The sequence below is a fragment of the Streptomyces sp. NPDC017936 genome (assembly GCF_044328485.1).
Lineage (GTDB): Bacteria > Actinomycetota > Actinomycetes > Streptomycetales > Streptomycetaceae > Streptomyces.
In genome coordinates this window covers 310,565-368,235 of sequence record NZ_JBIRHK010000003.1, presented here as the reverse complement: position 1 = coordinate 368,235, position 57,671 = coordinate 310,565, and the positions used below count along the sequence as shown (strand labels likewise).

Sequence of the window (57,671 nt, the reverse complement as noted above, 5' to 3'; positions counted from 1 at the left end):
TCGACGGTGGCGGCCTTCGGGCCCCACGTGCCGTCGGCGCGCCTGACGAGCGTCGGGTCGACGGGGACCCACGTGCCGCCCTGGACCGTGCGGACGGGCTCGGTGTACTCGCGGGCCGTGAACGTGCCGTCGGGCTCGGCGAAGATCTCGCGGCGCTCGGTGCGCAGCCCGACGACTTCGGCCCGCTTGCCGCTGTCCTTCGCGGAGGCCATGGCCTGCTGCTCGGTGACCAGCGGCTGGTCGGCGGAGACCGGTGCGGGCCCCTGCGGTGTGCCGGCTCCGTTCGGGAGGGCCGCGGCGCCGGCCACCACGGCGCCGGTGACGGCCGCCGCGACGACGGCGCGCAGCGCGAGGCCGCGCCGTATGGGTAGGGGTCTGTCTGCGGACACGCGTCCACTCTCCCGTCGGGTGATGTCTGTCTGGGGGGCGTCGGGGACGCCGGGGCACGGGGTGCGGAGCGCCCGCCGTCCGGGCGTCGCGCCGGCCGGCCGAGGGGCCGTCGTCGGACCGTCGGCGCGCGGGGACGTCGCCCTCGCGGGGCTCGGATCCGCGCGCCGGCCGGTCCGTACGGGAAGCCGTGCGCGGCTCGCCCGCGCGGCTCGTCGAGGTGGGGTGGTGGCGCGGTGGCCGGCCGGGCGACGGCCTGCCACCGCGCGCGTCCTCAGCGGACGGTCGCCCCGAAGGCCACGCCGGTGGCCGGGAGGCCGCCCTCGCCGGGCTTGATCGTCACCGTCGGCGCACCGCCGGAGGCCACGTTCCACGGGAAGCCGTGGACCGCGCGGGCTTCGACGGGGCCGTAGGGCATGCCGACGTACAGCAGCGAGGGGGTCGCGGCCAGGGAGAGGCCGGCGAGCTGGCGCGGGGCGGGCGTGCCCGGAACGCCGTAGCCGGGGTCGATCCACTGGTCGGAGGCGCCGGGCGCGCCGACCAGCGGGACGATCTGGACGCCGCCCTTCTCCGCGTGCTCCTCGGACGACTCCTCGCCCGGCACGCCGATGGCGAGGCGGGTGGTGGTGGCCGTCGAGGTGGCGTTCGGGGAGGTGTTGACGGCGGCGAGCCGCTTGCCGAAGAAGTCGCCGGCCTCGGCGTCCTGGTCGACGTCGGCGGTGTTCTGGTCGATCCAGGCGGTCTCGGAGTAGGCGCCGCTCGCCGTGATCCGGAAGACCTGTACGGCGCCGGCGTCGACGGTCGTCGACAGGTCCTCGCCGGGGACGCCGACCGCGAGCAGCGACTCGGTGGTGGAGGTGGCGCCGGACGGGCGGTACGGGACCATCGCGAGGGCGTCGCCGAACTGGTCGCCGACCTCCTCGGCGCCGCCGATCGTGTCCTGGTCCTGGCCGAGGCCGCCGATCGGCTTGGGGTAGCCGGAGGTGAGCGCGTGGGTGAACAGGCCGACGCCGCCCGCGAAGGCGGTGCTGCCGAGGGCCTCGCCCGGGGTGCCGACCGCGAAGTGGGTCGGGGTCGCGGCGATCGAGGCGCCGAAACGGTCGTCCTGTTCGGCCGCGCCGGACACCGCGCCCGCGGCCTCGGTGTCCTGGTGCGTCATGGTGACGGTCTGCGCCGTGCCGCCGACGTAGTAGAAGGCGCCGGCGTCCTCGACGGTGCCGATGGACTCGCCGGGGCTGCCGATCAGCAGATAGGGCTGACCGGCCGAGGTCTTTCCGGCCGCGACGGCGTAACCGACCCAGTCGTCGGCCTCGGCGCCGCCGCCGAGCGGCTTGTCGGTGCCCTGGAAGAATTCCTTGACCGGCTTGGTGCCGGCGTTGATCCCGCTCGGGGATCCGTAGATCAGGTGCACCGCGCCGGAGTCGACGGCGGTGCCGATGTCCTCGTACGGCTCGCCGACCGCCAGGTCGCTGCACCCGTCGAGGTCGGCGTCGTAGACGGCGAGCGAGAAGCCGTACCGGTCGCCCGCCTCGGGCACGCCCGGGACGGCGTCGAGCGCCTGAGTGAGCGTCACCGTGCCTTTGCCGCCGCCGTACACGACGTGCAGGGCGCCCGCCCGGGCGATTCCGTCGACGGTCGCCTCCGGGTCGGCGATCACGGTGTCCCGTGCTCCGTCACCGTTGAAGTCGGACTCGATTCCCGAAGGACAGGCGACCGCGGCCGCGGCGGGCGTGCCGCCGGTTCCCGCCCCCCAGGACAGCAGTAACCCCGTAAGAACCGTGGTGGCGGCGCGCCGCCACACTTTCCCCGCCCTTGACACACGTACCCCGTGGATGAAGAGATTCTTGAGATGGCCAACGGATGATCCCTTTGCTTGAAGTGCGCATGCAACACCTGCACCTTCGCTCGATGCATGACAAGGATCACAGTTTCCCCACAGGTTGAACACAGCAAAGGCATCTGACGAACACGCGGGAGCAACGTGTCGATGCGGCCCTTCGGTGCCGAAACGCCGCCCTTGGTGCACCCCGCACCACGCCTCGTATGCTCACCGGGCGGAGCCGAACACCGGAAGGCGGAGAAGTGAACTACAGGGTCCAGCCCAGTGCGCAGGTCGACGAGAGTGCCGAGATCGGCGCGGGCAGCAGCGTGTGGGATCTCGCCCAGATCCGCGAGGGCGCCCGCCTCGGCGAGGGCTGCGTGGTCGGCCGCGGCGCCTACGTCGGCTCGGGTGTGCGCATGGGCGACAACTGCAAGCTGCAGAACTACGCGCTCGTCTACGAGCCGGCCGAACTCGGCGACGGCGTGTTCATCGGACCCGCCGTCGTCCTCACCAACGACCACAACCCGCGCTCCGTGGACCCCGAGGGCAAGCAGAAGCGCGGCGGCGACTGGGAGGCCGTCGGCGTGAAGATCGCCGACGGGGCCTCCATCGGGGCCCGTTCGGTGTGCGTCGCGCCGATCACCATCGGCCGCTGGGCGATGGTCGCCGCGGGTGCGGTGGTGACGAAGGACGTGCCGGACTTCGCGCTGGTGCTCGGCGTGCCCGCCCGGCAGGTCGGCTGGGTCGGCCGTGCGGGGGTGCGCCTGGTCGAGCGGGACGGCGAGCCGGGCGTGTGGGAGTGCCCGCAGAGCGGCGCCCTGTACGACGAGAAGGACGGCGTGCTGAGCGAGCGCGCCGTCTGAGGCCGCCGCGCGTGCGTCGAGGGCCGGCCCGGGCATCCGCCCGGGCCGGCCCTCGTGCGTTCCCTCGGCGCCCCCGCGCCCGAGGCCGGGACGCGCGTCCCGCACGAGCTCGGCGCGGGATCACGTGTCACAAGTTCGGCACAGATGAAGCGGTGGGCGGCACCCCGGCCGTGGCGTCCGCCGATCCGTCGGACACGTCCTCCGGCCGGCGCCGAGCGGTCGGCGGCCGGCCCGATGCGCCCGATCACGGCGGACGGCCCCGCCGGACACCGGGTCCGGGCAGGTGACGTGCTCGCCGGCCGGCGCCGGAACACCGGGTCACGAAATCGTTATGCGGCCCCTCGCGGGCCGCACAACGGCTTCTGACCACGGCACGAACACGGCCTTCCGTCCGGACGGCATCCGGCCGCGAGCCTGGTCAGTACGGTCATTGCCTACCATTGCCTCCGGTGTGCGTCCGTGACACCCATGGCCGTAGCCCGGCACGCCGGTCCGCCTCAGCAGCCCGACCCGAGAAGAAGAGTGCTCAGTGAAAGTCATCAGCATCGTCGGAGCCCGACCCCAACTGGTGAAGCTCGCCCCCATCGCGGCGGCCTTCGCGGAGACTGAGCACGAGCACGTGATCGTGCACACCGGGCAGCACTACGACGCCGACCTCTCCGACGTCTTCTTCTCCGGCCTCGGCATCCCCGACCCCGACGTGCACCTCGGCGTCGGCTCCGGCAGCCACGGCGTGCAGACCGGCGCCGTGCTCTCCGCGCTGGACCCGGTCCTGGAGCGGGAGCAGCCCGACTGGGTGCTCGTCTACGGCGACACCAACTCCACCATCGCCGGTGCGCTGTCGGCCGTGAAGATGCACCTGCCGGTCGCCCACCTGGAGGCGGGCCTGCGCTCCTTCAACCGGCGGATGCCGGAGGAGCACAACCGCGTCCTCACCGACCACTGCGCCGACCTGCTGCTGGCCCCCACCGAGGAGGCCGTGCGCCACCTCGCGAGCGAGGGCCTCGCCGACCGCACCCGGCTGGCCGGCGACGTGATGGTCGACATCTGCCTGCGCATCCGCGACCAGGTGCGGGCCGGCGAGTTCCCCGCGCCCGAGCTGCCCGAGGGCATCGACCCGGCGCAGCCGTTCCTGCTGGCGACCCTGCACCGCCCGGACAACACCGACGACCCCGAGCGGCTCGCCGCGATCATCGGCTCGCTCGCGAAGCTGCCGGTGCCGGTGGCGCTGGCCGCCCACCCGCGTCTGGTCGCCCGCGCCCAGGAGCACGGCATCGACCTGGCCCAGGGCAACGTCCACGTGGGCCGCCCGCTGCCGTACGCGAGCCTGGTCGCCGCCGTGCTGGCCTCCGTCGGCGTCGTCACCGACTCCGGCGGGCTGCAGAAGGAGGCGTTCCTGCTGGAGCGCATCTGCACCACCATCCGCCCCGAGACCGAGTGGGTGGAAACCGTCAACACGGGGTGGAACGTCCTCGTACCCGACCCGCACACGCTGTCGCCGCAGGAGTGGGCCGAGACGGTGACCCGTCCCGTGCCGACCGCCGACCCCGGCACGCCCTACGGCGACGGCCGCGCCGCGCACCACGTCGTCCGGCTCATGGAGGAGTGGAAGGGGGGCAGCCGGCCCGCCTGACGCGGTACCGGAGGTCGTGGCCGTCCGCCTCGCGGACGGCCACGAGCGACCCACGGTCCGCGCACGTCAGCGTGCTAGCGTCAACTGCTATGTCATCGTCTCCCCCGTCCGGTCCGCCTGCGGAAGGCAAGCGGCCCCACGTCATCTACCTCGCCATCGGCTTCCCGCCGGCAGCCAAGAGCTCCACGTACCGGATGCGCGAGACCGCCAACCAGTTCGTCAGGGCCGGCTGGGACGTCACGGTCGTCAACATCGCCCGCGAGTCCTGGGAACTCGACTCCGGCATCGACCTCTCCCTGCTGGAGCAGGTCGACCCCCGCGTGCAGATCGTCGAGCTGCCGCTGGCGCGCGAAGACCTGGAGACGGACATCCGCCTCTACGACGAGGCGCGTGCCCTCGACCCCAACGGCTGGGTCGCCAGGCTCCGCCGCCGCCAGACCAAGACCTTCCCGGAGCCCAACTTCGGTGAGTGGCGCGGCGACCTGGAGCAGGCCGTGCTGCGCATCCACCGGGAACACCCGGCGGACCTGCTGCTCGCCAGCTGCGTGCCCTACGTGAACCTCGCCGCGGCCTGGAAGCTGTGGGAGGACGCCAAGGTGCCGTACGCGGTGGACTTCCGCGACGGCTGGTCCATCGACGTCATCGACGGCGTCGAGGCCTTCGCCCGCGACTCCGAGGAGGGCCGCTGGGAGCAGAAGATCCTCGACAACGCGGTCTCCCTGTGGGTCGTCAACGACCCGATCGCCGAGCACTACCGCAAGCGCTACCCGGACTTCGCCGACCGCGTCCACGTCGTGCGCAACGGCTACGACGCCGACAGCTCGCCGGGCCGGGTGCACAAGCCGGACCGCGAGTCGGGTCTGGTCTTCGGCTACCTCGGCACGGTCAACTTCACCATCCCGCACCTCGAGGTGGTGCTGAACGCCTGGCGCGCGGCCCGTGAGAAGGAGCCGCTGCTGGCGAACGCCCGCTTCGAGATCCGCGGCCACCTCGGCAACGGTGCCAGCCGCGGCGCCAACCGGCACGCCGAGGTCCTCAAGGAGGCCGAGGCCGACGGCGTCTTCTACGGCGGCCCCGCCGCCAAGGCGGAGGTCTCCTCGATCTACGCCGGCTGGGACGCCATGGTGCTGATCCTGATCGGCGGCCGCTACGTCACCTCCGGCAAGGTCTACGAGTACATGGCGACGGGTCTGCCGATCGTGTCGGCGCACGCCGTCGAGCACGACGCCTCCAACGTGCTGAGGGGCCACCCCCTGTGGACGGGCGCGCCCGGCCTCGACGAGGAGGGTCTGACCGAGTCGTTCATCAAGGCCGCGCGCATGGCGGTGGAGACCACCGACGCGGAGCACGCCGAAGCGATGGCCCACGCCGACCAGTTCACTCGTGAGGCGCTGATGTCCGTCGCCGTCAAGAACCTTGTCGAGGAGCTCGCCAAGTGACCGAAGTCCTGCTCGTCGCCACCGACAGGCCGCAGTTCGGCGTCCTGGCCTCCGCCGTGCGCAAGTTCGAGGCCCTGGGCGCGCGCGTCCACCTGGCGGGCAGCTTCCCCATGGACGCCGAGGGCGTTCCCGAGGAGCTCGCCAAGGTCGGCCTGGCCGGCGTCCACCAGCTGCCGCGCAACCTCAAGCACCGCAGCCAGGCGCTGCGCCGCCGGGCCGGCAAGTCGCCGCGCGGGCTGCGCCTGTGGATGCAGATCGGCCGCGACTCGTGGCTGCGCGCGCGGGCCCGCAGGGCCGACGTGCTCGTCGCCCTGGACCCCTCCGCCGTGTACACGGTGTGGCGGCTGGCCGAGTACAACCGCACCGCCCCCGCCAAGTTCGGGCTCACGCCCGCGCTGAAGGCCGTGGAGGAGCTGCAGGAGCAGGGCGGCCCCGCCGCCCCCCGCTCCTCCGTCCTGCCGCCGCTGCACGCCGTCGCCCGCGACGTGCGCCGCAGCGTCGACAACCTGCCCGCCCAGCTGGTGCGGGCGGCCACCCCGCGGCCCGTGATGCGTTCGGGCGTCGGCGCCCGGCTGTGGCGCTCCGCGGTGACCGCGCCCGGCATGCCCGTCAGGGTGCGCGCCGCGACCTCGCGGTACGTCGCCGAGGGCATGCAGTGGGCGGGCCGCACCAGCGGTGCCGCGCTGACCCTGGCGGACGCCGCGGCGAGGATCCCGGACCTGAAGCTGCGCTCGGACCTCTACTACGAGGGCGCCATGCAGGAGATCCGCAAGGGCCTCAGCCCCCGGAACCTCGGCAAGGCGGTGGCGGCCCACCTCGCGCTGGCCGACGCGGAGTACGCCAAGGGGCGCACCGACGACGCGGCCGAGGCGGTCAACCGGGCGCTGTTCCTGCACTTCCACCGGGTGCTGCACATCGACCAGCTGTCGTCGCCGCTGGCGAAGGACGCCGAGGGCTTCGTCGCCCCGCTGTACCGCTCCCAGGCGTACCAGGCCCTCAGCCGCCCGCGCGGCCGCAAGGTGCCGGCGGCGCCCGCGCCCACCGACCGCCCGCTGCGGCTGCTGGTGGCGACGAGCGCCAACGACAACTTCCTGCACCTCATCAAGGAGCACTTCGCCGACCACCCCGGCGTCGAGCTGCGCTACCTGGACCTGGCCGCGAACAAGCACCTCAAGCGGATCTCCTGGGCGGCCCCGAGGATGCTGAAGGACCGTCTGTCCGACGGCGCGAGCGACTACCAGGAGGAGGTGGAGCGTCTGATGCGCCCCCACCTCGACTGGGCGGACACGGTCTTCCTGGAGTGGGCGGCGGGCCCGGCCGGCATGCTCACCACGATCGACCCGGGCGACACCCGGATCGTCGTGCGCCTGCACAGCTACGAGGCGTTCACGCGCTGGCCGCACATGACGGACTTCTCCCGGGTCGACGACCTCGTCTTCGTCGCCCCGCACGTGAAGGACCTCACCGCCTCGCTGGTGCCGATGCTCCGCGGCGAGCAGGCCCCGCGCTTCCACGTGCTGGACAACGCCATGGACCTGACGGGCTTCAACCGGCCCAAGCCGGCCGAGGCCCGCTTCAACCTGGGTCTCGTCGGCATCAGCCAGGTCGCCAAGGACCCCAAGTGGGCCGTGGACGTCCTGGAGCGGGTCCGCAAGCACGACGAGCGCTACCGGCTGATCCTGGTCGGCGGCGACATGGACCCCCGGACCAGCCAGGCCACCCGCGAGTACCGGCGCGAGTTCGACCGGCTGATCGCCCCGCTGGAGGAGTCCGGCGCGGTCGTGAAGCTCGGCCCGACGGACGACGTCCCGTCCAAGCTGGTCGAGATCGGGACGATCCTCAGCTCCTCGGTGCGCGAGGGCTGCCACGTCGGCCTGATGGAGGGCGCGGCCAGCGGTGCCGTCCCCGTCGTGCGCGACTGGCCGTTCTACGCGGGCAAGCCCAACAGCGCCCGCACGCTGTACCCCGAGGGCTGGGTCGTCGCCTCCCCCGCGGAGGCGGCCGAGCGGATCCTGAAGGTCACGGCCACGGAAGAGGCCTGGCACGCCGCCGGTGAGCTCGCCACCGAGCACGCGCTGACGGTGTGGGACTGGCCCGTGGTGCAGAAGCACTTCGAGAAGCTGTTCCTCGAGGAGAACTGAGCCGTGGTGCGGCCGGCCCACCGGGGCCGGCCGCACGATGGAACACGAGGAAGGGCCCCCGGAGCGTTCCGGGGGCCCTTCCTCGTGCGCTCGCTCACGGGTGGCGCAGCCGCCAGCCCGCCCAGGCCGACTCCACCATCTCCCGGACGCCCCGCCGCGCGCTCCAGCCGAGCTCCGCACGGATCAGGTCGCCGGAGGCCACGACCCGGGCCGGGTCGCCGGCCCGGCGTCCGCGCACCCGCGGCTCGGCGTCGGTGCGACCGGTGACGTCCTGGATGATGCGGACCATCTCCGCGACCGAGACGCCCTCGCCCCGCCCGATGTTGAGGACGAGCCGGGCCCCGGGGTCGTCGGCCAGCCGGCGCGCGGCGGCGACGTGCGCGGCGGCGATGTCCTCGACGTGGATGTAGTCGCGGATGCAGGTGCCGTCCGGGGTCGGGTAGTCGTCGCCGAAGATCACCGGCGCCTCGTCGACCTCGAGCCGTTCGAAGACCATCGGGACGAGGTTGAAGACGCCGTCGTCGCCCAGCTCGGGCGTGGCCGCGCCCGCCACGTTGAAGTAGCGCAGCGAGGCCGTCGCCATGCCGTGCCGGGCGCCGACCGCCGCCACCAGCCACTCACCGGCCAGCTTGGTCTCGCCGTAGGGGTTGATGGGCGCGCACGGCGTCTTCTCGGTGACGAGGTCGACGTCGGGCATGCCGTACACGGCGGCGGACGAGGAGAACAGGAACCGGCCGACGCCCGCGGCGGCGGCGGCGTCGAGCAGGACGCGCAGTCCCTCGACGTTCTCGCGGTAGTAGTACAGCGGCCGCTCGACGGACTCGGCCACCTGCTTCTTGCCCGCGATGTGCACGATGCCGGTGACGGCGTGCTCGCGCAGCACCCGGTCGACGGCGTCCCGGTCGAGGACCGTGCCGGTCTCCAGCACCACACCGTCCGGGAGCCGCTCGGCACGGCCCGTGCTCAGGTCGTCGAGCACGACGACCGGCTCACCGGCGTCGGTCATCGCCTTCACCACATGCGAGCCGATGAAGCCGGCCCCGCCCGTGATCAGCCAGGTCATGAAGAACCCTTCCTGCACCAGGGCCCCGCCCCGGGGATGCGGGGGCGGGGCCATGAGGTTGTTCGCGTACGAGCGTCCAGCCGGACTCAGCCGCCGATGACGACCCGGCGGACGCCCTTCCAGGCCTCCGGGTCGGTCGTCCGGCGACCGTCGACCAGGACGGTGACGTCCGGCAGGTCGGCCGGCGTCAGCGAGCGGTACTCGGCGTGGTCGGCCTGCAGGATCGCCGCGGTGACCTTCTCGCCGTCGTGCGGGGTCAGGCCGTGCGCCGCCAGTTCCTCGGCCGTGTACATCGGGTCCGAGACGAACGGGACGGCGCCGCGCGCCTTGAGCGCCTCGACGGTCGGGAAGACGCCGGAGAACGCGGTCTCCTTGACGCCACCGCGGTAGGCGGCGCCCAGCACGAGCACGTTCACGCCGGTCAGGTCGCCGTAGGCGGCGGCCAGCAGGTCGACGGCGTACTCCGGCATCGCGGCGTTCGCCTCGCGGGCGGAGCGCACGACCGTCGCGGCCGGGTCGTTCCACAGGTACATCCGCGGGTAGATCGGGATGCAGTGGCCGCCGACGGCGATGCCCGGCTGGTGGATGTGGCTGTAGGGCTGCGAGTTGCAGGCCTCGATGACCTTCTTGACGTCGATGCCGTTGCTGTCGGCGAACCGCGCGAACTGGTTGGCCAGACCGATGTTGACGTCCCGGTAGGTGGTCTCGGCGAGCTTGGCGAGCTCGGAGGCCTCCGCGGTGCCCAGGTCCCACACGCCGTTCGGCTGGGGCAGGTCGGCGCGCTCGTCGAAGTCGAGCACCTGCTCGTAGAACTCCACACCGCGCCGCGTCGAGGCCTCGTCGATGCCGCCGACCAGCTTCGGGTAGCGGCGCAGGTCGGCGAAGACCCGGCCGGTCAGGACGCGCTCCGGGGAGAAGACCAGGTGGAAGTCCTCGCCGGCGGTCAGGCCGGAGCCCTCGGCCAGCATCGGCGCCCAGCGGGTGCGGGTGGTGCCGACCGGCAGCGTGGTCTCGTACGACACGAGCGTGCCCGGCTTGAGACCCCGGGCGATCGCCTTGGTCGCGGAGTCCATCCAGCCGAAGTCCGGCACGCCCTCGGCGTCGACGAACAGCGGCACGACCACGACGACGGCCTCGGACTCGGCGACCGCGGCGGCGGTGTCCGTCGTCGCGCTCAGCAGCCCGGCGTCGACGGCCTGCTTGAGCTTGACGTCGAGGTCGTGCTCGCCGGGGAACGGCTCGACGCCGGCGTTGACCAGCTCGACGACCTTCTCGTTGACGTCCGCGCCGATGACCCGGTGGCCCTTGGAGGCGAACTGCACCGCCAGCGGAAGCCCGATCTTGCCGAGCGCTACTACACAGATGTTCATGGAGGGTCGCTACTTCCTTTTGGAACCGGCCGGCTTCTTGGCACCGTTCGGCTTGAGCTTCTTGGCGCCGGCCCGCTTCAGGCGGCCGGCACCGGACTTCAGCTTCCGGAGCAGGCGCTCGAACGCCTGCCGGACCAGTGTCCTCTTCGAGGGATACAGCTGGGCCGTGTCGATGACCACACGTCCCTTGTCGTTCACCACCGCCGACGCCCGGTACGGGTCCCCGGCCGGCCCCCACAGGCGGGCCAGCGGCATGGGCAGCCCCTCGCCACGCACCGGGATCTCGTACGTCCGGCCGCCGAGGTCCACGTAGACCCGGACGCCCCGCTTGGCGGTGACGTGGTCCAGCGGCACCCGCGCGTGCAGCACGCTCGCGGCGCCGTCCTGGGCGGGCTCCACCCGCATCTCGCCGACGACCGGCGGCAGCGGGTGCCCGGCCTTGAGCCGGCGCGCGCCCGGCTTGTCGGCCGACTTGGGCATGGCGCCCTTGGCGAGCCGCAGCACGGGCCGGGCCGTCCCGGTGTCGCCGACGACCGGCACCCGCACGGAGGCCGTGTAGGCGAGGCTCTCGTCCTGCTGCTCCCAGCCGGAGGCGAGCAGCACGGTGCCCGCGGCGAGCCGGCCCGGGACCGACTCGCCGAGCAGTCGGTAGGTGCGGTCGGGCAGGCCGATGCGCGGGTCTCGGAAGCCGGGGTAGCGGGCGTAGGCCAGCTCGCCCTCGGCGACGAACGGCGGCGCCCCGTGCTCCCGCTCGGAGCTGATCGCCTCGGCCAGCTCGTCGACGGCCCCGGCGTGCGCCAGCGCGATCCGCACCCGGCGCTTGACGTCCATCGCGTCGCGGATGCCGTCGGTGAAGTAGGCGTCGGCGAGCCGCGCGATGCCCGCGCAGATCTGCCGCTGCAACTCGCGGTCCAGCACCGGGAAGTCGTCCTGGACGAGCTTGGCCAGCTCCCAGGTGAAGTGGCGGCGCAGCACGGCGTCACGGTCCGGGCCCGCCTCGATGAGGCCGGCCGTGAAGTCCATGATCTCCGCCGCGCACCGCAGCCGCGCCAGGTGGTCGGCGCGGTAGGTGATGTTGCTGGCGTCACCGCGCTTGACCGCGAAGTAGCAGATGTAGTCGGCCACCACCGAGATCCGCCGCGCGCGCACGCACGCCTCGATGGTGAACGGCTGGTCGCTGCCCACGGGCATGTGCTCGGGGAAGCGCAGCTTGTGCTTCTCGACCAGGTCGCGCCGGAACAGCTTGGTGTTGGCCAGGGTGAACGGCAGCGCGGAGTCGTACAGGCTGACGTCCGCGGCGTTCTCCTTGTACAGCGCCTGGTGGACGTACCGGCCGTTGGTGCCGACCATCTTGCCGACGACGACGTCCGAGTCGTTCTTGTCGGCGCACTTCACCATGCGCTCGAGGGCTTCCTCGCCGAGGTAGTCGTCGGAGCCGACGAAGTACACGTACCGGCCCGTGGCCACCTCCAGCGCCCGGTTGCTGGGCGCGGCGGGACCGCCGGAGTTGGGCTGGTGGATGACCTTGACCGTGTCCGGGTACAGCGCCGCGAACCGGTCGAGTTCGCGGCCGCTGTCGTCGGTGGAGCCGTCGTCGACGGCGACGATCTCCAGCCGGTCCCGCCCGATGCTCTGTCCCAGGAGCGAGTTCAGGCACTCCGTCAGGTAGGGCATCGTGTTGTAGACGGCGACGATGACGCTGACGTCAGGCGCAGCACTCATTCTCCGGCTCCTGGTCTCCGACAGCCGGCGGCCGGCTGGGTCCTGCGGGGAAGGTCTCACAGAACATAGGAGTCCCGCCGAGCCCGCACCGTTCCCCCGATGGGTGAAGCTCAGCTGCCATGAGCGGCCAGGTCCTCCGGCTGAAGGGACACGCTGCGGTTGTCCGACGCCGACTGCAGCACCGCGGCGGCGACCTCGACGGTGCGCATGCCCTGACGCAGGGTGCAGATGTCGGCGGCCTTGCCGAGCACGGCGTCCCGGAAGAGCTCGTGCTCGACCAGGAGCGGCTCGCGCTTCGGTATGGCGTAGCGGATCATGTCGCCCTCGGAGACCCCGCGGAAGGCCTGGAGCGCCTCCCACTCGGTGGTCACCGCGGCGTTGGAGTGGAAGGTCAGGTCCGCGGTGAGGGTGTCGGCGATGAAGCAGCCGCGCTCACCGGTGACCGACGTGAACCGCTCCTTGAGCGGGCTCAGCCAGTTGACCAGGTGGTTGACCATGGTGCCGTCGTCCAGGCGGCCGACCGCCGAGACCATGTCCTCGTGCTCACGACCGCTCTTGGAGACGGTGTGCGCGGCGATGGACACGTACTGGCGGCCCGTGACCCAGCCGGTGAGGTCGATGTCGTGCGTGGCCAGGTCCTTGACCACGCCGACGTCCGCGATGCGGTGCGGGAACGGCCCCTGGCGGCGGGTGACGACCTGGTAGACGTCGCCCAGCTCGCCGGCCTCCAGGCGGGCGCGCAGGGAGCGCAGGGCCGGGTTGCACCGCTCGATGTGACCGACGCCGGCCACCAGGCCGCGCGACTCGAACGCCTCGACGAGCCGGCGGGCGCCCTCGACCGTGTCGGCGACCGGCTTCTCGATCAGCGCGCAGACGCCGGCCTCGGCGAGCGCCAGGCCGACCTCCTCGTGCAGGTGGGTCGGGCAGGCCACGACGGCGTAGTCGACGCCGAGGGCGATGAGCTCCCGCACCGTGTCCAGGACCGGCGCGCCCTGCGCGGCGCCGAACTTGTCGCCCATCGGGTCGACGACGCCGACCAGTTCGACGCCGTCCAGTCCGGACAGGACCCGGGCGTGGTGACGCCCCATCGAACCGAGGCCGACGAGTCCGGCCCGCAGCGGCTTGCTCACAGCTGCTCTCCCAGCGCGTTCACGGCGGTCACGATGCGCTCCAGGTCCTGCGCGGACAGGGCCGGGTGGACGGGCAGCGAGACGACCTCGGCGGCCGCGCGCTCCGTCTCCGGCAGGTCCCAGGTGCGGCCGGCCTTCTGGTCCGGCTCCCAGAACGGCTTCAGCCGGTGGATCGGGGTCGGGTAGTACACCGCGTTGCCGATCCCGGCCTCGGTCAGCTTGGCCATGGCCGCGTCACGGTCGCCCCGGATGCGCACGGTGTACTGATGGTAGATGTGCCGCGCGCCCTCGGCGACCTTGGGCGTGACGACGTTGGCCGCGGTGATGTGCTCGGTGAGGTACGCGGCGTTGGCGATGCGCTGCTCGGTCCAGTCGGCGAGCTTCTTGCGCTGCACCCGGCCGATCGCCGCGGAGACGTCCGTCATGCGGACGTTGGCGCCGACGATCTCGTTGGCGTAGCGCTGCTCCATGCCCTGGTTGCGCAGCAGGCGCAGGGTCCGGGCGACCTCCGCGTCGGCCGTGCTGATCATGCCGCCCTCGAGGCTGTGCATGTTCTTCGTCGGGTAGAAGCTGAAGGTGCCCGCGGCGCCGAAGGCGCCCACCGGGGTGCCGTGCAGCGCGGCGGCGTGAGCCTGACAGGCGTCCTCGACCACGGCGAGCCCGTGCTGGGCGGCGATCGCCATGATCCGGTCCATCGCGGCCGGGTGGCCGTACAGGTGGACCGGCATGATCGCCGCGGTGCGCGGGGTGATGGCCGCCTCGACGGCCGCCGGGTCCAGGCAGAACGTGTCGGCCTCGATGTCGGCGAAGACGGCGTCGGCGCCGACCAGCCGCACCACGTTGGCGGAGGCCGCGAAGGAGAACGACGGCACGATGACCTCGTCGCCCGGGCCGATGCCGAGCGCCATCAGGGCCAGGTGCAGCGCGGAGGTGCCCGAGTTGACCGCGACGCAGTGACGTCCGTCGACCAGCTCCGAGAACTCCTCCTCGAAGGCGGCCACCTCAGGACCCTGGACGACCCGGCCGCTGCGCAGCACGCGCACCGCGGCCTCGATCTCCTCCTCGTCGATCACAGGCTTGGCGGCCGGTATGAACTCATGGGCGTCGGTCATTCGACATCCCCTCCTCTACGGCGACCTCGAAGGCGCGTCGTGCATGGTCGGGAAGGGGCCGCGTCGAACCCGGCACGGCCGTATCCCTGGGTGTTCACCGCTGCCTGTGGGCGGGCGAACGGCTTGTACACAGGACCCCGCCCCCGAGGGTTCCTTGCGGGAAGACAGCCGTATCCGGGCTGTGGGACCGGACGTGCGGTTCGGCTGCGGTCACGGTGCGCATGGCTGTGGCCACCGAGACCGCAGTTCACGTTACCAGCACGGGCACGGCGATCTTCCCCAGGGTTACCACAGTGAAACCCTCCCGACGGGTGCCCTGTACCACGAGCGAGACACAGGGTAACCCGCCCGTGAACGGCGGGCGACGCAGGCCGCGGCGCGGGGCGCCCGGTGTCGCACCGGGTGCCCCGCGCCGCGCCGGCGCACCGATCGTGCGCGGTCGGCAGGACCGCTCAGTCCTCGGTCGTGGCCGAGACGGACGGCGCGCTCTGCTGCGCCGCCGCCGTCTTCTTCGACGCCGCCGTGGCCGCCTTCTTCGCCGTCGTCTTCTTGGCCGCGGTCTTCTTCGCGGCCGTCTTCTTGGCGACGGTCTTCTTGGCGACGGTCTTCTTGGTGGCGGCCTTCTTCGCGGTGGTCTTCTTCGCCGTCTTGCGGGCGGCCGCCTTCTTGGCCGGAGCGGCCTCCGCCGCCTCCTCGCCCGCCTCGGCGGCCGGGACCTCCACGGCGGCCTCGGCCGGGGTACCGGCAGGGGCCTGGACCGCGGCTTCCGCCGGAGCCTCCGCCGCGGCCGCGGGGACGACCACGACGGCCGTCTCCTCGGACGCGGTGGGCGCGGTGGCCTTGCGCACGGCACGGCGCCGCGGGCGGGCCGGAGCCGCGCTCTCGGCGACCGGCTCGGCGACGGCCTGCACCTCGGCCTCGGCCTCGGCAGCGGCCTCGGCGGGCTGCTCCACCGGAGCGGACTCGGCGACCGTCACCACGGCCGCCTCCGCCCCGGCGGGCGAACCGGCCGGCGCGGACACCTTGCGGGTGGCCCGGCGCCGCGTACGGCCCTTGGGCGCGGCCTCCTCGGCGGCCGGAGCCTCGACGACCGGGTCCTCGACCGCGACCGGCGCGGCCTGTGCGGCGACGGCCTCGGCCTGCTGCACCGGAAGCGCGGCCTCCTCCTCGGGGGTGACGTCCTGCGCCGTGGGAACCGCCGCGGACACCTGCGCCGGCTCCTCGGAGACGGCCTCCTTCCGCGCGGCACCGCCCCTGGGCGCGCCCGCCGGAGCCGACGCCCGCCGGCTCGCCCGGCGCCGGCCGCGTCCGCGCGAGGCGGCGGCCTCCGCCTCGGCGACGCTGCTGTACAGCTCCTCGTCCGGCGCGAAGTCGGGCGCCTGGAGCGCGACCGGCGCGGCCACCTCGGCGGCGACCTCGGCCTCGCTCTCGGCCTCCTCGGCGACGGACACCGCGGTCTCGGCGGGCAGCACCTCGTGCTCGTGCTCGACGACCTGCCCGTCCCCGCCGCGCCCGCGCTTCCTGCGCTTGCCGCCGCCACCGGCGGCGGACGGCTGGTCCAGGTGGAGGATGACCCCCCGCCCGTTGCAGTGCACGCAGGTCTCGGAGAAGGACTCCAGCAGCCCCTGGCCGACCCGCTTGCGGGTCATCTGCACGAGCCCCAGCGAGGTCACCTCGGCGACCTGGTGCTTGGTGCGGTCCCGGCCCAGGCACTCCAGGAGGCGCCGCAGGACCAGGTCCCGGTTGGACTCCAGCACCATGTCGATGAAGTCGATCACGATGATGCCGCCGAGGTCGCGCAGCCGCAGTTGGCGCACGATCTCCTCGGCCGCCTCCAGGTTGTTCCTGGTGACCGTCTCCTCGAGGTTGCCGCCCTGACCGGTGAACTTGCCGGTGTTGACGTCGATGACGACCATCGCCTCGGTCCGGTCGATCACCAGCGAACCGCCGCTGGGCAGCCAGACCTTGCGGTCCAGCGCCTTGGCGAGCTGCTCGTCGATCCGGTACGTGGCGAAGACGTCGACCTCGGACGTCCACCGGGACAGCCGCTCGGCCAGGTCCGGCGCGACGTGCGAGACGTAGCCGTGGATCGTCGACCAGGCGTCGTCGCCGCTGACGACGACCTTGGAGAAGTCCTCGTTGAAGATGTCCCGCACGACCCGGACGGTCATGTCCGGCTCGCCGTACAGCAGCGTCGGGGCGTTGCCGCTCTTGGCCTTCTTCTTGATGTCCTCCCACTGCGCCTGGAGCCGCTCGACGTCACGGCGCAGCTCGTCCTCGCTCGCGCCCTCGGCGGCGGTGCGCACGATGACGCCCGCGTCCTCGGGGACGATCTTCTTGAGGATGGTCTTCAGCCGGGCCCGCTCGGTGTCGGGCAGCTTGCGGCTGATGCCGGTCATCGAGCCCTCGGGCACGTACACGAGGTAGCGGCCCGGGAGGGAGACCTGGCTGGTCAGACGGGCGCCCTTGTGTCCGATCGGGTCCTTGGTGACCTGCACGAGGACCGACTGGCCCGACTTCAGGGCGGCCTCGATGCGGCGCGGCCCGTTGGCCATGCCCAGCGCCTCGAAGTTGACCTCGCCGGCGTACAGGACGGCGTTGCGTCCCTTGCCGATGTCGATGAAGGCGGCCTCCATCGACGGCAGCACGTTCTGGACCTTGCCCAGGTAGACGTTGCCGACGTACGAGGTCGACTGCTCCTTGTTGACGTAGTGCTCGACCAGCACGCCGTCCTCGAGCACGCCGATCTGGGTGCGCTCGCCGTGCTGGCGCACGACCATCACGCGCTCGACGGCCTCGCGGCGGGCCAGGAACTCGGCCTCGGTGATGATCGGGACGCGCCGGCGGCCCTGCTCACGGCCTTCCCGGCGGCGCTGCTTCTTGGCCTCCAGACGGGTCGAGCCCTTGATGGACTGCACCTCGTCGGACGGCTCGCTCGCCTTGCGCGGCTCGCGCACCTTGACGACCGTGCGCTCCGGGTCGCCCTCGCCCGGCTCGGCGTCGGCGGGGGCGTCCCCGGCCCTGCGGCGACGGCGACGGCGACGGCGGCTGCCTGCGGTGGAGCCGCCGCTCTCGTCGGCGTGCTCCTCCTCGGCGTCCTCTTCCTCCTGCTCGGCGGTGTCCTCGGCGTCCTGCTCGGCCTGTTCGACGGCGAGCTCGTCGGCCTCGGCGTCGCCGGCCTCGCCCTCGGCGGACTCACCGCGACGGCGACGGCGGCCGCCCCGGCGGCGACGGCGGCGCGAACCGCCCTCCTCGGTCTCCTCGTCACCCTCGGCGACGTCCTCGGCGGCCTCGTCGGCCTCCTCGGGCTCCTCGGGCTCCGGCTCCTCCTCGGCGGCGGGCGCGGCGGCGCCGCGCACGGCCTCGGCGCTCTCCTCGCCCTGTCCGGCGCCCCGGCGCCGACGGCGGCGGCGCGAGCCGGCCTGCTCCTCGGGGAACTCCTCGACGGCCTCGACGGCCTCGACGGGCTCGGCGGTCTCCGCCTCGGCGGCCGCGGCCTCGGCCGCCGCGCGCTCCGGCGTCTGGAACCTGGGCTCGGTGAACACGGGGGCCTGGAACACGGCGACCGAGGGACGCGCGGGACGCCGCGGCGTCTCGCCCTCCTCGCCGGCCGGACGCGCGGGCTCGGAGAAGCCGACGGCGGCCTGGCGGACGACCCGCCGGCGCCCACGGCGCGGCGCGGCCTCCTCGGTGGCGGCCGTCTCGGGGGCCTGGGCGGCGGCGGCCTCGGCGGCCTGGGGCGCGGGCGCCTCGGCCGCGGGGGTCTCCACCGCCGCGGTGACCTCGCCGGCCTCGGCGGGCGCGGACACGCGTCGGGTGGCGCGGCGACGGGTGCGGCGCGGAGCGGCCTCCTCGGCGGCGGGAGCCTCGGCGGCGGGGGCCTCGGCCGGCGCCTCCGGCTCGACGCTCGCCGGCTTCTCCGCGGCTTCGGCGGCCACGACGGTCTCGGCGGCGGCTTCGGCGGCCTGCGGCGCTCCGGTGGGCGCGGTGGCCCGGCGGGTGGCACGTCGGCGCGGTCGCGCGGGGGCGGCCTCCACGGCGGCCTCGGGGGCGGGCTCCGCGGCGGCCTCGGCGGGCGTCTCGGCGGCGGCCGCGGACACCACGGTCCCGGCGGCCTCCTCGGCCGACGTCGTGGCCCCGGCGGGCGCGGACACGCGTCGGGTGGCGCGGCGGCGGGTGCGGCGCGGAGCGGCGTCCTCGACGACGGCCGCGCTCTCCTCGGCGGAGGCGATCTCCGCGACCGGCTCCGGTGCTTCGGCGGCCGCCGCCGGCACGACCGTCTCGGCGGCCTCGGCGGACGCCGGAGCCCCGGCCGGCGCGGAGGCCCGGCGGGTGGCACGCCTGCGCGGCCGCGTAGGCGCCGCTTCGGCGGCCTTGTCCGTCTCCGGGGTCGCGACGGCCTCGGAGGTCTCGGCGGCCTCGGAGGTCTCGTCCGTCGTCGCCTCGTCGTCCTCCGCCGTCAGATCGGCGGCGGGCGGTATGGCCGGGGCGACGGTCTCGGCCGGGGTGTCGGCGGAGGCGGCCGGCGGACCGGCCGGGCGGGAAGCGGCACGGCGCCGACGACGCGGCGGCAGGGTGTCGCTCGGGGTGTTCGATTCGGAGTCCGTCACGGACTCTGCGGGTTCGGTCGGCTCGAGCATGCGGGTGTGTCTCCCGTCAGGCTCCCGGGCGCCGCACCTGGTCCGGCGTCGACATCGTCGATCACCGTTGACGTCCGCGGCTCGCGCTGTGCGCGGTGCCGCCGTCCGGGGCGCGGCCGCCGCACGGGAGCTCTCTGTGTCCTGTCTCGCCGGTTCCGTACGCCATGTTGCGTACGGCCTGGCGAAAGTCTTCTGGTCGGTGCGCTGCCCGACCCAGGTGGCTCCCGAGTACGAGGGCGGCGCTACGACGTCCGTCCCGGTGCGGAACCTTCCTTACGCCGGCGCCGTCGCGGCGGCAGTCGGATCGGCCGTCGAAAGGGCCTCGGCTGCCTCGCGGTCGGGCGCGAGCGGGTCGGTCACCGCGCCGGTCTCTTCATCGAACAGCCCCTGCGCCAGCCTGGTCACCGCTGCGGGGACCGGCGGCGCCAGGTCGGCCACGGCGCGGAGACCGGACAGGACGTCGTCGGGTCGTACGGCAGGCGTCACGTGCCGAACAACCAGCCGCAGTATCGCACAGGGCTGGTCGATAGGCCTATCAGCCTGTGGAGAGTGCGTTTCCAGCCGCACGACGGCGGAGCGGGCGTCGAAGGTGCGGACGCCGTTCTTGGTCATGCGCTGGACCTCGACGGTGTCGGCCTCGTTGAAGGCGTCCACCGCGCGGCCGGCGTCGGCCGGGTCCACGCCGTCCAGCCGCAGCTCCCACACGGAGGCCGTCAGCCGGTCGGCGAGCCCCGGGGTCCGGGCCTCGACCGCGTCGACGACGTCGAGCCCGGTGGGCAGCGACTCGTCGAGGAGGACTCTCAGCTTCTCCGGGTCACGCGCCGCGGTGAGCGCGATCTCCAGGTACTCCGCCTCACTGCCCGTGCCGGTGGGTGCGGCATTGGCGTACGACACCTTCGGGTGCGGCGTGAACCCCGCCGAGTACGCCATCGGCACCTCGGCACGGCGCAACGCGCGCTCGAAGGCACGCTGGAAGTCACGGTGGCTGGTGAACCGGAGGCGGCCGCGCTTGGTGTAGCGCAGTCGGATGCGCTGCACCGCGGGTGCGGGCGGCGGGCCTTCGGGCTGTCGCTTGCCCAGTGTCGTTCAGTCCTTCGTGAGTGCGGTCGTCCTGCCACCAAGAGTACGTGTCCCGCGGCCGGAAGGTTCCCCGCGGGCCTCGGCCTCCCGTTCCCGGGGCTCCCCGAAGAGCATCCGCCGGACGTCGGCGCGTGCCTGCCGCACGGACTCCCGGGCGCCGGTCAGGGCCTGGCGGGAGACCCGGCCCACGGCACGGGCGGCCGCGGCGGCGGGGCGCAGCACGGTGCCGCGGACGAGGTGTCCGACCGGGGTCAGCACGGTGCGGTACACCCAGCGCACCGGCTCCACGAAGATCCACCGGAAGAGCGTCCCCAGGAACCGTCCGACGACGAGCGAGACGTGCCCCGCGACGCGCCACGCGTGCCCGAGGGCGTCCCACACCTCCCGTCCGACGAGGCCGAGGAAGCGGCCGACGGGCGCGAGCACCCAGCGCCACGACACGAGCGCGGGGAGGACGAAGAGGACGCGGGCGGTCCAGTACAGGATCCGGCCGAGCCCGGTGACGAGCAGGGCGAGGACCAGTCCCACACCCCGCGCGCACCAGGCGATCGCCCGTCCCGCGGGCACGAGGATCCACTCGTACAGCCGACTCGCGGGGACGAGGACCAGGTACCGCCCCAGCCAGGTCAGCACCGCGAGGAGGCCGGCGCCGACGGGGGTCAGCACGCGCGCGTGGAGCCACCCCAGCACCGCGCCGGTCCCGCGGGCCAGCCGGGCCACGGCGTGGCCGACGGGGGTGAGGACGTACCGGTGGCACCACACCACAGGGACGACGACCAGCGCGTTCCCCAGCCGGGCGAGCGCCCTGCCGACGGGGACGACGGCGTGGCGCCACAGGCCGACGAGGGGCCGGACGACCAGGGCCTCGCCCAGCCACAGCAGGGCCCGGCCGACGGGACGCAGCACCGTGTCGTTCAGGAAGCGGCCGGTGACGACGAGAGCGTCCCACGCCATCCGCACGGGCACGACCAGCAGGAGCACGACGATCCGCACGGGCAGCCGGATCGCGACGACGAGACACCCCTCGGGGCTCTGCTGTCCGGGCCGGCGGGGGCGTGCCTCGGCGGGCGGCTTCTGCGTGTTCATACCGCTGTAGACGCCGAAGCCGCCGTCCTGGATGCACGCCCCCACCTGCGCGTCCGCTCACTTCTTGCGACCGCGGCCCGCCTTCCCGGCCCGGGACGCCTTCGGCCGGCGCACGGGGGCGGCCGGCGGGGAGAGGGCGGCGACGTGCGGGGCCGAGAACGCGCGGTTCGCCTCGGTCTGGCGGCGGATCGGATCGGGCAGGTCCGGCATGGCCAGCAGCATGTCGCACGCGCGCACGGAGCCGACGTGGTCGCCCACCCAGTGAGCGGCGATGGAGAACTCGAAGAGCAGACCCCACCGGTACACCCAGGGGCTGGTGAAGAGCACGTCGTCCGGCTCCCCTCCGCCGACGACCGCGCCGAGGAGGGCGTACGCCGTGCGGTAGCGGCCCCGCAGGCGCAGTCGTGACGCCAACTCGTAGCAGGCCTCCAGCCGTTGGGGGCGCGCCTCCCAGGCCCGGGAGAAGGCGTCCATGGCCCCCGGCCAGTCGTCGGTCTTCTCCGCCCTGAGGATCCCGGACTCCAGGAGCGAGCAGTAGACCTCCTCGGCCCAGCCGCCCAGCGCCGCCCGTCGCTCGTACAGCGCGATCGCCTCGTCCGGGTGGCCCAGGTCGCGTTCGGTGTTGGCCAGGTAGAAGACGGTGCGCGGATTGGCGGGGTCTCGCTCCAGTTCGGCCCGCAGCAGACGTGCGTCGCGTTCGAACTTGTCGCCGCGGCAGCCGCCGTCCGCGTGATCCTCGATGACGAGCGCGTCCAGGTTCTCCTGGGTGTCGGGCTCGTCGGTGCACGGGTATTCGTGGGTCACCCCCTCGTAGCGCCAGAGCCAGTCGCCCCGCATGAGGTGCTTGAACCGGTGCTGGGTGCCCGGGGAGTCGTAGCGCAGCATGTAGGAGCCCGCCGTCAGCGGCGGCAGCGGGGCGTCCTGGCGCATCACGTGGTCGGCGTCGAGGGTGAGCAGGTAGTCGGCCTTGCCGCGGGCATGCTGGATGTTGCTGGTCCGGTTGTGTCCGAAGTCGACCCAGGGTTCCTCGAGGAGTTCCCCCGGAATGCCGTCCAGTACCTTGCGGATCAGGTCCTGCGTGCCGTCCGTCGAACCGGTGTCCGAGATCACCCAGTGGTCGATGAGGGGGCGCACGGAGTCCAGGCAGCGTTCGATCACGGCCGACTCGTTCTTGACGATCATGCACAAGCACAGGGTCTGCTGCTTCACGGGCGTCAAGGTGGCACGAACCGCCCCTCCTCGGTTCCCTCCACACGACCAAAGCGTCACGGAAGGCAGGAAAACAACCCATCAGCACGCATGAATTAATCAGATCTGTCTACATATGCGCGCGTTCGGACCAGTCGTGGTGCCCGCCCTCTCCCGTCCGGCGAGGCTCGCCCTCAGGTTCGGGACATCACCCGAACCGGTCGAGACAAGGAGCATGGGATGAGTCGTGAGTCCGGGACGTCCTCGCCGCTTGGGCCGCTGGCACGGGACAGGCTCAGGAAGGCGGGGACGCTGGCCTCGCTCGCGCTGGTCATGGCCGTCGGGGTGGCCGGTCCGGCGGCCGCCGCGGCACGGAGCGTGGCCGGCCACGCGCACGCGACGGCCGCCGACGGCGACGACCAGTGCAGGGACGAGCCGAACCATCAGATAACCGGTGCGACGAGGACGGCCGACGACAACAAGGACCAGTGCAAGGGCCCGACCGGCCCGCAAGGGAACACCGGAGCCACGGGGGCCACCGGAGCCACAGGTGCGACGGGTGCCACAGGAGCAACCGGCGCCACGGGGGCCACCGGAGCCACGGGGGCCACCGGAGCCACGGGGGCGGGAGTCACCGGAGCAACCGGCGCCACCGGAGCAACCGGTGCCACCGGAGCAACCGGTGCCACCGGAGCAACCGGTGCCACCGGAGCGACGGGAGCCACGGGTGCCACCGGCCCGTGCATCGACCTCGACGCGGCGCAGGACTCGAACAACTTCGAGCTCCGGGCCGCCCTCTTCGACACGCGAGCCTTCGCGGGTATCCGAGACCTCCGGGGCTCCACCGCCCACCCCTTCCTGTGGACCGATCTCAGCACGCACCCCAACTACCCGGCGGGGGGCGTGGACTCGGAGGGTGACCCCGTCGGCTTCGCGTGCGCCATCGGCCTCAACGCCCACAGCCAGAACGACGCGGACCCCATCAAGTTCGACGTCATCACCACCACGGGCCAGGTCTGGGAGACCACCTGCACCCAGCAGAACACCCAGCCCAACGCCACCCTGAACTGCAACACCCCACAGGGCCTCCCCCAGCCCTGGGTGAGGGTCAACCTTCAGCCCACCGCCCTCGCGGTCAACAGCGGCACAGCCGTCCCGGCCACCTGACGGAACACCCCCACGCCGAAGGGGTGTGCGAAGAGCCGGTCGACCGGCCCTCCGCACACCCCTCGCAGCTCATGACCGCAGGTCAGTGGCTGTGCCCACTCCCCGCAGGCTGCTTCACCGTCAGCGGCAGCAGCTTCTTGCCGGTCGGCCCGATCTGGATGTGCGTGTCCATCGCGGGGCAGACACCGCAGTCGAAGCACGGCGTCCAGCGGCAGTCCTCGACCTCCGTCTCGTCGAGGGCGTCCTGCCAGTCCTCCCAGAGCCAGTCCTTGTCCAGGCCGGAGTCGAGGTGGTCCCAGGGCAGGACCTCCTCGTAGGTGCGCTCACGGGTGGTGTACCAGTCGACGTCCACGCCGAACGGGGCCAGCGCCTTGTCGGCGCAGCTCATCCAGCGGTCGTACGAGAAGTGCTCGCGCCAGCCGTCGAAGCGGCCGCCGTCGTCGTAGACGGCCCGGATGACCGCGCCGATCCGGCGGTCGCCGCGGGAGAGCAGGCCCTCGACGATGCCGGGCTTGCCGTCGTGGTACCGGAAGCCGATCGAGCGGCCGTACTTCTTGTCGCCGCGGATCTTGTCCCGGAGCTTCTCCAGGCGGGCGTCCGTCTCCTCCGCGGAGAGCTGCGGGGCCCACTGGAAGGGCGTGTGGGGCTTGGGCACGAAGCCGCCGATCGACACCGTGCACCGGATGTCGTTCGAGCCGGAGACCTCGCGGCCCTTCTGGATGACGTGCGTCGCCATGTCGGCGATCTGGAGGACGTCGTCGTCGGTCTCCGTCGGCAGACCGCACATGAAGTACAGCTTCACCTGCCGCCAGCCGTTGCCGTAGGCGGTGGCGACCGTGCGGATCAGGTCCTCTTCGGAGACCATCTTGTTGATGACCTTGCGGATGCGCTCCGAGCCGCCCTCGGGGGCGAAGGTCAGACCCGAGCGGCGGCCGTTGCGGGTCAGCTCGTTGGCCAGGTCGATGTTGAAGGCGTCCACCCGGGTGGAGGGCAGCGAGAGGCCGATCTTGTCGTCCTCGTAGCGGTCCGCCAGGCCCTTGGCGACCTCGCCGATCTCGCTGTGGTCGGCGGAGGACAGCGACAGCAGGCCGACCTCCTCGAAGCCGGTCGCCTTCAGGCCCTTCTCGACCATGTCGCCGATGCCCGTGATGGAGCGCTCGCGCACCGGACGGGTGATCATGCCGGCCTGGCAGAAGCGGCAGCCCCGGGTGCAGCCGCGGAAGATCTCGACCGACATGCGCTCGTGGACCGTCTCGGCCAGCGGGACCAGCGGCTGCTTGGGGTACGGCCACTCGTCCAGGTCCATGACCGTGTGCTTGGACACGCGCCACGGCACGCCCGACGTGTTCGGCACGACGCGCGCGATCCGGCCGTCCGGCAGGTACTCGACGTCGTAGAACGCCGGGACGTACACCCCGCCCGTCTTCGCCAGGCGGAGGAGGACCTCCTCGCGGCCGCCGGGGCGGCCCTGCGCCTTCCACTCACGGATGATCCGCGTCATGTCGAGCACGGCCTGCTCGCCGTCGCCGATGACCGCCGCGTCGATGAAGTCGGCGATCGGCTCCGGGTTGAAGGCGGCGTGGCCGCCGGCGAGGACGATCGGGTCGTCGATCGTGCGGTCCCGGGACTCCAGCGGGATGCCCGCCAGGTCCAGGGCGGCGAGCATGTTGGTGTAGCCGAGCTCGGTGGAGAAGGACAGCCCGAACACGTCGAACGCCTTCACCGGCCGGTGGCTGTCCACCGTGAACTGCGGGACGCCGTGCTCCCGCATCAGGGCCTCCAGGTCCGGCCACACGCTGTAGGTGCGCTCGGCGAGGACGCCCTCCTGCTCGTTCAGGACCTCGTAGAGGATCATGACGCCCTGGTTGGGCAGGCCGACCTCGTACGCGTCCGGGTACATCAGCGCCCAGCGGACGTCGCAGTCGTCCCAGGGCTTGACGGTGGAGTTCAGCTCGCCGCCCACATACTGGATCGGCTTCTGCACATGCGGGAGCAGGGCTTCGAGCTGCGGGAACACCGACTCGACAGACATCGGGGGAACTTTCGTGAGCTGACTGGGGGCACCCCCGGCCGGAGGCTGGGGGAGGGTGACCATCAAGCGTAACCCGGTCGGAGGCGCTCTCAGACCTCGATCGCCCGGCTGACCGTCGCCCACGCCTCCGGCAGCGCCGCCTCCACCAGCTCGGCCCGTCTTTCCTCACGGCCGTACAGCAGCCCGTAGGTGAACGCGCTCTCCCCCGCCGCATGGGCCTGGCCGGCCAGGTCGCGCAGTGCCTCGCGGGCCATCACGCTGTCCTGGTGGTCGCCGAGCAGGCCTTGCAGGGACTTCGCCAGCCGGACCAGGCCGGCGGCCGGCCCGCCGAGCGCCGGGACCGCGGCCTCCGCCGCGTAGCGGGTGCGCTTGGTCTTCTTGCGGGCCTCGTGGAGCGCCACGTCCCGTCCGGTCCCGGGCGGCTGCCCGAGCGCTTCCTCGATCAGCGCGGCCACCCGTCCGACGTCCTTGCGGACGGCCTTGGCGATCACCTTCGACGGCTCGCCGGCGGCGGCCGGCAGCAGGGGCGGGTCGTCCACCAGCCGGTCCAGCGCGTCCAGCAGCGCCAGGTACCGCTTGCCGTCCAGTACGGCGATCAGGCGGCGGCGCGAACCGCCGCTGCGCGCCCGTGCCCAGGTGCGCAGGCGGTTGCGGACGGGGCCGGCGGCCGGCGGGCGCGGCAGCTCGTCCAGGGCGGCCGTCAGCCGTTCGGTGAGCACCTCCTGGTCGCGGTCCACGCCGAGCTCCCCGGCGAGCCACTTCAGTTCCTCGCCGATCGGGTCGGTGACGGAGCGGTCGAGGACCCGGGCGAAGGAGCGCAGGGCGCTGCGGGCACGGCGGGTGGCGACGCGCATGCGGTGCACGGAGTCGGGGAGGTCCCGGCGGACGGCCGGGTCCAGCTCGACCAGGGCGTCGCGCTGGGCGCGCAGGTAGGCGAGGACGTGGTCCCCGGCGGTCACCGGTCCGCCGGAAGGGCTCCCGGCATCACCGGTGGTAGGTGCGCCGGCGAGCGCCTGCGCCGCCTTCCCGTTCCCCGGCTCCCGGTCCTTCGCGCCCTTCGCCCGGCCGCCGGTCTCGCCGTTCTTCCCCCCGGCCCGCCTCCCCCTCCCCTCTCGCTTCTCCTTCTTCCGCCCGGGGTCGGTCTCCACCAGCGCCCGCGCCAGCTTCGACGGCGACGCGGACGGCCGTAGGCCCGCCTGGCGCAACCGTTTCTCCACGGTGTCGAGGAAGGCGGGGTCGCCGCCGTCGGCGAGTTCGACCTCGATCTCGGTCCACCGGGCGGAACCGCCCCGCCCGGTCAGCCGGTCCGCCCGTACGGCGTCCGCGCTCACCTCGGCGAGCAGCCGGCCCTCTCCGTCGACGAGGTGGCGGACGTCCCGGGCGGAGCGCAGCCGGACCACCGGCAGCAGTGCGGCGTCCCGGGCGCGGGAGCGGACGAGTCCGGCGAGGGCGCGCGGGACGGTGTCGGACAGCGGAGCGCGGATCTCGTCGCGGACGCCCGGGGACACGGGGAACTTCAGGTGCCAGCCCGCGTCCGAGCCGCCGGTGCGGCGGCGCAGGGTGAGCGAGGCGGCGGCGAGCCGGGCGTCGGCGGTGTCGTAGTAGGTGGCGTCCAGTTCGACGACGCCCTGGTCGAGGACGGCCGCGACCCCGGCCACGCCGGTCAGGTCGGGCAGCTCACCGCCGCTGGATTCGTACTTGCGCTCGATCTCGCGTTTCGTCTCCGCCATGAACCGAATCTAGTGGCAGGGGTGCCGGCACGGCAGAGGCAGCCACCGCCGGGCCGGCGGAAGCCTACGCCGACATCGGCCGTTGCACCCGGATCGACTGCAGCAGCCCGACCGCCACCCACACCGCGAACATCGACGAGCCGCCGTACGACACGAACGGCAGGGGAAGACCCGTGACCGGCATGATGCCCAGGGTCATGCCGATGTTCTCGAAGGACTGGAAGGCGAACCAGGCGACGATGCCGGCCGCGACGACGGTGCCGTACAGCTCGGTGGTCTCCCGGGCGATGCGGCAGGCGCGCCACAGGACGACGCCGAGCAGGGCGATGATCAGACCGCCGCCGACGAAGCCCAGCTCCTCGCCCGCCACCGTGAACACGAAGTCCGTCTGCTGTTCGGGGACGAACTGGCCGGTGGTCTGCGAGCCGTGGAACAGCCCGGCCCCGGTCAGCCCGCCCGAGCCGATGGCGATCCGGGCCTGGTTGGTGTTGTAGCCGACGCCCGCCGGGTCGAGGCTGGGGTTGGCGAAGGCCGCGAAGCGGGCGATCTGGTACTCGTCCAGGATGTGCAGCTGCCACACGGCGATCGCGCCGACCGCGCCCGCGCCGAGCAGTCCGAAGACCCAGCGGTTGGAGGAGCCGGAGGCGAGCAGCACCCCCAGCACGATGATCACCATGACCATCACCGACCCGAGGTCGGGCATGAGCATCACGATCAGCATGGGCACGGCGGCCAGACCGAGCGCCTGGAGCACCGTGCGGTGGTCGGGATAGGGCTTGTCGCCCGCGTCCACCCGCGCCGCCAGCAGCATCGCCATGCCCAGGATGATCGTGATCTTCACGAACTCCGAGGGCTGCAGCGAGAAGCCGCCGCCCAGCACGATCCAGGAGTGCGCGCCGTTCACGGTGGAGCCGAGCGGGGTGAGCACCAGCAGGATGAGCAGGACCGACAGCCCGTACAGCACCGGCACGGCGTTGCGCAGGGTGCGGTGGCCGAGCCAGACCGTGCCGATCATCAGGGCGAACCCGATGCCGGTGTTCATCAGGTGCCGGACCAGGAAGTAGTACGGATCGCCCTGGTTGATCTCGGTGCGGTTGCGGGTCGCCGAGTAGACCAGGAGCGAGCCGATCAGCGACAGCGTCAGGGCCGCCAGGAGTATCGGCCAGTCCAGGCGCCGGGCCATCGAGTCGCGGGCGAAGAGCCGCGTCCAGCCGGCCCGCTCGGGTCCGTACCCGGAGACGGAGAAGCTGTTCGCGCCGGTCATGTGCACTTCCTCCGGCTTCCTCGCCCGCGCCGTCGCCGCCGCCGGGTGTCACGGTTCTCCGCCTCGGGCGAGGCCACGGTCGCCGCGGGCTGCGTCCCGTCGGCCGTGGGCCCGCCCTCCTCGGTGGCCTTCTGGGAGGCCTGCTGCTCCTTGGCCGGGTCCTTGGAGATCTTCGGGGACGCGATGGTCCCGTCCGTCCTCACCTTCGGCAGGGCCTTCTGCGGGGTGGGCAGCAGCGCGTTCTTCTTGTTGATCGTGCCGTCGTCGGAGACGCCGTACAACGCGTCGTATATGTTCCGCACGGCCGGGCCGGAGGCCCCGGAACCCGTACCGCCCTGGGAGATCGTCATCACGATCGCGTAGTCCTTGGTGTACGTGGCGAACCAGGACGTCGTCTGCTTGCCGTAGACCTCCGCGGTGCCGGTCTTGGCGTGCATCGGGATCTCGTCCTGCGGCCAGCCGCCGAAGCGCCAGGCGGCGGTACCGCGGGTGGCCACGCCCTCGAGCGCCTCGTCCATCTGGGCCAGGGTCTGCTTGGTGACCGGCAGCTTGCCGTGCGACCGCGGCTCGATCTCCGTGACCTGCTTGCCGTCGGCGCTGACGATCGCCTTGCCGACCGTCGGGTCGTACAGCGTGCCGCCGTTGGAGATGGCCGCGTAGATGGTGGCCATCTGGATCGGGGTCACGAGGGTGTCGCCCTGGCCGATGGAGTAGTTGATCTCGTCACCGGCGCGCATCTTGTTGCCCTCGAGGCAGTTCTCGTACGCGATCTTCTCGACGTAACTGCCGTCCTTCTTCCCCGACTTGCACCAGGCGTCCTTGTTGGCCTCCCAGTACGCCTGCTTCCACTGGCGGTCGGGGACCCGGCCGGAGACCTCGTTGGGCAGGTCGATGCCGGTCTCCTCGCCGAGGCCGAACTGGTGGGCCGCCTTGAAGAAGTAGTCGTTCGGCTTCTTCTTCGGGTCGATGCCGCCGTCCTTCTGCCACTGGGCGTGCGCCAAGCGGTAGTAGACGGTGTCGCAGGAGACCTCCAGGGCGCGGCCCAGGCTGATCGGGCCGTGGTTCTGGGACTCGAAGTTCTTGAAGACCTGGCCGCCGACCGAGTACGAGCTGGAGCAGTCGTAGCGGCCGTCGAAGTCGTAGCCGGCCTGGACGGCGGCGGCCGTGGAGACCACCTTGAAGATCGAGCCGGGTGCCGCCTGACCCTGTATGGCCCTGTTGAGCAGCGGGTAGTTGGACGACTTCCCGGTCAGCTTCTTGTAGTCCTTGGCGGAGATGCCGCCCACCCAGGCGTTCGGGTCGTAGGTCGGGTTGGACGCCATGGCGACGACGCGGCCGGTCTTGGCCTCCATCACGACGACGGCGCCGGCGTCGGCCTTGTAGTTCACCCCGGTGTTGCGGTCGAGCTGCTTGCGGGCTTCCTTCATCGCCTCGTTCAGCTCGTACTCGGCGACGCGCTGCACGCGGGCGTCGATGCTGGTGACGAGGTTGGAACCGGGCTCGGCCGGGGTGGCCTCGGCCTGGCCGATGACCCGGCCGAGGTTGTCGACCTCGTAGCGGGTGACGCCGGCCTTGCCGCGCAGTTCCTTGTCGTACTCGCGCTCCAGGCCGCTGCGGCCCACCTGGTCGGAGCGCAGGAAGGGTGAGTCGGTGTCCTGGGCCTTGGTGAGCTCCTCGTCGGTGACCGGGGAGAGGTAGCCGAGGACCTGGGCGGTGTTGGCCTTGCCCGGGCTCGCGTAGCGGCGGACGGCCTCGGGCTCGGCGGTGATGCCGGGGAAGTCCTCGGCGCGCTCACGGATCTGCAGCGCCTGCTTGGGCGTGGCCTCGTCGGTGATGGGGATGGGCTGGTACGGCGAGCCGTTCCAGCAGGGCTGGGGGGTCTTCGCGTCGCACAGCCGGACCTTCTGCGCGACCTCCTCGGGAGCCATGCCGAGGACGCCCGCGAGCTTGGTGAGGACGGCCTTGCCGTCGTCCTTCTGCTTCAGCAGGTCGGTGCGGGAGGCGGAGACGACGAGCCGCGTCTCGTTGTCGGCGAGCGGCACACCGCGCGCGTCCAGGATCGAGCCGCGCACGGCGGGCTCGACGACCTGCTGGACGTGGTTGCCGGAGGCCTCCTTGGCGTACTCCGCGCCCTCGCGGATCTGGAGGTACCACAGGCGGCCGCCGAGCGTGCCGAGGAGGGAGAGGACGAGGATCTGGATCACGACGAGCCGGATCTGGACCCGTGGGGTCCGTCCGGTCTCGGGGATGTTGGTCACTGCGGCTGTCTCCCCCTCTCGGTGCGCGAACGGGTGCGCGCGGACGTGGGTGCGCACGAGGGACGCGTGTGCGCGTACGCATGATGAACGACCGGCCTGTGCGGCCCCGTTCCGCCGGATCCTCCCCGTTCGGGTGATCCGTCCACTGGCGCGCTCCGCGCGCGGGCGCCCGCGGTCACAGCCGCTTGACCCCCTTGATCCGGCCGGCGCGGGCCACCCGCGAACGGGCCGCCCTCAGCTTCAGGCCGCTGCGCTGGCCGCCGATCCGCAGGCCGGTGCCCGAGGCGAGCCAGCCGGAGGAGATGTCGGCGGCCTTGGCCGAGTTGGTCTCGGCGAGCGGGTCGTTCTCGGTGCGCCGGGCCAGGAACATCACGGCGGGGACGACGAAGGGGGCGAGCAGCAGGTCGTACAGGGCCGCCGAGAACAGCAGGCCGGTGAGGCCGACGTGGCGGGCGGCGGTGTCGCCGACGAGGGCGCCGACGCCCGCGTACAGCAGCGTGGAGCCGATCGCGGAGGCGACGACCACGGCCATCGGGCCGGTGGCCGACTTGATCTGCCCGGTCTCCGGCTTGACGAGCCCGGCGAGGTAGCCGATGACGCACAGCACGAGGGCGTAGCGGCCGGCCGCGTGGTCGGCGGGCGGGGCGAGGTCGGCGAGCAGTCCGGCGCCGAAGCCGATGAGGGCGCCGCCGACGTGGCCGTAGACCATCGCGAGGCCCAGGACGGTGAGCAGCAGCAGGTCGGGGACGGCGCCCGGCAGGTGGAGGCGGGCGAGGACGCTCACCTGGATCACCAGGGCGACGACGACCAGCGGGACGGAGAGCAGGATCCGGTTGACGCGCATGGGTAGTCAGCTCCTACTGCTCTTGCTCTCGGCCGTCGGCGGGTTCGTTCGCGTTCGGGGTGACCGTGACCGTCACCGTCGGCGTGGGGACCGGCTTCGGCTTCGCGGGGAGCACGGTGTCGCGCGGGTCCTTCTTCGGGGCCTCGACGACGACACCGACGATGTCGAGCTTGGTGAAGCTGACGTACGGCGTGACGTAGAGGGTGCGGGTCAGGTCGCCGCCGGAGGGGTCGACGCGGGAGACCACGCCGACGGGGACGCCGGGGACGAACGGCTTGTCGCCCTGGGAGCCGAAGGTGACGAGCCGGTCGCCCTTCTTCACGTCCGCCTTGCCGTTGAGGAGTTCGACGCGCAGCGGGCGGTCGCCCTGTCCGGAGGCGAAGCCGAGTTCGTCGCCGGCCTCCATGCGGGTGCCGACGGTGAAGTCGGGGTCGTTGGCGAGGAGCACGGTGGCGGTGTTCGGCCCGACCGTCGTCACCCGCCCGACGAGCCCCTCGCCGTTGAGGACGGTCATGTCCCGCTCGATGCCGTCGTTCGCGCCGACGTCGATGGTGACGGTCCAGGAGAAGCCCTGGGCCGCTCCGATCGCGATGACCTCGGCGCCCTTGATGCCGTACTGGCCGGCGCCGGCCAGCCGCAGCATCGTGTCGAGCTGGGCCAGGCGGCTGCGGTCGCGGTCGTCGCTGCCGAGCTTCGCCTTGAGGGCCGCGTTCTCCTTCTCCAGCTGCGCGATCCGGTCGTGCCGCTCGCCGGAATCGCGGACCGCGGAGACGGCGTTGCCGACCGGGTCGACCGCCGAGGACACCCCGTCCTCGATCGGGCCGAAGACCGCTGCCGCGGCCTGCCGGGCACCGTCGACCGGGGAGTCCTCTCCGCCACGGATGTCCACCGTGATCAACGCGAACGCGACGGCGACCAGCAGCACCAGGAGCAGCCGGCTCTCTCGTGTGTCCCTCACGTGCGGCGGCCGTGCCCTTCCTCATAGGAATGCGGGAATTCGGACAGCCCCTGGGGAACCCGAGGGGCGCGGTACGGGTGCTCGGAGGCTGTCGATGATCTCCAGAGGATCTTATGCCTCCATATCAACGATCCGCCGCACGAGAGGCGGTGGTCTCGTACGGCGGAATCGAAGCGTTACGTCATCTGCGGGGCGCGGCGTCCAGCACCTGCTGGAGCGCCTCGAACTCCTCGACGCACTTGCCGGATCCGAGCGCCACGCTGTCCAGCGGGTCCTCGGCGATGTGGATCGGCATGCCGGTCTCGCGCCGCAGCCGCTCGTCCAGCCCGCGCAGCAGGGCGCCGCCGCCGGTCAGGACGATCCCGCGGTCCATGATGTCGCCGGACAGCTCCGGCGGGCACTTGTCGAGGGTGGTCTTCACGGCGTCGACGATGGCGTTGACCGGCTCCTCGATCGCCTTGCGCACCTCCGCGGCGGAGATGACGACCGTCTTGGGGAGTCCGGAGACGAGGTCCCGGCCGCGGATCTCGGTGTGCTCGTCGGTGTCGAGGTCGTACGCCGAGCCGATGGTGATCTTGATCTGCTCGGCCGTCCGCTCCCCCAGGAGGAGGCTGTACTCCTTCTTGATGTGCTGGATGATCGCGTTGTCCAGCTCGTCGCCCGCGACGCGGATGGACTGGGCGGTGACGATGCCGCCGAGGGAGATGACCGCGACCTCCGTGGTGCCGCCGCCGATGTCCACCACCATGTTGCCCGTGGCCTCGTGGACCGGCAGGCCGGATCCGATGGCCGCGGCCATGGGCTCCTCGATGATGTGCACCTGCCGGGCACCGGCCTGCGTCGACGCCTCGATGACGGCACGGCGCTCGACGCCGGTGATGCCGGAGGGCACGCAGACGACGACCCGCGGCCTGGCCAGGTACCGCCGCTTGTGGATCTTCAGGATGAAGTAGCGGAGCATCCGCTCGGTGATCTCGAAGTCGGCGATGACGCCGTCCTTCAGCGGCCGCACGGCGACGATGTTGCCAGGGGTCCGTCCGATCATCTTCTTGGCTTCGGCGCCGACCGCGAGGATGCCACCGGTGTTGGTGTTGATCGCGACGACCGACGGCTCGTTGAGTACGATCCCGCGACCCCTGACGTACACCAGCGTGTTGGCGGTCCCGAGGTCGACAGCCATGTCACGGCCGATGAACGACATTGAGTTCCCCATCAGGATTCGACTGGCCTTCCCGTGAGCTTTTGAGGGCTTTTCAGGTCGGCGAGGTGGGTGCTGTGACGTGAAGGCTTACATGGTAAACGCGCCTGCACGGACACTGCGCGAGGGTCTTCGCCATTGTCAGCAGATGCCGCTGCGCCTCGCTTGTGGAGACGGTCCATCGGGGGCATGCGTTCCCCCGATCGGCACGCATATGTCAAAGGGTGGCCGAAAAGGTACGGCCGTCCCCGGCCGGACGGGAAGGCGGGGTGACGACCCGTCAGAAAAATCCGCGAAACATCCGCGACCGAGGCCGTTCCGTTGCCGGACGCGGCCCGGGACGGGGAGCGTGCGGGGGCGGGGCGGACCGCGCGGTCAGCCGGCCCGCACGCGCGGCGCGCCGTCCCGGCGGACCCGTCGCCCGCCGGCCCGAGGGACCCGCGGCCCGCCGGCCCGACCGCTCCGCGGCCCGCCGTCCCGAGGGACCGGCGCCGGCCGGCCCGGGATCCTTCCCCGCCCGCCCCGGGAGGTTACGCGCGGCCCGGGAAGAAGATCTTCACCTCGCGCTCCGCGGACTCCTCGGAGTCGGAGGCGTGGATCAGGTTCTCGCGGACGATGACGCCGTAGTCGCCGCGGATGGAGCCGGGGGCGGCGGCGATCGGGTCGGTCGGACCGGCCAGCTGGCGGACGCCCTCGATGACCCGCTCGCCCTCGACGATCAGGGCCACGACCGGGCCGGAGGACATGAACTCCACCAGCGGCTCGTAGAAGGGCTTGCCCTTGTGCTCGCCGTAGTGCTGCTCCAGCGTGTCCTGGTCGAGCGTGCGCAGCTCCAGCGCCGTGATCCGCCAGCCGGCCTTGCGCTCGATACGGCTGATGATCTCGCCGGTCAGGCCACGACGGACGGCGTCGGGCTTGAGGAGGACGAGGGTGCGCTGGCTCACGGGAGGACTCCTTCTGCTGCCGGTGTGCGGTGGGACGAGGTTACAGGGCGTGTCCGGACGCCTGTCACGCAGCGTCAGCGGCGGAGGATCCGGCCTGTGCGGCGAAGCGGGCCTTCGCCTCGTCGATCTTGCGGCCGAAGTGCACCGACGCCCACCACAGGGCCCCGAAGAGCACCCCCAGGACGAACATCATCGGAACGAAGAAGCCGGACGCGACCAGGGCGATCTGCAGGGCCCAGCCGAGGGCGACGCCCCCGGGCCGGGTGACCACGCCGCACAGCACCACGCTCAGGAACATGGCGATGCCGCACACCGTCCACACCGTGGACAGGGACAGGTCGGGGTCCTTCATGGCCACCAGACCGGCGAAGCCGATGATGAAGAACTCGCCGATCAGGGTCGAGGAACAGAGCGTACGCATGGTGGAGGACTCAGCCCTTTCCCAGAAGCAGTCGGGCCTCCCCGACCGTGATGACGGAGCCGGTGACCAGGACGCCGCCGCCGGCGAACTCGCCCTCCTCCTCGGCGAGCGTGATCGCCGCCTCCAGGGCGTCGGGCAGCCGCGGCTCGACCTGGACGCGCTCCTCGCCGAACACCTCGACGGCGATCGCGGCCAGCTCGTCGGCGTCCATGGCGCGGTGGCTGGAGTTCTGGGTGATCACGACCTCGGCGAAGATCGGCTCGAAGGCCTCCAGCAGCCCCCGCACGTTCTTGTCGCCGCTGGCGCCGACCACGCCGATCAGCCGGCTGAAGTCGAACGCCTCGCCGACCGCCTCGGCGGTGGCGCGGGCGCCGGCCGGGTTGTGGGCGGCGTCCAGGACGACGGTGGGCGAACGCCGTACGACCTCCAGGCGGCCCGGCGACGCCACGGACGCGAAGGCCTTGCGGACGGTGTCGACGTCCAGCGGCTCCGGCCGCTGGGAGCCGACGCCGAAGAACGCCTCGACGGCGGCGAGCGCGACGGCCGCGTTGTGGGCCTGGTAGGCACCGTGCAGCGGGAGGTACACCTCGCCGTACTCGCCGCCCAGCCCGCGCAGGGTCAGCAGCTGCCCGCCGACGGCGACCTGCCGGGCCACGACCCCGAACTCCAGCCCCTCCCGGGCCACGGTCGCGTCGACCTCGACGGCCTTCTTCAGCAGGACCTGGGCGGCGTCCACAGGCTGCTGGGCGAGGATGACGGTGGAGCCCTGCTTGACGATGCCGGCCTTCTCGGCGGCGATCTCGGCGGGCGTCTCGCCGAGCCGGTCGGTGTGGTCGAGGTCGATCGGCGTGACGACGGCGACGTCCGCGTCGATGACGTTGGTCGCGTCCCAGGAGCCGCCCATGCCGACCTCGACGACGGCCACGTCGACGGGCGCGTCGGCGAAGGCCGCGTACGCCATGCCGGTGAGCACCTCGAAGAAGGACAGCCGGTACTCCTGCTGGGAGTCGACCATCTCCACGTACGGCTTGATGTCCCGGTACGTCTCGACGAACCGCTCGGCGGAGACGGGCGCCCCGTCGAGGCTGATCCGCTCGGTGATCGACTGGACGTGGGGGGACGTGTACCGGCCGGTCCGCAGCTCGAAGGCGCCCAGCAGGGCCTCGATCATGCGGGCGGTGGAGGTCTTGCCGTTGGTCCCCGTGATGTGGACGGAAGGGTACGACCGCTGCGGCTCGCCCAGCACGTCCATCAGCGCGGAGATCCTGCTGACGGACGGCTCCAGCTTGGTCTCGCCCCACCGCGTGGCCAGCTCCGCCTCGACCTCGCGCAGGGCCTTGTCGACCTCGGGGTCCTCGGGCCGCGCGGGCACGTCGGCCTGCGGCGGGCCGCCCTGCGTGCGCAGGGTGCGGCTGCCCGCCTCGATGACGGCGAGGTCGGGGTCGCGGTCGGTCTCCGCCGCGATGAGCTCGTCGAAGGTGTCGAGGGGGTCGGGCGTGTCGTGGGGGTCGTTGCCGGGGTGGTCGCTCACGGGGCCAGTCTACGGAGCGGAGGTGACAGAGGTGGGCGAAGGCCCCCGGAGCCGCGCGTTCCGGGGGCCTTCGTGCTGTACCGGGGCTTTCGCCCGTCCGCGCACGCGGGTGCGCGGACGGGCGGCGCGTGCCTACGCCTGCGGCAGCTTCTCCAGCTGGGTCTGGATGCGGGCGATGTCCTCGTCCGCCTTGGCGAGCCGCGTGCGGATCTTCTCCACCACGTGGTCCGGCGCCTTCGCCAGGAAGGCCTCGTTGCCGAGCTTGGCCGTGGCCTGGGCCTTCTCCTTCTCGGCGGCGGCCAGGTCCTTGGCCAGCCGCTTGCGCTCCGCCGCCACGTCGATCGTGCCGGACAGGTCGAGCGCGACCGTGGCCCCGGCGACCGGCAGGGTCGCCGTGGCCGAGAAGTCCTCGCCCTCCGGCTGGAGGCGCAGCAGCTGGCGGATGGCGGCCTCGTGCGGGGCGAGGGCGGTGCCGTCCAGCTCCAGGCGGGCCGGGACGCGCTGGCCGGGCTGGAGGCCCTGGTCGGCGCGGAAGCGGCGGACCTCGGTGATCACCGACTGGAGGGTTTCGATCTCCCGTTCGGCGTCGGCGTCGCGGAAGCCCGAGTCGGCGGGCCACTCGGCGACGACGACCGACTCGCCGCCGGTCAGCGTGGTCCACAGGGTGTCGGTGACGAACGGGACCACCGGGTGCAGCAGCTTGAGGGTGACGTCGAGGACCTCGCCGAGGACCCGCTTGCTGACCTCGGCCGGCTCGCCGCCCGCCTGGAAGGTGGTCTTGGACAGCTCGACGTACCAGTCGAAGACCTCGTCCCAGGCGAAGTGGTAGAGGGCGTCGGAGAGCTTGGCGAACTGGAAGTCGTCGTAGTGCGCGTCGACTTCGGCGACCGTCTTGTTCAGGCGGGAGAGGATCCAGCGGTCCGTCGCCGTCATCTCGGACGGGGCGGGCAGCGGGCCCTCGACCGTCGCGCCGTTCATCAGCGCGAAGCGGGTGGCGTTCCAGATCTTGTTGGCGAAGTTGCGGGACGCCTGGACCCAGTCCTCGCCGATCGGGACGTCCGTGCCCGGGTTGGCTCCGCGGGCCAGGGTGAAGCGGACGGCGTCGGAGCCGTACTTGTCCATCCAGTCCAGCGGGTCGACGACGTTGCCGAAGGACTTCGACATCTTCTTGCCGCGCTCGTCGCGGACCAGGCCGGTCAGCGCGATGGTGCGGAAGGGGACCTCGCCGTCCATGGCGTAGAGGCCGAACATCATCATCCGGGCGACCCAGAAGAAGATGATGTCGTGGCCGGTCAGCAGGACGTCGGTCGGGTAGAACTTCCGCAGGTCCTCGGTCTGTTCGGGCCAGCCCAGCGTGGAGAACGGCCACAGGCCGGAGGAGAACCAGGTGTCGAGGACGTCGGTGTCCTGACGCCAGCCCTCGCCGGTGGGCGGCTCCTCGTCGGGGCCGACGCAGACGACCTCGCCCTCCGGGCCGTACCAGACCGGGATGCGGTGGCCCCACCACAGCTGGCGCGAGATGCACCAGTCGTGCATGTTGTCGACCCAGTCGAAGTACCGCTTCGACATGTCCTCGGGGTGGATCTTGACGCGGCCGTCGCGGACCGCGTCACCGGCGGCCTTGGCGAGCGGGCCGACCTTGACCCACCACTGCATGGACAGCCGCGGCTCGATGGTCGTCTTGCAGCGCGAGCAGTGGCCGACGCTGTGGGTGTACGGCCGCTTCTCGGCGACGATCCGGCCCTGCGAGCGCAGGGCCGCGACGATGGCGCTGCGCGCCTCGAAGCGGTCCAGGCCCTGGAAGGGGCCGTGGGCGGTGATGACGGCCCGCTCGTCCATGACCGTGATCGACTCCAGGCCGTGACGCTGGCCGATCGCGAAGTCGTTCGGGTCGTGGGCGGGGGTGACCTTGACGGCGCCCGTGCCGAACTCCGGGTCGACGTGGGCGTCCGCGACGACGGGGATGGAGCGGTCGGTCAGCGGCAGCTTGATGCGCTTGCCGACCAGGTGCTTGTAGCGCTCGTCGTCCGGGTGGACGGCGACGGCCGTGTCACCGAGCATCGTCTCCGCGCGGGTGGTCGCGACGACGAGCGTCTCGTCCCCCTCGCCGTACCGGATGGAGACGAGTTCGCCGTCGTCCTCCTGGTACTCCACCTCGATGTCCGAGATGGCCGTCAGACAGCGCGGGCACCAGTTGATGATGCGCTCGGCGCGGTAGATCAGCTCGTCGTCGTAGAGCTTCTTGAAGATGGTGAGGACGGCCTTGGACAGGCCCTCGTCCATGGTGAACCGCTCGCGGTCCCAGTCGACGCCGTCGCCGAGGCGGCGCATCTGGCCGAGGATCTTGCCGCCGTACTCCTCCTTCCACCGCCAGACGCGCTCGACGAACTCCTCGCGGCCCAGGTCGTGGCGGGACTTGCCCTCCTCGGCGAGCTGCTGCTCGACCTTGTTCTGGGTGGCGATGCCGGCGTGGTCCATGCCGGGCAGCCAGAGCGACTCGTGGCCCTGCATGCGCTTGCGGCGCGTGAGGGCGTCCATGAGCGTGTGCTGGAAGGCGTGGCCCAGGTGGAGCGAACCGGTGACGTTCGGCGGCGGGATGACGATGGTGTACGCGGGCTTGTCGCTCTTCGCGTCGGCGGCGAAGTAACCCCGTTCCACCCAGCGCTCGTACAGCGTCCCCTCTACCTCGGCCGGCGCGTACTGGGTCGGCAGTTCGGTGTGGGGCGCTGATGGCTGCTGCTGAGCGTTCTCGGTCACGGGCTCAGTTTAGAGGTGTCACGACGCGGTCCCGAAACGCGTTTGTTCTGTAACGGTGAGGGCCCTGCCGACGTGCCTGGTCAGGGATTGAGCCAGGATGTGAAAACCACATAAGCATCTGGAGGGGAACGCAGGAATGAGCTACAACCAGCCGGGCCCGTACGGCGGCCAGCAGCCGCAGCAGCCAGGCCCGTACGGCCAGCCGGGCCCGTACGGCCAGCAGCCGCCGGCGCCCCAGCCCGGCTACGGCTACCCCCAGCAGTCCCCGCAGGGCGTCCCGCCCCAGACGCCGCCCTACGGCCAGCAGCCCGGCCCGTACGGCCAGCAGCCGCCCACCCCGCCCTACGGCCAGCAGCCCCCGTACGGCCAGGCCCCCTACGGCGTCCCCCAGCCCCCGGCGCCGGGCGGCGGCGGCAAGAAGGCGGGCATCATCATCGGCGCGGTCGCGGTCGTGGCGGCGATCGGCGTGGGCGCGTACTTCGTGATGGGCGGCAGTGGCGGCGCGGGCGGCCTCGAGGACGACGGCCCGCACAAGCTGACGACGCCTGCGACGGTGCTCGGCGACTACAAGACCGACTCCAGCGAAGGCGACACCCTGACCTCGGAGGACGTTAAGGACGCCGAGAAGTGGGGGGTGAAGAACCCGAAGGACGTGAGCGCCTCATACGTGTCCGGCAACGAGGACAACCCCCTGTCTCAGAAGATGATCCAGTTCGGCGGTGTCTACGGCGAGATCGACGACCCCGAGAAGGTCGTCGACGCCTTCCTGGCCCACATGAAGTCCGAGTCCGGGAAGGAGGACGAGGGCATGGAGGTCACCATGATCGGCGAGCCGAAGTCCTACGACTCGGCCGACGGCGCGGTCCTCAAGTGCCAGGACGCCAAGATGAAGTCGACGGAGAGCACCGGCGAGGGGCCGAGCGAGATGAACGTCTCGTACTGCGCGTGGGGCGACTACAGCACGCTGGGCTTCGTGATGCCCATGGACCTCGCCAACATGGCCGCCGAGAAGGCGGCGGACCAAGCGTCCGCCGCCGAGCTCGCCGCCAAGCTCCGCAAGGAAGTCCGCGTCAAGGCCTGACGCCGCAGACCGCACCAGGGTGCCCCGCGGACCCCGCTGGGCACCCTCGTCCTGTCAGCGCCGACATAAGCCATCGAACATCCTCCCGATCAGCCGCTAGGGTTTGTCATGGTCACGACCCTCGCAGGATCACAGGCAAACCGGGAGGATTTCGCGTGCTGAAACGAGCACTCACCGCAGCCGGGCTACTGGTCGTCCTGGGGGTCGCGCCCTTGGCGACCGCAGCGCCCGCATCCGCCACCGCTTCACAGTGCACGGGCATCCTGAACAGCTACGGGTACACGGTGGGGGCCAAGTCCACGGCAGCCTGCGGCTGGCGTCACAAGACCGGCTTCGGCGGCGTCGTCCTGGCCAACCCGAACTGTCTCAACGGGCTCGTCGCCCTCGGCGTGAAGTACAGCCACGCCGAGACAGCCTGCGAGTGGGCGTAAGAGCCACGCTGATACACGAGAGAAAGGGCGCCCGGCGAAGTGCCGGGCGCCCTTTCGGCGTTAAAGGACCGCTACGCCGTCTTCTGCTCCCCGGAACCCCGGCCGCGGGCGTCCCGCGGGATCAGGGTCGGGTTGACGTTGGAGTGGACGACGTCCGCGGTGATGACGACGCGGGCCACGTCCTTGCGGGACGGGACCTCGTACATCACCGACATCAGGACCTCTTCCATGATGGCGCGCAGGCCGCGGGCGCCGGTCTGGCGCAGGATGGCCTGGTCGGCGATGGCTTCGAGGGCCTCCCGCTCGAAGTCCAGCTCCACGCCGTCGAGTTCGAAGAGGCGCTGGTACTGCTTCACCAGCGCGTTGCGCGGCTCGACGAGGATCTGGAGCAGGGCCTCGCGGTCCAGGTTGTGGACCGAGGTGATGACCGGCAGACGCCCGATGAACTCGGGGATCATGCCGAACTTGACCAGGTCCTCGGGCATGACGTCCTCGAACTGGTCCTTGGCCTCCAGCTCCCGCTTGGAGCGGATCGTCGCGCCGAAGCCGATGCCCTTGGCGCCGGCCCGGGCCTCGATGATCTTCTCCAGGCCCGCGAAGGCGCCGCCCACGATGAACAGCACGTTCGTCGTGTCGATCTGGATGAACTCCTGGTGCGGGTGCTTGCGGCCGCCCTGCGGCGGGACGGAGGCCGTGGTGCCCTCCAGGATCTTCAGCAGGGCCTGCTGGACGCCCTCGCCCGAGACGTCGCGCGTGATCGAGGGGTTTTCACTCTTCCTCGCGACCTTGTCGATCTCGTCGATGTAGATGATCCCGGTCTCGGCCTTCTTGACGTCGTAGTCGGCGGCCTGGATCAGCTTCAGCAGGATGTTCTCGACGTCCTCGCCGACGTACCCCGCCTCGGTGAGCGCCGTGGCGTCGGCGATCGCGAAGGGGACGTTCAGCATGCGCGCGAGGGTCTGCGCGAGGAGGGTCTTGCCGGAGCCCGTGGGGCCCAGCAGGAGGATGTTGGACTTCGCCAGCTCGATCGCGTCGTCCCGGCCCTGCGCGCCGCCGTTCTCGCCGGCCTGGACGCGCTTGTAGTGGTTGTACACCGCGACCGACAGGGCCTTCTTGGCGGCCTCCTGGCCGACCACGTAGCCCTCGAGGAACTCGTAGATCTCCCGCGGCTTGGGGAGCTCCTCCCAGCGGACCTCACTGGTCTCCGCCAGCTCTTCCTCGATGATCTCGTTGCAGAGATCGATGCACTCGTCGCAGATGTACACACCGGGCCCTGCGATGAGCTTCTTGACCTGCTTCTGGCTCTTGCCGCAGAACGAGCACTTGAGCAGATCGCCGCCGTCACCGATGCGTGCCACGGTGTGCTTCCCCTTCGCCTGGGAGACGCCTGGACGCTACGAGTCCAGCGGCTCCTGGTGCTGCCTTATGTCGACGGTACCTTGCCGGGCCCCCCGTTCGGGCCCCCCTTGGCACGGTTGACGCCCGCGCGCTCGTGCGCGGACCGTGTCACACCGTGCCGAGGGGCGGCAGACGATACTCCCCCTCGCCCGCTAGCGCAGCGAGGTGTTGTTCATCTTCCGGGTCGAGATGATCTGGTCGATCAGGCCGTACGACAGCGCGTCCTCGGCCGTGAGGATCTTGTCGCGCTCGATGTCCTCGCGGATCTTCTCGATCGGCGTGGTGGAGTGCTTGGCCAGCATCTCCTCCAGCTGCGAGCGCATCCGCAGGATCTCGTTCGCGGCGATCTCCAGGTCGGAGACCTGGCCGCGGCCGGTCTCGCTGTACGGCTGGTGGATCAGCACGCGGGCGTTCGGCAGCGCCATGCGCTTGCCGGGCGTACCCGCGGCCAGCAGGATGGCGGCGGCGGAGGCCGCCTGGCCCATGCAGACCGTCTGGATGTCCGGCTTCACGAACTGCATCGTGTCGTAGATCGCCGTCAGCGCCGTGAAGGAGCCGCCGGGGCTGTTGATGTAGACCGAGATGTCCCGGTCGGGGTCCATCGACTCCAGGCACAGCAGCTGGGCCATGACGTCGTTGGCCGAGGCGTCGTCGATCTGGACGCCGAGGAAGATCACCCGCTCCTCGAAGAGCTTCGCGTACGGGTCGTACTCGCGGATGCCCTGCGAGGTGCGCTCGACGAAGCGCGGGATGACGTAACGGGACTCGGCCACGGGGCCCGCGTATTCGGCGCGCGTGCGGTCGTACAGGCCGCTGCCGGGGAAGTCGTTCACTGTCTGTCTCCTAGGGGCTGAGGCGGTCGGCTGGGGGCTCTGCTGGGGCCTCAGGCCCCGGTGCCGCCGCCGCCCGGCATGCCGGCGGCCGTGGCGATCACGTCGTCGATGAGGCCGTACGCCTTGGCCTCGAAGGCGTCGAACCAGCGGTCGCGGTCCGAGTCACGGGTGATCTGCTCGACCGACTGGCCGGTGTGCTGGGACGTGAGCTCGGCCATGCGCTTCTTGGTGTGCAGCAGCCGCTCGGCGTGGATCTTGATGTCCGAGGCCGAGCCCGCCAGGCCGGCGGAGGGCTGGTGGATCAGGATCTCGGCGTTCGGCAGGGCGAAGCGCTTGCCGGGCGTGCCCGCGCTGAGCAGGAACTGGCCCATCGAGGCGGCGAGGCCCATGGCGATGGTCACCACGTCGTTCTTGATGTACTGCATGGTGTCGTAGATCGCCATGCCGGCCGTGATCGAGCCGCCGGGGCTGTTGATGTAGAGGTAGATGTCCTTGTCCGGGTCGGCGGCAAGGAGCAGCAGCTGTGCGGTGATCTTGTTCGCGATGTCGTCGTCGACCGGCTGGCCGAGGAAGATGATGCGCTCGTTGAGCAGCCGGTTGTAGACATGGTCGCCGAGGCCTCCGCCGATGGAAGGCTCGCCGGCGGCGGAGGGCATCAGATTCGTCACGTATCCACCTGCTCGTCTTACGACGGCGCCGGGCCGTCTCACGTGTGCTGCCGGGGCGTGGGGCCGTCCGGCGGTTCGGCGACTCCCCTGCCCTCGTATTCATGGACCCTAACGCGCGGGTCCCTTCGGGGAATCCCGGAGAAGGGGGTGTTCGCCGGGGGCGTAGCGGTGTCGACGGCGGACGGGCGGGCGCGGTTCTCCCGGGCGCCGGGGTTTCCCGCGGCCGCGGGCGCGCCGCGGCCGGTCCCGGCCGCGGCGGGGCCGCGGGCCGGTACGCTCCCGCGCCCGGGGGCCGCCGCCCCGGGTACGGCCGAGGGGCCCCGGAGCTGTTCCGCCCCGGGGCCCCTCGTACCCGTGTCAGAGGTGCGACGAGACCGCTCAGGCCTCGGGCTTCTCCTCGGAGGTCTCGGCGGCGGCCTCGGCGGCCTCCTCCGTCTCCTCCTCGTCGTCCAGGTCGATGACCTCGCCGTTGGTGTCCTTGACCGTGGCGGCCTCGACGACCGTGGCCAGGGCCTTGCCGCGGGCGACCTCGCCGACCAGGAGCGGAACCTGGCCGCCCTCGACGACCGCCTGGGCGAACTGGTCGGGCGACATGCCGGAGGACGCGGCGCGGCGCATGAGGTGCTCGGTGAGCTCCTCCTGGTTCACGTTCAGCTTCTCGCGCTTGACGAGCTCGTCCAGGACGAACTGGGTCTTGATGCCCTTGACCGCGGCCTCACGGGTCTCGGCCTCGAACTCCTCGGCGGTCTTGCCCTGGATCTCCAGGTACTTGTCGAGGGTCAGGCCCATCTGGCCGAGCTGGTGGTGCTCCAGGTTGTGCTTGCGGGTGTTGATCTCGTCCTCGAGCAGCTTCTCGGGGACGGGCACCTCGACGAGCTCCAGCAGCTTCTCCAGGACGCGCTCCTGGGCCTGCGTGGCCTGGTCGTACTGCTTCATGTTCTCGAGGCGCTTGCGGCTGTCCGCCTTCAGCTCCTCCAGGGTGTCGAACTCGGAGGCGAGCTGCGCGAACTCGTCGTCCAGCTCGGGCAGTTCGCGGGCGGCGACCTGGCTGACCTTGACGGTGACCTCGGCCTCCTTGCCGGCCGCCGAGCCGCCCTTGAGCTCGGAGGTGAAGGTGGCCTCGCCACCGGCCTCCAGGCCCTTCACGGCGTCGTCGATGCCCTCGAGGAGCTCGCCGGAGCCGATGGTGTAGGAGACGCCCTCGGCGACGCCGTCCTTGAGGACCTCGCCGTCGACCTTGGCCTGCAGGTCGACCGTGACGACGTCGCCGTCCTCGGCGGCGCGCTCGACCGGGGAGGTCGAGGCGAAGCGCTCACGGAGCTGCTCGACCGACTTCTCGACGTCCTCGTCCGTCACCTCGACGGCGTCGACCTCGACCTCGATGGAGGAGAAGTCCTCGGGGAGCTCCAGGGAGGGGCGGACGTCGACCTCGGCGGTGAAGTTCAGCGTCTCGCCGTCCTTCAGCTCGGTGATGTCGACCTCGGGCTGGCCCAGGACGTCGATCTCGGCCTCGTTGACCGCCTCGGTGTAGAACTTCGGCAGCGCGTCGTTGACGGCCTCCTCCAGCACGGCACCGCGGCCGAAGCGCTGGTCGATGACCCGCGCGGGGATCTTGCCCTTGCGGAAGCCCTTCACCGTGACCTGCTGGTTGATCTTCTTGTACGCCGCGTCGAGGCTGTCCTTGAGCTCCTCGAAGGGCACCTCGACAGTGAGCCGAACCCGGGTCGGGTTCAGGGTCTCCACGGCGCTCTTCACGGTTCGGTCTCCTTGTGGCTGACTTCTTGGTTTTCGCCGGAGCCAGAGAGGTCCGGCGATTCGCCGCCCGGGAGAGTTCGTAGGCCGAGTGGGCCGGGACACACGGGCGCGCAGTCTGCATAGTAACCGCAGCCAGGGGACGGCCCAAAAGACGATCACCGGCGAGGCGTCGACGTGATCGCGCAGGTTGGTCGGGGTGGCGGGATTTGAACCCACGGCCTTCCGCTCCCAAAGCGGACGCGCTACCAAGCTGCGCCACACCCCGTCTGGTGCGACACGTAGGGTACATCCCCGCCGACCGTCCGACCGCCGCTTTTGCCGAGCTCCCGGGCGGACCGCGGCGCGGGCCGGAAACGGGGTGTGCGGGCGGGGGCGCCGACCCGCTACGATGCGTGCAGTGCCGCGGGTCGCAGGAGCTGCGGCGCGCGCTGTGCGGGCGTAGCTCAATGGTAGAGCCCCAGTCTTCCAAACTGGCTACGCGGGTTCGATTCCCGTCGCCCGCTCTGTTCGGCCCGGGGCCGGGCGGGAGGTCGACCTTCCGTCCGGCCCCTGGTGCTTCCGGGGCCGGGACGCCCGCCGCCGCGGGTCCGGCCGGTCAGAAGCTGATCGAGTTGATCGTTTCCGCGAGGGAGTTCAGGAAGCGGTTGATCGACGGGGCCATGCCCGTCGAGGCGAGGAAGAAGCCGAAGAGGATCGCGACGATGGCCGGGCCGGCCTTGATCGACCCGCCCCGGATCAGCACGACCAGCACGATCGCCAACAGCAGCACCACTGACAGTGAAATGGCCACAACTGATCACACCCTCGATCGGTCCGCTTCCCCGGCCCGGGGGTGCGACCCCGCACACCCCCGCCAGAGACCATCGTGCCACCAACCCGGCCTCCCTATGCGGCCCGTGAGGCATCCTCACCGACGACTGCCCGCGTCCCGGTGGCACCGCGCACCCCTGGAAGCCCGCCGCACGGCGGAGTCGGGGGCGTGCTCCCCGCGTACGCCCCGGACGTTCCCCTCACCCTTCCTCCCTACCCGTCGCGGAAATCCACAAAGGGCGCACGGGTAATTCGAATTACCGGCGCGAGAGCGCCGACACCCCTCACGCGACCGGAGTTATGCACCTTTTAGTCGGGATGAATCGTGACATCCGAGGCGCTCGGGAAGATCAATTGACGTGCCCGAGAAGGCCAAGAGCACGTCCGCCGCGGTGAATTGAGGAATGCCGTCGCCATGACGTGGGATGTTTTACGTATTGCCGTACACGACGCTAGGGTGCCTCAGATGTCCCACGCCGCTTCGTCCCTCGAACCGAGTACGCGCTCTCCGCAGGGCGGGAAGGACCAGCACCACCGGTCCCCCGACAGACGGCCGAAACGGCGTGACGCCTTCTTCGACAACGCCAAGTACCTGGCCATCGTGCTGGTGGCCCTCGGCCACGCCTGGGAGCCGTTGAAGGGCGACAGCCGGGTGCTCACGGCGGCGTACGTGCTGGTGTACACGTTCCACATGCCGGCCTTCATCATCGTCTCCGGCTTCTTCTCCCGCGGCTTCGACGGGAGCCCCGGCCGGCTGAAGCGGCTGGTGACGGGCATCGTCGTGCCGTACGTCGTCTTCGAGACCGCGTACCCGCTCCTGAAGACGTACGTCGACGGCTCCCCCCAGGACATCAGCCTGCTCGACCCCTACTACCTGACCTGGTTCCTGTGCGCGCTGTTCGTCTGGCGGCTGACCACCCCCTTCTGGAAGCTGGTCCGGTATCCGCTGCCGCTCGCGCTGGGCATCGCCATGGCGGCGTCCGCCACCCCGGGCATCGGCGGTGACCTGGACCTGCCGCGCGTCCTGCAGTTCCTGCCGTTCTTCGTGCTGGGCCTGCACCTGAAGCCGGAGCACTTCCAGTGGGTGCGCCGGCGCTCGGTCCGGATCGCGGCCGTGCCGGTGTTCGCCTTCGCGCTGGCCTTCTCCTGGTGGGCGGTGCCGCGGATGAACAGCGGATGGCTCTACCACCGCAACTCCGCGCAGGAGCTGGGCGCCCCGTGGTGGGTCGGTCCGGTCATGCAGCTGGCCCTGTTCGGCTGCTCCCTGCTGCTGACCGCCTGCTTCCTCTCCTGGGTGCCGGGCCGCACCACGTGGTTCACGGCGCTCGGCGCGGGCACGCTCTACGGCTACCTGATGCACGGCCTGCTGCTCAAGACCGCCGAATACCGCGGCTGGTTCGACCACCCCGCGCTGCACCGCCCGCTCGGGGAGATCGCCGTCAGCGTCGTCGCGGCCGCGGCCGTCACCCTGCTGTGCACCGGGCCCGTGCGGCGGGTGTTCCGGTGCGTGGTGGAACCGAGGATGGAGTGGGCCTTCAGGCGGGACGCGGCCGAGCAGGCCCGGGAACGGGAGCGGCGGGAGGAGCGGCGGCCGGAGCGCGAGAAGGCCGGCGTCTAGGGACCGGCGGGTTCCCGGGGCGGGCCGTGGTCCCGGCCGTCCCGGTGGGTCTCGAGGCCGAGGAGGGCGCGCATCCGGGCGTACTTCCCGGTCAGCCGGGTGCGGGTCGGCTCGTCCAGGGCGGCCAGCCGGGCCGGGTCCGCGTTGTGCGCCAGGTCCGACTCCTTCACCAGCAGCGCGCCCGCGGTGGCGCGGACGCGTGCCGCGTACGCCTCCGGCGCCTCCCCCGCCCGCTTGGTGACCGCCAGCACGATGGCCTTCGTGCGGTCGCTCAGCGCGGCCCCGCGCAGCCAGGCCTCGGTGAGGACGCCGTCCTCGACGGCGTCGTGCAGCCAGGCCGCCGCGATCTGGTCGGCGTCGCCGCCCCGGGACCGTACGCCCTCCGCGACCGCCCGCAGGTGCTCCGCGTAGGGGCGGCCCGCCTTGTCGGTCTGGTTCTGGTGGGCGGCGCGGGCGAGTGCCTCGACCTCGGTCAGGGTCAGCATCGGTTCTCCTGCGGGCGGTGTCAGCGGAGCGGCGCCGCCGTCAGGGCGGTCGGGCCCTCGCGGCAGATCAGCAGCAGGGCGCGGTCGTCGTTGACGTCCTTGGCGACCGCCTCGATCAGGTGCCAGGCGGCGCCCTGGAAGCCGCCGGCGACATAGCGGTCGGCCTCGCCGGTGAGGCGGTCGATGCCTTCGACGATGTCCCGGTCGGAGGTCTCCACCAGGCCGTCGGTGAAGAGCATCAGCACGTCACCGGGGCGCAGGGAGCCCTTCACGGGATCGAACTGCGCGCCCTCGTAGACGCCGAGCAGCGGGCCCTCGGCCGCCTTCTCCTCCCAGCGGCCGCTGCCCGCGCTGAGCTGGAGGCCCGGCGGGTGCCCGGCGGAGTACAGCTCGTAGTCGCCGGAGTCGAGGTCGAGGACGAGGTGGATGGAGGTCGCGAAGCCCTCTTCCCAGTCCTGGCGGAGGAGGTAGCCGTTCGCGGCGGGCAGGAAGGCGTGCGGGGGCAGGCTGCCGAGCAGGCCGCCGAAGGCGCCGGACAGCAGCAGGGCGCGGGAGCCGGCGTCCATGCCCTTGCCGGAGACGTCCGTGAGGACGACCTCCAGGGTGCGGCCGCCGTTGGTGCGCGCCGCGACGACGAAGTCACCGGAGAACGACTGGCCCCCGGCGGGCCGCAGCGCCATCTCGCGGTGCCAGCCCTGCGGCAGTTTCGGCAGCTTGCTCTGCACCCGGATGCGTTCGCGCAGGTCGAAGAGCATGGTGCCGCCGCGCCGCCAGGGCACGCCGACCCGGCTGCGGAACTGGGCGATGAGCAGGCCGAAGAAGCCGCAGGCGGCCACCACCAGGACCACGCCCGGGGTCACCCGGGACGGGCCCTCGGTGTACGGGCCCAGTCGCACCGACTCCACGATCAGGGCCGTGGCCGCCGCCGCGTACAGGCCGAGCAGGCTCGCCGGGCGCAGCAGGAGGCCGCCGGCGACGATCGGCAGGACGAGCGCGGCCGGTGAGCACCACACCGAGTTGGCCAGCGTGGTGACCGCGATCAGCGGGACGGTGAGCAGCAGGCCGGCCAGCGCGATCCAGTCCGACCCGTCGCCGCGGAAGTAGTCCACGGCGCTTTTGCGCACGCCGGTGCGGACCCGGTGCACCAGGTGCCTGAACCGGGCCGTCCACGTCTCGGCTTCCGCGCGCCGCTGTCGTCCTGCTGCCATTAGTTCGGGACCCTATCCATCCAACCCACCGCTTGGCACGGGAGGTCCCACTTGTCCCCCGTCCGAGGTTCGACTTCACAGTGAACGGCACGGAAAGCGCTCGCGCCGCACGGAGGACGAAATTCCCTGGCTCGTACCGCAATGGGCTGCTAGGCATGGATCCATGACGACTGAGACGACGGACCGCGCGGGTCTTCCGGCTGTCGACCTGCGGGTGTTGCGCCCCGAGGAGTGGGAGCGGTGGTACGACACCCTGCTGCGCGCCTTCGGCGGGGTCGGCGAGCCCGACGAGGAACGGGCGCTGTGGAAAGGGCTGACCCCGTGCGGGCGTTCCGTCGGAGCGTGGGACGGCGACGAGGTGGTGGGGACGGCCGGCGCGTTCGACTTCCGGCTCACCGTGCCCGGCGGGGCCTCGGTGCCGGCCGCGGGCGTGACGATGGTCGGCGTGCTCGCCACGCACCGGCGGCGCGGGCTGCTGACGCGGATGATGCGGCGGCAGCTGGACGACGTCCGCTCCTGGGGTGAGCCGCTGGCCGTGCTCACCGCGTCCGAGGGCTCGATCTACGGGCGGTTCGGGTACGGGGCGGCGACCTTCGGGCTGGCCTGCGAGATCGACACCAGCCGGGTCCGGCTGTCCGTCCCCGCCGGCACGGACGACGTGCGGCTGCGGTACGCCGATCCCGCCGACGTCCTCGGCCTGTGCGAGGCGGTGTACGCGCGGACCGTGCCGGGGCGGCCCGGGATGCTGGCGCGGCGGCCCGGCTGGGAGCGGCTGGGCGTGCTCGATCCGGAGAGCGCGCGGGGCGGGGCGTCGCCGTTGCAGTGCGTGGTCGCCGAGCGGAACGGGGAGGCCGTCGGGTACGCCCGGTTCCGGGTCAGGCCGGAGTGGACCGACACCGGGCACAACGGGCAGGTCGTGCTGCAGGACCTGGCCGCGGTGGAGCCGGTGGCCGGGGCGGCGCTGTGGCGGTTCCTGTTCGAAATCGACCTCACGACCTCGCTGAAGGTGCGGGGGCGGCCGCTGGACGACGCCTGGCAGCACCTCGTCTCCGACCTCCGGCGGTGCCGGTTGCGGGTGCGCGACTCGTTGTACGTGCGGCTGGTGGACGTCGGGGCCGCGCTGGAGGCACGCGCCTATCAGGCGCCGGTGGACGTGGTCCTGGAGGTGGAGGACGCCTTCTGCCCGTGGAACTCGGGGCGGTGGCGGTTGTCCGGGGACGCGAAGGGAGCGACCTGCGCGCGTACCGGGGACGCGGCCGACCTCGCCCTGTCGGTAAGGGAGTTGGGGTCCGCGTACCTCGGGGGCGTGAGCCTGTCCTCGCTGGCGGCGGCCGGGCGGGTGCGGGAGCTGCGGTCGGGGGCGCTGGCGGAGGCCTCGGTGGGGTTCGGGAGCCCGGTGGCGCCCTGGCTGCCGCACGGGTTCTAGGGGCGGCGCGGATGCGGCCCGGGTTCCCGGGTCCCCGGGGCGCCGCGCCGCGCGGGTGTCAGTTCTTCTGGCAGGTCGGGCACCAGAAGAGGTTGCGGGCGGCCAGGTCCGCGGTGCGGATCGGGTCGCCGCAGAGGTGACAGGGCTGGTGGGTGCGGCGGTAGACGTAGACCTCGCCGCCGTGGTCGTCGACGCGGGGCGGGCGGCCCATCGCCTCGGGGGTGTGTTCCGGGCGGACGGTGTCGATGCGGTTGTTGCGGACGCCCTCGCGCATGAGGGCGACGAGGTCGGTCCAGATCGCGTCCCACTCGGCCGGGGTGATGTCCCGGCCCGGGCGGTACGGGTCGATGCCGTGACGGAAGAGGACCTCCGCGCGGTAGACGTTGCCGACGCCGGCGATGACCTTCTGGTCCATGAGGAGGGCGGCGATCGTCGTACGGCTGCGGGAGATGCGGCGGTAGGCGAGGTCCGGGTCGGCGTCGGCGCGGAGGGGGTCCGGGCCGAGGCGGTCGTGTATCGCCCGCTTCTCGTCGTCGGTGATCAGGGCGCAGGTGGTGGGGCCGCGGAGGTCGACGTAGGCGGTGGGGCCGGCGATGCGGAGGCGGACGGTGTCCGTGGGCGGGGGCGCGGGGGCGTCGCCGAAGGTGACCTTGCCGAAGAGGCCGAGGTGGATGTGGATCCAGGTGTCGTTGCCGAAGCCGAGGAAGAGGTGCTTGCCGTGGGCCTCGGTGCGGGTGAGGGGGGTGCCGGTGAGGAGGGCCGCGGCGGCGGAGAACGTGCCCTGGGGGCTGGTGAGGGTGGCTTCGCCGGTGAAGCGGGCGTAGTCCTGGGCCAGGCGGTGGATCGTGTGCCCTTCCGGCACGGTGGCGTTCCTCTCGGTCGAACGGTTACCGCCCTCTCGCCCGCCCGACTCCGCCGGACGAGAGGTGGGCCCTCGCCGGACCCCGTCCCGGGGTCCGGCGAGGGGGGTGGGCCGACCGGGCGGAGGAGCCGGGCGGCCCGGCCGGGTGGATCACCCGCGCCGGCCGGGCCGCTCCGCGTCCTCGTGGGCGAGGGGGCGGGCCCACCGTCCGTCCGCCCCGGCCCGGTGGGTCACTGCTGGGGGTGGTGGGCCGGGATCGGGGGCAGGTCGCCGGTGGTCTCGTAGGACGCCAGCATGTCGATGCGGCGGACGTGGCGGGCGTCCTCGGAGAAGGGCGTGTCGAGGAAGGTCTCGACGAACTTCGTCGCCTCGTCCCGGGTGTGCATGCGGGCGCCGACGGCGACGACGTTGGCGTTGTTGTGCTGGCGGCCCAGGGAGGCCGTCTCCTCGCTCCACGCGAGGGCGGCGCGCACGCCCTTGACCTTGTTCGCGGCGATCTGCTCGCCGTTGCCGGAGCCGCCGATCACGATGCCGAGGGAGTCGGGGTCCGCGGCCGTGCGCTCCGCGGCGCGGAGGCAGAAGGGCGGGTAGTCGTCCTGGGCGTCGTAGATGTGGGGGCCGCAGTCGACCGGGTCGTGACCCGCCGCCTTCAGCCACTCGACGAGGTGGTTCTTGAGTTCGAAACCTGCATGGTCCGAGCCGAGATACACGCGCATGGCACGAGTGTGACACGCGTGCCGCCGGGTGGCAGCGCCGGGTGGTGTGCCCGAAAAGTGTGAGCAAAACTACAAAACCTCAGGGAAACCTCAAATAACAATCCGGATTCAAAGGTTCCCGAATCTAGATGCCTCGGATTCACTGGACCGTCTCGTACACCCCCGGTATCCCGTACACCGCTCGTACGGGAGACACCTCCACGCGGCGCAAAGGAAATCCATCCCATGACCTCGCAGCCGACCCTGACGAAGGCCGAAAACGGCCGGGGAGGCCCCGGCGACCCCGGTTCCGGTCTCCACGCGGGCCTCAAGAACCGCCACCTCTCGATGATCGCCATCGGCGGAGTCATCGGAGCCGGCCTGTTCGTCGGATCCAGTTCCGGCATCGCCACCGCCGGGCCCGGCATCCTCCTCTCCTACGCCCTCGTCGGCACCCTCGTGGTGCTGGTGATGCGGATGCTCGGTGAGATGTCCGCGGCCAATCCGACCTCGGGTTCCTTCTCCGCCCACGCCGACCGCGCCCTCGGGCCGTGGGCCGGCTTCTCCATCGGCTGGCTGTACTGGTTCTTCTGGGTCGTCGTGCTGGCCGTCGAGGCCACCGCGGGCGCCGCCATCCTCGAGTCGTGGGTTCCGGCCGTCCCGCAGTGGGGCTGGGCGCTGATCGTGATGGTGGTGCTGACCGCCACCAACCTCGTCTCCGTCGGCTCCTACGGCGAGTTCGAGTTCTGGTTCGCCGGCATCAAGGTCGTCGCCATCGGCGCCTTCATCGTCGTCGGCGGGCTCGCCGTCTTCGGCGTGCTGCCCGGCGCCGACACCGACAAGGCCGGGATCGGCAACCTCATCGACCACGGCGGCTTCCTGCCCCACGGCGCCGGCTCCATCCTCACCGGCGTGCTGCTCGTCGTCTTCTCCTTCATGGGCAGCGAGATCGCCACCCTGGCCGCCGGCGAGTCCGAGAACCCGCAGCGTGCCGTGACCAAGTCGACCAACAGCATCATCTGGCGCATCGCCGTCTTCTACCTCGGGTCGATCTTCGTCGTCATCGCCCTGCTGCCGTGGAACGACCCCTCCATCAAGGAGAAGGGCTCCTACGTCGCCGCGCTCGACTCCCTCGGCATCGCGCACGCCGGTCAGATCATGAACTTCATCGTGCTGACCTCCGTGCTCTCCTGCCTCAACTCCGGGCTCTACACCGCCTCGCGCATGGCCTTCTCGCTCGGTGAGCGCGGGGACGCGCCGAAGGCCTTCGCCCGGACCACCTCGCGTGGCGTGCCGATGGCGGCGATCATCGCCTCCGTCGTCTTCGGCTTCGTCGCCGTCTTCTTCAACTACAAGTTCCCGGACAGCGTCTTCCTCTTCCTGGTCAACTCCAGCGGTGCCGTCGCCCTGTTCGTCTGGCTCGTCATCTGCTTCTCGCAGCTGCGCATGCGGAAGATCATCCAGGCCGAGGCCCCGGAGAAGCTGGTCGTCCGGATGTGGCTGTACCCGTACCTGACCTGGGCCACCGCCGCGCTGATCGTCTTCGTCCTCGGCTACATGCTGACCGACACCGAGCACGACGGGCGCGAGACCGTGCTGCTGTCCCTGCTCGTCGCCGCCCTGGTCCTCGTCATCGCCTTCGTGAAGCAGAAGGTCGCCGGGCAGGCGAAGCGGAACGGGGACGCCGGCAACGGGGAGGGCGCCGCCCTGGAGGACGCCGCCGTCAAGTAGTCCGCGCCGACGCCGGCGCCGACTCGGACCCAAAGTCGGCGCCGGCCTCGGTCCCGGTGCCTGATGCGGCATCCGAGTCGTTCGTCCGGAGAGGGGGCCCGCGCACGCGGGCCCCCTTTTCGTGTCACAGCACGGTGAAGCTGTCCTTCACCTTCTCGTACGTGCGCAGCGCCGTCGGCTCCGCCTCCGGCCGGTACCAGGTGTTGATCTGGTACGACTTCCCGCTCTCGTCGAAGCCGAGGAGCCGGGCGTGCCAGCGGGTGCCCTGGAGGGTGAAGGTGTACTCCCAGACGACCGCCGGGTTGCCGCGGAACGTCGTCTCCTCCAGGCGGATCTTGCGGTAGCCCTCGCCCTGGCGGGCGTTCAGCTCGGACGTCTCCCAGGTCTCCCTCAGGTCGCCCCGGGCCAGGGAGGACTTGGCGACGAGCTCCTGTGTGCCGTCGGGGGACGTGTAGTGGACCTCCGCTCCCGTCTTGACGTCGCGCCGCCACCCCTCGGGCGTCGCCCACGCGTACCCGCCCGCCTCCTGGTGTGCGCCGGGCGGCAGGCTCGGCGGCCTGAAGGTGCCCTCGACGGTCGGGGACGCGCTGCGGGTGCTCCGGGTCGGGGCGGTGGCGGAGGCCGGGGGCCGCGACGAGGAGCCGGCCCGGTCCCCGCCCTCCCCGGATCCGCGGGCCGACGCCAGCACGACCGCCACCGCCACGGCCACCGCCAGGACCACGGCTCCCGCCGCGGCGGCCGCCAGGGTGGTGCGGCGGGCGGTTCCCGGGCGGGCTCCGGCGCCGCGGGGCGGGGCGGGGCCGAAAGGGGCGGGAGGGGTCGGGGTGGGGGCCGGAGCGGGCGGGTGCACGGGCCTGCGTTCGGTCGGGGCCTGGGCACGGGTGAGGGAGACGCCGGGGCCGTCGGTGAGGGCGGCGCCGGGTGCGGAGGAGCGGGGTCCGTCCGGGGGCGGCGGGGGCGCGTACGGGTGCGGGTGCGGTGGCGCCGTGGCCGGTCCCCCGGAGGGCGGGGGCTCGGCCGACGCCACGGAACGCAGGGCCGACTCCAGATCCGCCAGGCTCGCGCGGACCGCCGGTTCCTTCTCCAGGAGGGCGGCCAGGATCTCGCGCAACGGGCCCGCCGCGGGAGGGAGTTCGGGTTCCTCGTAGAGGACCGCGTGCAGGGTCGCCAGGGTCGTGTCGCGGGAGAAGGGCGAGTGGCCGGCCAGGGCCGCGCAGAGGGTGGCGCCCAGGGACCACACGTCGGACGGCGGCCCCTGCGGGCGGCCGGCGATGCGCTCGGGGGCCATGTAGTCGGGGGAACCGACCAGCATGCCCACCATGGTGAGGGCCTTCGCGTCCTGGATCGCGGCGATGCCGAAGTCGGTGAGCACCACGCGCTCGCCTCCGTCCTCGACCAGGACGTTGCCCGGCTTGATGTCGCGGTGCAGGACGCCCCGGGCGTGGACCTCGCGCAGCGCGGTGACCAGGCCGAGGCCGATCCGGGCCGTCTCGCGCGGGCCGAGGGGGCCCTCCTCGGCCAGGAGCCGCTCCAGGGACCGGCCCGCCACCAACTCCATGACGATCCAGAGGCGTTCGCCCTCGTCGACGACGTCGTAGACGCGGACGACGTGGGGGTGGTCGATGCGGGCGGTGGCCCTGGCCTCGCGGAGGGTGCGTTCGCGGCGGGTGCGCGCGTCCTCCGCGTCGAGGCCGTCTATGCGCATCTCCTTGACGGCGACCTGACGGTCGAGCATTTCGTCGGCGGCCCGCCACACCCGCCCCATTCCCCCCTGCCCGATACTCTCGGCCAACCGATAGCGCGCCGCCACCAGAAGACCTGGGACACCGCCACTCCTGGTATTCCCCGAGTCACTCGCGTTCCCCGCGTTTCCCGGCAATTCTCCGCACCCCCTCCATTGCCCGCTCTCAGGAACACAATGGTCACACTTGGCGCCGTACCAGCATAGTGCGGAGAAATCTTGTGGTACCTCTTCGAGTACTGCGAATTCAGGCGCAGCCAAGGGGGACGAACATGAGTTCTCGTCGTACGACGACCATCGCGGGATCGCTGGTCGCGGCAACTTTCTCGGCAGTGATGATCCTTTCCCTCCCTGCCGTCGCGGACGACCAGGGGCCCGGCAGCGACAAGGGGGGAAAGGCCGTCGACGAGGCGCCCGCGGGCGTGAGGCTGAGCACGCTGCTGCCCGAGCGGATCTCGGTCGACAACGACTCACAGGAAACGGCGATCACCGCCACGGTGAAGAACGAAGGGACCAGGGAAAGCGGTGCCGTCAGGCTTTTGGTCGTCGGTTTCGACGGACTGACGGTCAAAAACGTCCAGGGTTGTTCGCGGATCGCGGAGGAGGATCTCCCCGAGGGTTCGAACAGCGGTTTCTCCTGCCCGGTCGGCGCTCTGGCCGCCGGGGCGTCGACGTCGTACGACGTCGACGCGACCTTCGATCTGGGCAGGACCGGGAAGATCTGTCTGCCCGTCCAGACCTCGGACGGGTCGAAGACGTTCTGGCAGCAGGGGCCGGTGCCGTTCGGCACGACGAACCCGTCACCGAACGCCCCCGCCACCCCGCTGCTGCTCGGCACCGACAACACGCCCGTGGGACCCGGCGGCGGCGAACTGCCCAGGACCGGGCTCGGCCGGGACGTCCTGCCGCTCGGCGCGGCCGGCGCGGCGCTGCTCACGGCCGGTGCGGCCGGGCTGTGGTGGTCGCGCCGGGGACAGCGGGGCTGACCCGGGAGACAGCCGGGTGACCCGGGAACGACAGCGGGGGGCATGACCCGACGGTTTCCGTCGGGTCATGCCCCCCCCCACCCGCGGGCCGAACCCGGGGGGACCCGCCCGCCACCCTACACGCGGGGGGGCCCCAGCCCCACGCCCCCGCCGCCCCGAGGGG

Annotated in this window: 43 protein-coding genes and 2 tRNA genes (1 of these 45 cut by a window edge); 12 read left to right on the top strand and 33 right to left on the bottom strand. The window is 71.9% G+C overall.

Features of this window, described 5'->3' with window-relative positions; genetic code table 11:
- Both ACH4F6_RS08235 and ACH4F6_RS08230 read right to left on the bottom strand, forming a co-directional pair.
- Window positions 1-389, bottom strand: partial view of a LamG domain-containing protein gene (locus tag ACH4F6_RS08235; protein WP_397959094.1) — the 5' end (the start) only. The gene continues 3,283 nt to the left of window position 1, outside the view; 389 of the gene's 3,672 nt are visible here — the first part of the coding sequence; it begins with the start codon at window positions 387-389; the stop codon falls past the left edge of the window.
- Window positions 390-661: 272 nt separating this feature from the next.
- Window positions 662-2,044, bottom strand: a complete 1,383-nt coding sequence (locus ACH4F6_RS08230; protein ID WP_397959093.1) for a VCBS repeat-containing protein — start codon at window positions 2,042-2,044, stop codon at window positions 662-664.
- A gap of 425 nt (window positions 2,045-2,469) precedes the next feature.
- On the opposite strand from ACH4F6_RS08230, the gene ACH4F6_RS08225 reads away from it, so the two are divergent.
- The 4 genes from ACH4F6_RS08225 to ACH4F6_RS08210 all read left to right on the top strand — a co-directional run bounded on the left by ACH4F6_RS08225 (window position 2,470) and on the right by ACH4F6_RS08210 (window position 8,285).
- Entirely contained in the window at window positions 2,470-3,072 is a 603-nt protein-coding gene (locus ACH4F6_RS08225; protein ID WP_397959092.1) for an acyltransferase, read from the top strand.
- 529 nt (window positions 3,073-3,601) lie between these two features.
- Window positions 3,602-4,705: a non-hydrolyzing UDP-N-acetylglucosamine 2-epimerase gene (gene wecB, locus ACH4F6_RS08220; RefSeq protein WP_397959091.1), complete on the top strand. Its 1,104-nt coding sequence runs from the start codon at window positions 3,602-3,604 to the stop codon at window positions 4,703-4,705.
- 194 nt (window positions 4,706-4,899) lie between these two features.
- Entirely contained in the window at window positions 4,900-6,144 is a 1,245-nt protein-coding gene (locus tag ACH4F6_RS08215; protein ID WP_397959333.1) for a glycosyltransferase, read from the top strand.
- Window positions 6,141-8,285: a glycosyltransferase family 1 protein gene (locus ACH4F6_RS08210; protein ID WP_397959090.1), complete on the top strand. Its 2,145-nt coding sequence runs from the start codon at window positions 6,141-6,143 to the stop codon at window positions 8,283-8,285. The genes ACH4F6_RS08215 and ACH4F6_RS08210 overlap by 4 nt, the downstream gene beginning before the upstream one ends.
- Before the next feature lie 94 nt (window positions 8,286-8,379).
- Here the strand turns inward: ACH4F6_RS08210 and galE are convergent, their stop codons facing one another.
- The 9 genes from galE to ACH4F6_RS08165 all read right to left on the bottom strand — a co-directional run bounded on the left by galE (window position 8,380) and on the right by ACH4F6_RS08165 (window position 22,697).
- Window positions 8,380-9,348 carry a UDP-glucose 4-epimerase GalE gene (galE, locus tag ACH4F6_RS08205; RefSeq protein WP_397959089.1) on the bottom strand — a complete coding sequence of 323 codons (969 nt, stop codon included), beginning with the start codon at window positions 9,346-9,348 and terminating at the stop codon, window positions 8,380-8,382.
- A gap of 86 nt (window positions 9,349-9,434) precedes the next feature.
- Window positions 9,435-10,718: a nucleotide sugar dehydrogenase gene (locus ACH4F6_RS08200; RefSeq protein WP_397959088.1), complete on the bottom strand. Its 1,284-nt coding sequence runs from the start codon at window positions 10,716-10,718 to the stop codon at window positions 9,435-9,437.
- Window positions 10,719-10,727: 9 nt separating this feature from the next.
- Entirely contained in the window at window positions 10,728-12,440 is a 1,713-nt protein-coding gene (locus tag ACH4F6_RS08195) for a glycosyltransferase family 2 protein (RefSeq protein WP_397959086.1), read from the bottom strand.
- A gap of 110 nt (window positions 12,441-12,550) precedes the next feature.
- A complete protein-coding gene (locus tag ACH4F6_RS08190) occupies window positions 12,551-13,570 on the bottom strand; it encodes a Gfo/Idh/MocA family protein (RefSeq protein ID WP_397959084.1) in 1,020 nt (339 codons plus the stop codon).
- Entirely contained in the window at window positions 13,567-14,682 is a 1,116-nt protein-coding gene (locus ACH4F6_RS08185) for a DegT/DnrJ/EryC1/StrS family aminotransferase (protein WP_397959083.1), read from the bottom strand. Before ACH4F6_RS08185 ends, ACH4F6_RS08190 begins: the two co-directional genes overlap by 4 nt.
- 452 nt (window positions 14,683-15,134) lie before the next feature.
- The gene (locus tag ACH4F6_RS08180; protein WP_397959082.1) at window positions 15,135-19,322 is read right to left on the bottom strand and encodes a ribonuclease E/G; all 4,188 of its coding nucleotides are present in this window, start codon (window positions 19,320-19,322) and stop codon (window positions 15,135-15,137) included.
- A gap of 273 nt (window positions 19,323-19,595) precedes the next feature.
- Window positions 19,596-20,360, bottom strand: coding sequence for a TIGR03936 family radical SAM-associated protein (locus tag ACH4F6_RS08175; protein WP_397959081.1), 765 nt, complete (start codon window positions 20,358-20,360; stop codon window positions 19,596-19,598).
- Between the two features lie 48 nt (window positions 20,361-20,408).
- Window positions 20,409-21,488, bottom strand: a complete 1,080-nt coding sequence (locus tag ACH4F6_RS08170; protein ID WP_397959332.1) for a hypothetical protein — start codon at window positions 21,486-21,488, stop codon at window positions 20,409-20,411.
- Window positions 21,489-21,545: 57 nt separating this feature from the next.
- Complete coding sequence (locus ACH4F6_RS08165; RefSeq protein ID WP_397959080.1) at window positions 21,546-22,697, bottom strand: glycosyltransferase; 1,152 nt, start codon at window positions 22,695-22,697, stop codon at window positions 21,546-21,548.
- A 219-nt stretch (window positions 22,698-22,916) separates the two neighbouring features.
- Between ACH4F6_RS08165 and ACH4F6_RS08160 the strand changes: the two genes are divergently transcribed.
- The gene (locus ACH4F6_RS08160) at window positions 22,917-23,843 is read left to right on the top strand and encodes a hypothetical protein (protein WP_397959079.1); all 927 of its coding nucleotides are present in this window, start codon (window positions 22,917-22,919) and stop codon (window positions 23,841-23,843) included.
- An 82-nt stretch (window positions 23,844-23,925) separates the two neighbouring features.
- On the opposite strand, the gene ACH4F6_RS08155 is transcribed toward ACH4F6_RS08160, so the two are convergent.
- The 11 genes from ACH4F6_RS08155 to ACH4F6_RS08105 all read right to left on the bottom strand — a co-directional run bounded on the left by ACH4F6_RS08155 (window position 23,926) and on the right by ACH4F6_RS08105 (window position 39,780).
- Window positions 23,926-25,875, bottom strand: coding sequence for a TIGR03960 family B12-binding radical SAM protein (locus ACH4F6_RS08155; RefSeq protein ID WP_397959078.1), 1,950 nt, complete (start codon window positions 25,873-25,875; stop codon window positions 23,926-23,928).
- A gap of 89 nt (window positions 25,876-25,964) precedes the next feature.
- Window positions 25,965-27,605 carry a CHAD domain-containing protein gene (locus ACH4F6_RS08150; RefSeq protein ID WP_397959077.1) on the bottom strand — a complete coding sequence of 547 codons (1,641 nt, stop codon included), beginning with the start codon at window positions 27,603-27,605 and terminating at the stop codon, window positions 25,965-25,967.
- Between the two features lie 64 nt (window positions 27,606-27,669).
- Window positions 27,670-28,869 carry a rod shape-determining protein RodA gene (rodA, locus tag ACH4F6_RS08145; RefSeq protein ID WP_397959076.1) on the bottom strand — a complete coding sequence of 400 codons (1,200 nt, stop codon included), beginning with the start codon at window positions 28,867-28,869 and terminating at the stop codon, window positions 27,670-27,672.
- Window positions 28,866-31,127 (bottom strand): penicillin-binding protein 2, encoded by a 2,262-nt coding sequence (gene mrdA, locus ACH4F6_RS08140; RefSeq protein WP_397959075.1) that lies wholly within the window; start codon window positions 31,125-31,127, stop codon window positions 28,866-28,868. The genes rodA and mrdA overlap by 4 nt, the downstream gene beginning before the upstream one ends.
- Before the next feature lie 175 nt (window positions 31,128-31,302).
- Entirely contained in the window at window positions 31,303-31,971 is a 669-nt protein-coding gene (mreD, locus tag ACH4F6_RS08135) for a rod shape-determining protein MreD (protein WP_397959074.1), read from the bottom strand.
- Between the two features lie 13 nt (window positions 31,972-31,984).
- Window positions 31,985-32,929: a rod shape-determining protein MreC gene (gene mreC, locus ACH4F6_RS08130; protein WP_397959073.1), complete on the bottom strand. Its 945-nt coding sequence runs from the start codon at window positions 32,927-32,929 to the stop codon at window positions 31,985-31,987.
- A gap of 181 nt (window positions 32,930-33,110) precedes the next feature.
- Window positions 33,111-34,130, bottom strand: a complete 1,020-nt coding sequence (locus ACH4F6_RS08125) for a rod shape-determining protein (protein ID WP_110628156.1) — start codon at window positions 34,128-34,130, stop codon at window positions 33,111-33,113.
- Window positions 34,131-34,657: 527 nt separating this feature from the next.
- Entirely contained in the window at window positions 34,658-35,071 is a 414-nt protein-coding gene (ndk, locus tag ACH4F6_RS08120; RefSeq protein ID WP_397959072.1) for a nucleoside-diphosphate kinase, read from the bottom strand.
- Window positions 35,072-35,135: 64 nt separating this feature from the next.
- Window positions 35,136-35,492, bottom strand: a complete 357-nt coding sequence (locus ACH4F6_RS08115) for a DUF4233 domain-containing protein (protein WP_397959071.1) — start codon at window positions 35,490-35,492, stop codon at window positions 35,136-35,138.
- A gap of 10 nt (window positions 35,493-35,502) precedes the next feature.
- Entirely contained in the window at window positions 35,503-37,023 is a 1,521-nt protein-coding gene (locus ACH4F6_RS08110) for a bifunctional folylpolyglutamate synthase/dihydrofolate synthase (protein ID WP_397959070.1), read from the bottom strand.
- A gap of 132 nt (window positions 37,024-37,155) precedes the next feature.
- Entirely contained in the window at window positions 37,156-39,780 is a 2,625-nt protein-coding gene (locus ACH4F6_RS08105) for a valine--tRNA ligase (RefSeq protein ID WP_397959069.1), read from the bottom strand.
- A gap of 136 nt (window positions 39,781-39,916) precedes the next feature.
- On the opposite strand from ACH4F6_RS08105, the gene ACH4F6_RS08100 reads away from it, so the two are divergent.
- On the top strand, window positions 39,917-40,861 hold the full coding sequence (locus tag ACH4F6_RS08100) for a hypothetical protein (RefSeq protein ID WP_397959068.1): 945 nt from the start codon (window positions 39,917-39,919) through the stop codon (window positions 40,859-40,861).
- Between the two features lie 155 nt (window positions 40,862-41,016).
- Window positions 41,017-41,292, top strand: coding sequence for a hypothetical protein (locus ACH4F6_RS08095; protein WP_397959067.1), 276 nt, complete (start codon window positions 41,017-41,019; stop codon window positions 41,290-41,292).
- Window positions 41,293-41,363: 71 nt separating this feature from the next.
- Here the strand turns inward: ACH4F6_RS08095 and clpX are convergent, their stop codons facing one another.
- The 5 genes from clpX to ACH4F6_RS08070 all read right to left on the bottom strand — a co-directional run bounded on the left by clpX (window position 41,364) and on the right by ACH4F6_RS08070 (window position 46,211).
- Window positions 41,364-42,650 (bottom strand): ATP-dependent Clp protease ATP-binding subunit ClpX, encoded by a 1,287-nt coding sequence (clpX, locus tag ACH4F6_RS08090; RefSeq protein ID WP_397959066.1) that lies wholly within the window; start codon window positions 42,648-42,650, stop codon window positions 41,364-41,366.
- Window positions 42,651-42,842: 192 nt separating this feature from the next.
- Window positions 42,843-43,523 (bottom strand): ATP-dependent Clp protease proteolytic subunit, encoded by a 681-nt coding sequence (locus tag ACH4F6_RS08085; RefSeq protein ID WP_397959065.1) that lies wholly within the window; start codon window positions 43,521-43,523, stop codon window positions 42,843-42,845.
- A 50-nt stretch (window positions 43,524-43,573) separates the two neighbouring features.
- Complete coding sequence (locus ACH4F6_RS08080; RefSeq protein WP_388750887.1) at window positions 43,574-44,179, bottom strand: ATP-dependent Clp protease proteolytic subunit; 606 nt, start codon at window positions 44,177-44,179, stop codon at window positions 43,574-43,576.
- 390 nt (window positions 44,180-44,569) lie between these two features.
- The gene (gene tig / locus ACH4F6_RS08075; protein ID WP_397959064.1) at window positions 44,570-45,946 is read right to left on the bottom strand and encodes a trigger factor; all 1,377 of its coding nucleotides are present in this window, start codon (window positions 45,944-45,946) and stop codon (window positions 44,570-44,572) included.
- 188 nt (window positions 45,947-46,134) lie between these two features.
- A tRNA-Pro gene (locus ACH4F6_RS08070) sits at window positions 46,135-46,211 on the bottom strand.
- A 167-nt stretch (window positions 46,212-46,378) separates the two neighbouring features.
- On the opposite strand from ACH4F6_RS08070, the gene ACH4F6_RS08065 reads away from it, so the two are divergent.
- Window positions 46,379-46,449: transfer RNA gene (locus tag ACH4F6_RS08065), tRNA-Gly, on the top strand.
- Between the two features lie 92 nt (window positions 46,450-46,541).
- On the opposite strand, the gene ACH4F6_RS08060 is transcribed toward ACH4F6_RS08065, so the two are convergent.
- Window positions 46,542-46,736 carry a hypothetical protein gene (locus tag ACH4F6_RS08060; RefSeq protein WP_073491582.1) on the bottom strand — a complete coding sequence of 65 codons (195 nt, stop codon included), beginning with the start codon at window positions 46,734-46,736 and terminating at the stop codon, window positions 46,542-46,544.
- A 486-nt stretch (window positions 46,737-47,222) separates the two neighbouring features.
- On the opposite strand from ACH4F6_RS08060, the gene ACH4F6_RS08055 reads away from it, so the two are divergent.
- Window positions 47,223-48,374 carry an acyltransferase family protein gene (locus tag ACH4F6_RS08055; protein ID WP_397959063.1) on the top strand — a complete coding sequence of 384 codons (1,152 nt, stop codon included), beginning with the start codon at window positions 47,223-47,225 and terminating at the stop codon, window positions 48,372-48,374.
- Here the strand turns inward: ACH4F6_RS08055 and ACH4F6_RS08050 are convergent.
- The gene (locus tag ACH4F6_RS08050; protein WP_397959062.1) at window positions 48,371-48,859 is read right to left on the bottom strand and encodes an HD domain-containing protein; all 489 of its coding nucleotides are present in this window, start codon (window positions 48,857-48,859) and stop codon (window positions 48,371-48,373) included. The two genes, ACH4F6_RS08055 and ACH4F6_RS08050, sit on opposite strands and share 4 nt — an antisense overlap.
- 20 nt (window positions 48,860-48,879) lie before the next feature.
- Window positions 48,880-50,067 (bottom strand): PP2C family protein-serine/threonine phosphatase, encoded by a 1,188-nt coding sequence (locus tag ACH4F6_RS08045; RefSeq protein ID WP_397959061.1) that lies wholly within the window; start codon window positions 50,065-50,067, stop codon window positions 48,880-48,882.
- Window positions 50,068-50,230: 163 nt separating this feature from the next.
- Here ACH4F6_RS08045 and ACH4F6_RS08040 point away from each other — a divergent pair, with 163 nt between their 5' ends.
- Window positions 50,231-51,493, top strand: a complete 1,263-nt coding sequence (locus tag ACH4F6_RS08040; RefSeq protein ID WP_397959060.1) for a GNAT family N-acetyltransferase — start codon at window positions 50,231-50,233, stop codon at window positions 51,491-51,493.
- Between the two features lie 58 nt (window positions 51,494-51,551).
- Here ACH4F6_RS08040 and ACH4F6_RS08035 read toward each other — a convergent pair whose 3' ends face one another.
- Window positions 51,552-52,355 carry an Fpg/Nei family DNA glycosylase gene (locus ACH4F6_RS08035; protein WP_397959059.1) on the bottom strand — a complete coding sequence of 268 codons (804 nt, stop codon included), beginning with the start codon at window positions 52,353-52,355 and terminating at the stop codon, window positions 51,552-51,554.
- A gap of 230 nt (window positions 52,356-52,585) precedes the next feature.
- The gene (locus ACH4F6_RS08030; RefSeq protein WP_397959058.1) at window positions 52,586-53,071 is read right to left on the bottom strand and encodes a ribose-5-phosphate isomerase; all 486 of its coding nucleotides are present in this window, start codon (window positions 53,069-53,071) and stop codon (window positions 52,586-52,588) included.
- 225 nt (window positions 53,072-53,296) lie between these two features.
- Here ACH4F6_RS08030 and ACH4F6_RS08025 point away from each other — a divergent pair, with 225 nt between their 5' ends.
- Window positions 53,297-54,781 carry an amino acid permease gene (locus ACH4F6_RS08025; protein ID WP_397959056.1) on the top strand — a complete coding sequence of 495 codons (1,485 nt, stop codon included), beginning with the start codon at window positions 53,297-53,299 and terminating at the stop codon, window positions 54,779-54,781.
- A 124-nt stretch (window positions 54,782-54,905) separates the two neighbouring features.
- On the opposite strand, the gene ACH4F6_RS08020 is transcribed toward ACH4F6_RS08025, so the two are convergent.
- Window positions 54,906-56,591 (bottom strand): serine/threonine-protein kinase, encoded by a 1,686-nt coding sequence (locus tag ACH4F6_RS08020; protein ID WP_397959055.1) that lies wholly within the window; start codon window positions 56,589-56,591, stop codon window positions 54,906-54,908.
- A 203-nt stretch (window positions 56,592-56,794) separates the two neighbouring features.
- Here ACH4F6_RS08020 and ACH4F6_RS08015 point away from each other — a divergent pair, with 203 nt between their 5' ends.
- Window positions 56,795-57,508 (top strand): hypothetical protein, encoded by a 714-nt coding sequence (locus ACH4F6_RS08015; RefSeq protein ID WP_397959054.1) that lies wholly within the window; start codon window positions 56,795-56,797, stop codon window positions 57,506-57,508.
- Window positions 57,509-57,671: the final 163 nt, after the last annotated feature.

Excerpts from the sequence above, each read along its gene's own strand:
- ACH4F6_RS08215 (WP_397959333.1), top strand. The coding sequence starts at position 4,900 with ATGCGCGAGACCGCCAACCAGTTCGTCAGGGCCGGCTGGGACGTCACG.
- mreD (WP_397959074.1), bottom strand. The coding sequence starts at position 31,971 with ATGCGCGTCAACCGGATCCTGCTCTCCGTCCCGCTGGTCGTCGTCGCC.
- ACH4F6_RS08180 (WP_397959082.1), bottom strand. The coding sequence starts at position 19,322 with ATGCTCGAGCCGACCGAACCCGCAGAGTCCGTGACGGACTCCGAATCG.
- ACH4F6_RS08040 (WP_397959060.1), top strand. The coding sequence starts at position 50,231 with ATGACGACTGAGACGACGGACCGCGCGGGTCTTCCGGCTGTCGACCTG.
- ACH4F6_RS08100 (WP_397959068.1), top strand. The coding sequence starts at position 39,917 with ATGAGCTACAACCAGCCGGGCCCGTACGGCGGCCAGCAGCCGCAGCAG.
- ACH4F6_RS08115 (WP_397959071.1), bottom strand. The coding sequence starts at position 35,492 with ATGCGTACGCTCTGTTCCTCGACCCTGATCGGCGAGTTCTTCATCATC.
- ACH4F6_RS08055 (WP_397959063.1), top strand. The coding sequence starts at position 47,223 with ATGTCCCACGCCGCTTCGTCCCTCGAACCGAGTACGCGCTCTCCGCAG.
- galE (WP_397959089.1), bottom strand. The coding sequence starts at position 9,348 with ATGACCTGGCTGATCACGGGCGGGGCCGGCTTCATCGGCTCGCATGTG.
- ACH4F6_RS08185 (WP_397959083.1), bottom strand. The coding sequence starts at position 14,682 with ATGACCGACGCCCATGAGTTCATACCGGCCGCCAAGCCTGTGATCGAC.
- ACH4F6_RS08025 (WP_397959056.1), top strand. The coding sequence starts at position 53,297 with ATGACCTCGCAGCCGACCCTGACGAAGGCCGAAAACGGCCGGGGAGGC.
- ACH4F6_RS08030 (WP_397959058.1), bottom strand. The coding sequence starts at position 53,071 with ATGCGCGTGTATCTCGGCTCGGACCATGCAGGTTTCGAACTCAAGAAC.
- ACH4F6_RS08080 (WP_388750887.1), bottom strand. The coding sequence starts at position 44,179 with ATGCCCTCCGCCGCCGGCGAGCCTTCCATCGGCGGAGGCCTCGGCGAC.
- ACH4F6_RS08195 (WP_397959086.1), bottom strand. The coding sequence starts at position 12,440 with ATGAGTGCTGCGCCTGACGTCAGCGTCATCGTCGCCGTCTACAACACG.
- ACH4F6_RS08160 (WP_397959079.1), top strand. The coding sequence starts at position 22,917 with ATGAGTCGTGAGTCCGGGACGTCCTCGCCGCTTGGGCCGCTGGCACGG.
- ACH4F6_RS08150 (WP_397959077.1), bottom strand. The coding sequence starts at position 27,605 with ATGGCGGAGACGAAACGCGAGATCGAGCGCAAGTACGAATCCAGCGGC.
- ACH4F6_RS08170 (WP_397959332.1), bottom strand. The coding sequence starts at position 21,488 with ATGAACACGCAGAAGCCGCCCGCCGAGGCACGCCCCCGCCGGCCCGGA.
- ACH4F6_RS08125 (WP_110628156.1), bottom strand. The coding sequence starts at position 34,130 with ATGTCGTTCATCGGCCGTGACATGGCTGTCGACCTCGGGACCGCCAAC.
- ACH4F6_RS08045 (WP_397959061.1), bottom strand. The coding sequence starts at position 50,067 with ATGGCAGCAGGACGACAGCGGCGCGCGGAAGCCGAGACGTGGACGGCC.
- ACH4F6_RS08015 (WP_397959054.1), top strand. The coding sequence starts at position 56,795 with ATGAGTTCTCGTCGTACGACGACCATCGCGGGATCGCTGGTCGCGGCA.
- rodA (WP_397959076.1), bottom strand. The coding sequence starts at position 28,869 with ATGACCGGCGCGAACAGCTTCTCCGTCTCCGGGTACGGACCCGAGCGG.
- ACH4F6_RS08155 (WP_397959078.1), bottom strand. The coding sequence starts at position 25,875 with ATGTCTGTCGAGTCGGTGTTCCCGCAGCTCGAAGCCCTGCTCCCGCAT.
- ACH4F6_RS08200 (WP_397959088.1), bottom strand. The coding sequence starts at position 10,718 with ATGAACATCTGTGTAGTAGCGCTCGGCAAGATCGGGCTTCCGCTGGCG.
- ACH4F6_RS08050 (WP_397959062.1), bottom strand. The coding sequence starts at position 48,859 with ATGCTGACCCTGACCGAGGTCGAGGCACTCGCCCGCGCCGCCCACCAG.